Here is a 56,788-nt window from a genome sequence, read left to right on the forward strand (position 1 = left end):
ATATCGCGATCGCGCAGATGGATCAGGTTACGCAGCAGAATGCGGCTCTGGTTGAAGAGGCCGCGGCTGCTGCGGGCGCGCTCGAAGATCAGGCGAACCGGTTGAATGCGGCGGTGGCGATATTCGAGCTGGGCGGGGCGACGGCGGGCGCGGTACGTCGCTAACCTTACTCGCGCGCCGGCTTCTTGCGGGCGCGCGAGCATCCGGATCGGCGCAAGGCAGCAAAATCGCTGCCGTTGCGCCACGCGTCGCGTCGCGATGCTACTCGTCATCGGACGCAGTCGTCTTGAACGAAAACTCGACTTCGCCCACATAAGGCTCGGCGTTCTTTTCGCACTTGTACGCGCGTCCCGCCGCGATCACAGCCTGATTGAACACGGAGGTCGGCGGCGTGACCCGCACGATCTTCACGTCGCCGACAGTACCATCCGTGTTGATTGCTAGATGCGCGATCACATCGGCGGAAATGCCTTCCTGAAGCGCCTTCCGCGGGATTTGCGGCTGCACCGACTGGCAATGGCCGCGTCCATCGACGACGCCATGCAGGGCCGGCGCGGGGGCCGGCGCCGCCGGCGCGGCGGCGGCAGTCGGTGTGGACGGAGCCGACGTCGCAGGCGCCGTCGCGAGCGCAGGTGCGTTCTGCGTGGGGTTGGCGGTTGCCGGAATCATCGCCTCCTTCGGTGCCGGCGCGGGCTTGGCGGGCGGCGGCTTGGGCGTCGGTAACGGCTTCGGCTGCACGGTCTTCGGCACGGGCTTGCGCGGTTCAGGAGGAGCGGGCGGCGGCTCCAGCTTCTTGACTTCGGGCGGAGGCGGCGGCGCGATCTGTACGCGCATTTCCTTCGGCGGCGGCGGAGGTTCCTGCTGGAACTTCACGTGCGACAGACCCGTGACAAGCAGCACTTCGACGAGCAGTGCAACGCCGACAGCGGTTTTCATCGAGAGACCGTGATGACGCGCGGGCGCGGACGATGCCCAGAGTGCGCCGTTCAAAGGCCGTTGCGGATCGTTCATATCGAGGGCCGGCGCGTTCATGTCGTCGGATTCGTTGCCAATGCAACCGAACTGATGCCCGCCGCGCGCACCAGGTCCATCACCTTGACGATGTTCTTGTAGCTCGTGCCTTCATCGCCCGCGATTGCGACGTCGACCTTCTTCGCGTCGTGCACAAGCCCTTGCAAATGCGCCGTGAGCTCTTCGGGCGTGATTTCCTTTGCATCGAGATAAAGCTGATCGGTCTTCGTGACGCCGATCGATACCTTTACCGTTTGCTGCAATTGCTCGGCCGTACTCGATTGCGGCAGATCGAGCTTGATGCCCGCGCCCTGGATCATCCTCAGCGTCGCGAGCATGAAGAACACGAGCAGGAACATCATGATGTCGATCATCGGAATGATCTCGATGCGGGCCTTCTCTTCGCCGCCGAGATAGTGACTGCGATGGTTACGCATGATTCTGTCCTCCGGCGTCGGTCAGGCGGCGAAGCGCGAGACCAGCAACGACTTGATCAGGTCGAACTGATTGACCGTCATGCGGATGCGCTTGTTGAAGTAGTTGAGGAAGACCACGCAGATAATCGCGATCGTCAGCCCGCAGGCCGTCGCAGTGAGGGCGTGGCCAATGCCGCCCGTTACGCCGTTCGGGTTCGCCGTGCCGCTCGTGCCGAGCACGTTGAACGATTCGACCATGCCGACGATCGTGCCGAGCAGGCCGAGCAGCGGCCCGAGCGTGACAGCGGTGTCGAGAATCCACAGATTGCGGTCGAGGCGCGGTAGCTGGAACATGATCGTCTCTTCGATCTCGCGTTCGACCAGCGCTTCGCTTTTACCCTTCGCTTTCATCGCCGATCTGACGAGTTCGGCCTGTACGGTCCGGCTGTAGTGATCTGCAACCTTGGCAGCATCGTCAAGATTGCTCGCATCGACGAGCTTCAGGTCGTGTTCGAGCGTGTGGCCGGCGCGCACCGCCCGCGAAAAGAACACGAAGCGTTCGATGATGATGGCAATGCCAATCAGAAAGATGAAGGCGAGCAGGGGGATCAGACCCATCGACTGGATCGAGTAGGTGATAAGCGTGTTCAGCACTGCGGACTCCTGTTGGAACAAATCGGCCGTTGCATGACGGCGGGGTTTCTCGTTGTCGGTTCCCTTTTGGGTGGCCGGCTCAAAAGCGTCGCGAGCAATGCAAGGGGCGTACCAGCGAAGCGCGGCGGCGATGGGCCGGGACGTGCGAAGCGGACTTGCGTCACCGTCGGAAGCACGTAGCCACGGGCCTTGGCGAACGATGGAATGCGGAAAGCATCGCTTTAAAGCACGCTCTTGCAAGCGCAAATGGCAGATCGAAGCGAGGTCATGAATCGGGGCGTAAATAGAGTTTAGTGAGTTGGCGTACGTGATTTAAGCCATTCACGGTACTGACTTGGTGCCAACGTATAAAACTGCAGTTGCATGGTGCAAACCAGTTATTGAAGTAGACAAGTTTCTTACAAATATTTTAATAAGAAAGCTTGCTAAAATAATGATAATAATCCGTGGAGACCTTGCTGCGTATGGCTAAACAACGAAATGTGACAATACGTTTACAAGTTTTTCTTTCGGTATATTTCTGCTCTCTTTCGGTGAATTAATGCGTATTCGATTATCCGGGAATGAATGCACCGCTTTGAATTAACTCGCATTTGTCAGGTGCGGATAACGCACCATTGCGTGAAATAGACTAAACGCTCTAACACCCGATTTTCTCATCACCTTTATCGCGTCTTGTGTTAAACGCGCGAGCGTGAGTCGGCGCTTTATCGACCACGCTGCGAATCGCTTACGAAAGCGCGATCAATCAATCACTTGCGTGCAAATCAATAGTTCGCGACGAGGTCGTTGCGCGTGCAACCACTTTCACTTGGCATGCGTCCTGCTTCCGCTGCGCTCGCTTTAAAAGCCAGGGCGCGCCCGACACGATCGGCAAGGCGTTCTGGACGGGACGTGCGAGACCAGGGATCAGTACCGGCGGCGACGAACTCGCTGACCACATCGGACATCGCACGGCCGCGCAGCGCGCGACTCGCGCGCTGCGCGGATCGTTCAATGAAGGTCGCCTCTACGATAAGCAGGAGAGCAAGTGAAAAAGAAGAAACTGGTCTCGGCGATGACGAGAATCATAGGTGCCGAGCTCATGTTGTCCGCGGTGTGCATTCCGGCAGCGTATGCGCAAAGCCAGCCGGATACCGCGTCCGCTCCCGCAGCAGCGGCAAGCGGCACACCGGCCGCGACGGCGCCGGTCAGCAAACTGGAAAAGGTGGAAGTAACCGGCTCGCTGATCCGCACGTCCGACAAGGTCGGGAATATCGAAGTCCAAACCATCACGCCCAAGGAAATAGAGCAAAGCGGCTATACGACGGTGGCTGATTTCTTGCGCGGTATGGCAGCGAACTCGGCGAGCAGCTGGTCGCAATCGACGATGAACAGCACCGCGCCCGGCGGCGCTGGCATCGCGTTGCGGGGTTTGAGCGAGAAATATACGCTCGTCCTCGTCGACGGTCAGCGCGTTGCGAACTACGCGGTGCCGGTGAACTTCACCGATACGTTCTTCGACGTCAATGCGATTCCGCTCAACATTGTCGACCATATCGAAGTGGTGAAGACAGGCGCGGTGTCCGAGTATGGCTCGGACGCGATCGCCGGCGTCGTAAACATCATCACGAAGAAGAATTTCCAGGGGCTCGAGATTAGCGGCCAAGCCGGCAAGACGCAGCATCCGGGCGACGGTCAGGGGCAGCTCAGCGTGCTCGGCGGCTTCGGCGATCTGAACTCGGACCGCTACAACATCACGGCGGCCGCGAGCTGGTATCGCGATTCCGGTTCGACGCTCGGCGATCGTTCGATGACCGCAAATCAGGATTTCTCGCAGTTTCCGGGTGGCCACGCAGGTCCGCTCGGTCCTAACCAGCAGTCGAACTGGCAACTCGCCGACGGTAGCACCGTCCCGATCAATCCGTGTCCGCCGGGCACGAACTCCAACGGCGATGTGTGCGTGCACAACCCGGCGTCGCAGACCTCGCTGATTCCGGCGACGACGCGCTGGAACGCGAAAGTGCACGGTGCGTTCAAGGTCGACGACAACACGCAGGCGTATGGCGACCTGTGGTTCAGCCGCGACGAGACGATCCAGCTGCAAGGCCCGGCCGCGATCAGCAGCCTGTCGAACGTGTTCAATCCGGCAACGGGCTCGGTGTCGCCGCTCGATCGAACGGTCGCGGCGACCAATCCGTTCAACCCGTTTGGCGTGCCGACCGCGATCAACTATACGTTCCCGGACCATACGATCGTGGCCGACACCGTATCGACGTTCTGGAAGGCATCGACCGGCGTGAAAGGCTCGTTCACGACGCCGAAGGTCGGCGACTGGGACTGGCAGGTCGACTATGGACATTCGCAGAGCACGGTCGATACGAGTTACGCGAATGAACTCAATGTGGCCGGCGTGCAGAACATCCTCGCCAATGGGATCTTCAATTTCGCGAATCCGGCCGCAACGCCAAACGGCACGGCGGGGCTCTTCTCGCAGGACGACCAGCAGGCGATCTCGAAGCTCGACGACGTTACCGCGAAGATGTCGACGGGCAACCTGTTCACGCTGCCTACCGGCAATATCGGACTTGGCCTCGGCACCGAATTCCGCCACGAAAGCTCGGTAATCAATCCGCGCACACTGTCTTCGCAAGGCATCGTGACGCCGGCGCAGGTGCAGACTGTCGACGGTTCACGCAATGTCGCGGCTGTCTACTACCAGGTCGAAATTCCGATTTTGCACAACCTGACGTTTACGCAGTCGGGCCGCTATGACCACTATAGCGATTTCGGCGGTGCGTTCTCGCCGAACTTCGCGTTGCGCTTCCAGCCCGTCCAGGCGTTTACGACATACGCGTCATATAGCCGCGGCTTCCGTGCGCCGACGCTGGTCGAGAACTCACAGGCAGCCTATCTCGCTCACCAGAACCTCAGCGATCCGAACGACCCGAGCGGAACGCCGACGACGCACTTCACAACCGAGCGAATCAACGGCAACCCCGATCTGCAGCCCGAGCGCACGAAGAACTACAACATCGGCTTCGAACTGTCACCGGACCGGTCGACCGATATCGGCGCGGCGTTCTACAAGATTCACATCGACGGCGTGATCGGCACGAACGATCCGAACGCGATATTGCAGGCGAACGATCCGTCAGTGGTGGTCCGCAATCCGGACGGGACGATCAGCTTCATCAACCAGCAATACGTGAACCTCGGTTCGCTCGATACCGACGGCTTCGATTTCAACTTCCGCAAGTCGCTCGGCACGAAGTACGGCACGTTCACGCTCGCGGGCGATTGGGCATACGTGTGGCACTTCAAGCTCAATTCGCCGGGCCAGCCGACACAGGATTTCGCCGGCAACAACTTTGCGTTCCTGCAGCCGTTCGGCGCGAGCAACCCGCGCTGGAAGGGTAATACGAGTCTGAGCTGGGACTACCGGAAGTTTACGACCACGCTTACGTGGCAGTACACGGGCCCGTATACGAACGCGGTGGCCGAGGAGTTCGGCGATGGCGGCACGCTGTCGGTCGCGTCGTATAGCCAGTTCAACCTGCTGGCGACCTACACGGGCTTCAAGCACTGGACGATCTACGGCGGCATCACGAACCTGTTCGACCGCTCGCCGCCGTTCGACGTCGAATGGCAGTCGTATCCGGACATTACCGGTTACGACCAGTCGCTGTATACCGATATGGGCCGGACTTTCCAGATTGGTGCGACGTATCGCTTCTGAACATAGCGTTTCGAATCGCCGGCATGCAGTGCGCCGGTGGCAGTGCCGCTGTGATGTAGATGGTGATGTGGTCTCCTCTCGTTCCTTCTGCTTGTGCTTCGGATGAAGGGGCTTGGCGGCGGTGCTGCGCGCACCGCCGGTTTTTTTGTTCGATGTGACCGGATCGACGTGGGCGCGCAGCATGGTCCGTTTGTGGAGTTCCCGTTGAAATCGCCAAAGAATCTGCAGCTATTGCTTGCGACGGCGCTCGGCGCCCTCGTCGTTTCGTTCGCCGGCCGTGCGCCGGCTGCCACGGTTCCCGCCGGCGTGACGCTCGCGGCGCAGCAGGAAATGACGCGCGATGCGCAGTCGGAGGTCGAGTCGCTCGATCCCGCGCATATCGAGACCGTCATTGCCAATACGATCGGTTGCGATCTGTTCGAAGGTTTGACGCGCGTCGACGCGGCGGGCAATGTCGTGCCCGGCGTCGCGCAATCGTGGACGCGCACCGCGCCCGATACCTGGGTCTTCAAACTGCGTCACGATGCACGCTGGAGCAACGGCCAGCCTGTCACGGCGGCCGACTTTATCTATGGGTGGCAGCGCAATGCCGATCCGAAGACCGGCTCGAAATACACGATCCTCGTTGAGTTCGTGAAGAACGCGAAGGCGATTGTGGCAGGCAAGGCCGCGCCGTCCACGCTCGGCGTGCGCGCGCCCGACCCGTATACGCTCGAAGTGAAGACCGAAACGCCCGTGTCGTTCTTTCCCGATGTGGTGGCGAAGTCGAACATGGTGCCCGTCAATCGCGATGTCGTAGCGAAATTCGGCGATGCCTGGACGCGCCCCGGCAATATGGTGAGCAATGGCGCGTATGTGCTTTCGGACTGGCAGCCGAACAACCATATCGTGCTGGTCAAGAACGACAGGTATTGGGACGCGCGCAACGTGCAGATCACCAAGGTGACTTACCTGCCGATCGAAAGCGACGAAACCTCGCTGCGAATGTATCAGGCGGGGCAGTTCGACTTTACGTACTCGATTCCGTCGGGCGTTTATGCTCAGCTCAGCAAGCAGTTCGGCAGCGAACTGAAGCCCGGACTCGCGCTCGGCACTTATTACTACAATCTGAACAACAAGGACCCGGCATTGCGCGACAAGCGGGTGCGGCAGGCCTTGTCGATGGTGATCGACCGCGAGTTGCTGACCTCGAAGCTCATACAGTCGGGAGAACTGCCCGCGTACGGTCTTGTCGTGAAGGGTACGAAGGGCGCCGAACCGTTCAAGCCCGACTGGGCGTCCTGGCCGATGCAAAAGCGCGTTGACTATGCACGCGGCCTGATGAAGGACGCGGGCTACGGCGACGCAAAACCGCTGACGCTTACGCTCACGTACAACACGAACGATCGCCACAAGAAGATTGCGCTGTTCGTTTCGTCCGAATGGCGCACGAAACTCGGCGTCAACGTGAAGCTGGAAAACGTCGAATACAAGGTTCTGCTCAAGATGCGCCATGACGGCAAGACGCAGGTTGCCCGCAATGGCTGGTTCCTCGACTACAACGATGCGATATCGTTCCTCGACCTCGTTCGTTGCAATAGTCCGCAGAACGATGAGAATTACTGCAATCCCCAGGTGGATGCGCTGATCGAGCAAGGCAACGAGCAGATCGACGATGCGAAACGCACCGCGCTCCTCACCCAGGCTCACGCGCTTGCGATGAGCGACTATCCGGTCATTCCGCTGTACCAGTACACGACGAACCGGCTGGTCAAGTCTTATGTGGGCGGCTATACGTCGACGAACTACATCGACCAGCGCGTGACGCAGGACATGTACATCGTCAAACACTAGACGACGAGGTGCACTGATGCTCGTTTATACGCTGCGCCGTACCCTTTGGGCGATCCCGACCATTCTGGCCGTGATTACCGTCTGCTATCTGCTGCTCCATCTGACGCCGGGCGGCCCGTTCGACGCCGAACGCAAGCTGTCCGCGGCCGTGATGCAAAACCTGAACGCGAAGTATCACCTCGACGAGCCGCTATGGCGCCAGTATGTGCGTTATCTTTGCGGGCTCCTGCACGGCGACCTCGGGCCATCGTTCCGTTACAGCGACTGGAGCGTCAATGATCTCGTCCGCAAGGCGCTGCCCGTGAGTCTCGGCATCGGCGGCATCTCGGTGCCGATCGCACTCGTGCTCGGCGTCGGTTTCGGCACGCTGGCCGCAGTGCGGCGCGACAGCGCGGTCGATCATGGCGTGATGATGCTCGGCAATATCGGCAACGTCGTGCCCTCGTTCGTGCTGGGGCCGGTGCTCATCTGGGTGTTCGCGATTCTGTTGCATACCGCGAGTGGACGAGGATGGCTGCCGGCCGGCGGTTGGGGCGACGGCGCGTGGCCATACCGCGTGCTGCCCGTCGCGCTGCTCACGCTGATCAACGTAGCGACAATCGCGCGTGTGATGCGCGGCAGCATGATCGAAGTGCTCAGCGGCAACTTCATTCGCACCGCGCGTGCGAAAGGTTTGCCGACCCGGACGATCGTGTTGCGGCATGCGATGAAGCCCGCACTGATGCCGGTCGTGTCGCTGATGGGCTCGGTATGCATCTCATCGATCACTGCCGCGATCGTCACCGAATCGGTGTTCGCTTTGCCGGGGCTCGGCCAACTCGTCGTGAACGGCGCAATCAATCGCGACTACACGCTCGTGCTCGGCCTCGTCGTGTTGACGACGGTTGCAGCCGTCCTGTTCAATCTGCTTGTCGACCTTGCGTATGCATGGCTCGACCCGCGTATCCGGTACTAACCTCATGAGCCGCTCATCCTTCGTTAGCGGTGTGGCTGCGTCGTCGCCATCATCGTCTTCCGCGCAGCCGCGCTCGCGCAGCCCACTCGCAACGGCATGCGCGCGTTTCATGCGCAATCGCGCTGCTGTCGTTGCGCTTGCAACGTTGCTGGTGGTCGTGCTTGCGTGCTTCGTCGGTCCGCTGCTGCTGCCCAATAATGCGATCGACAACGACTGGTCGGCGATCAGCCTGCCGCCCACGTTGCAGGGCATGCACTGGTTCGGTACCGACGAAGTCGGCCGCGACCTGCTCGTGCGCACGCTCGAAGGCGGCCGCGTGTCGCTCGAGGTCGGCCTGCTCGGCACGTTCGTATCGGGATTCATCGGCGTGGCGTACGGCGCGATTGCCGGTTACGCCGGCGGCCGGACCGATTCGGCGATGATGCGTGTCGTCGACATGATGTATGCCATTCCGTACATGCTGATCGCGATCCTGATGATGACGCTGTTCGGACGTTCGTTTTACCTTGTGGTGCTGACGATCAGCGCGTTTTCGTGGCTCGATATGGCGCGTGTGGTACGCGGCCAGACACTGACGTTGCGCACGCGCGAATTCGTCGACGCGGCGCGCGCGACCGGCGTCAAGCCGCTCGCTATCATCGCGCGGCACATCGTGCCGAACCTGATCGGCGTGGTCGTCGTCTATGCGAGCATAACGGTGCCGGGCATCGTGCTGACCGAGTCGGTGCTGTCGTTTCTCGGTCTTGGCGTGCAGGAACCGATGACGAGCTGGGGCGTGCTCGTCGAAGACGGCGCGCAGAAACTCGAAGCGATGCCCTGGCTGCTGCTATGCCCGGCAACGATGCTGTGTGTGACGCTCTATTGCGTGAGCTTTGTCGGTGACGGATTGCGCGACGCGTTCGATCCGAAGGAGCGTTGACATGGCGTTGCTGGAAGTGAGGAACCTTGGCGTGCGCTTTGGGCGTCACGACGGCGCGCCGGTCGATGCGGTGCAGGATGTGTCGTTTTCGCTGGAAAGCGGCCGCACGCTCGGCATCGTCGGCGAATCGGGGTCGGGCAAGAGCCAGACGGTGATGGCACTGCTTGGCCTGATCGCGTCGAACGGCGCGGTATCGGGTGAGGCGTCGTTTCGCGGGCAGAACCTGTTGAACCTGAATGCGCGTGATCTGAACCGCATTCGCGGCGATCGCATCGCGATGATTTTCCAGGACCCGATGACGTCGCTCAATCCGTTTCTGACCGTCGAGCGGCAGATGACCGAGGCATTGCAACTGCATCGGCAGATGTCGCGACGCAAGGCGCGCGGTCTTGCAATCGAAGCGCTCGAGCGCGTACGCATTCCCGATGCGGCACGCCGCATCGGCATGTATCCGCACGAGTTCTCCGGCGGAATGCGCCAGCGCGTGATGATCGCGATGGCGTTGCTGTGCGAGCCCGATATTCTGATTGCCGATGAGCCGACCACGGCGCTCGACGTGACCGTGCAGGCGCAGATTATCGAATTGCTGCGCGAGCTCAATCGGGAGCGCGGCACCGCGATTGTCCTGATCACGCACGACATGGGCGTGGTGGCGGGCCTTTGCGACGACGTCATGGTGATGTATGCGGGCCGCACCGTCGAGCACGCGAGCGCGCGCGCATTGTTCGAGCGTCCGAGTCATCCGTACACGGTGGGACTGCTCGACGCATTGCCGCGTTTGACCGATGAAGGCGACGCCCCGCTGCGCACGATTCCCGGCAACCCGCCGCTGCCGGGCCTGGCCGGCGTCGGCTGTGCGTTTGCGCCGCGCTGTCCACATGCGGGCGAGGTGTGCCGCACCGAACGACCGGAATTGGTGACGTTCGAACGCGGATGGCGCGCGTGCCACAGAACGGTCGCTGAAATCGAGGGCTTACGGATGGGAGTGCAGGCATGATGCGTCGTCATCAGGCGGAGTTCGAAGATAGCGACGTACCGTTGCTGTCCGTCGAAGATCTGACGGTCCATTTCAGTGTCGCGCGAGCGGGCCGCCGCGCGCTGCCGTGGTCGAAGCGGGAGACAGTGCACGCGGTGGAACGCGTGACGTTCGACGTCAGGCGCGGCGAGACGGTCGGCCTCGTCGGCGAATCGGGCTGCGGGAAATCGACGCTCGCGCGCGCGCTGATCGGCCTCGTGCCGGTCACGGGCGGCAGCGTTCGCTGGCGCGGCGAGGAGACCGTATTCGGCGCGCGGCGCGAGATCGCCCCGTTGCGGCGCGAGGTGCAGATGATCTTCCAGGATCCGCTCGCATCGCTCGACCCGCGCATGACGATCGAACAGATCGTCGCTGAACCGCTGAAAACGCAGCGTCCCGATATCGGCCGCGCCGAATTGCGCGCGCGCGTGCAGGCGATGCTCGAACGCGTCGGCCTCAACGCGTACCATTTGCAGCGCTATCCGCATGAGTTTTCGGGTGGGCAATGCCAACGGGTTGGTATTGCGCGGGCACTGATCGGCGAGCCGCGGCTCGTGATTTGCGACGAGCCGGTATCGGCGCTGGACGTGTCGATCCAGGCGCAGATCGTCAATCTGCTGCGCGATCTGCAGCGGGAGCTTTCGCTATCGTTATTGTTCGTTGCGCACGATCTCGCGGTGGTCAAGGCGATCAGCCATCGCGTGCTCGTGATGTACCTCGGGCGCGTGATGGAGTTCAGTACGAAAGAGTCGGTTTACGGCGCGCCGATGCACCCTTACACCCGCGCGCTGTTATCCGCGGTGCCGACGCCGGACCCCGCTGTCGAACGGGCACGCGGCCAGGCGCTGCTGCGTGGCGAAATTCCGTCTCCGCTCGATCCGCCATCCGGTTGCGTGTTTCGCACGCGCTGTCCGCGGTCGACCGATGCGTGTGCCAGGGAAGTGCCCGCTGCGCGTGCGTGGCCACCCCGCCCTGGCAAAGTTGCCTGCATTCGCGTGGACGAGGCCTAGCTTCGCATCGTTGCACGCCATATTGCGCCGATTTCGCTTGTCGGTGCCGTAAAGGAATATCCGCGTAGCAAGCCTGTTATCGCTTATGAATTTCCTGGCAGCAACGTCCGCCTGATTCTGCGCGAGGAACGATCAATGGCCTACCCCGGATATCAGTACGTTCGCGACGACTCGCCTCGCGAACGGCCCACGGCCGGCATTGCGCGCGTGAAGCCATTCGATGCACCCGCGTTCGAGAAGGCCGTGACGGCGTTGCTGACGGCAGCGGGCGTCGACATGGAAAGCGAACACGTGCGCATGTCCGCGCAGACCGTGCGCACGCTGTGGCAGCAGCGTTTGCTCGATGGCTACGATGTCGAGCCTGTCGATGCATTCGGCGCCGGTTTTGCCGATGCGCGCCGCGATGTCGTGATCATGCGCAGCATTACCGTGCATGGCATGTGTCCGCATCATCTGCTGCCGTTTCGCGGCGTTGCGCATATCGCGTATCTGCCGGGCGGGCGCCTTTATGGCTTTGGCGGCCTGACGCGGCTCGTCGATGCGGTGTGTCACCGGCTCGTCTACCAGGAGTGGGCAACCGATGCGATTGCAAATGCGCTGGTCACGCATGGCCATGCGCGCGGCGCGGCCTGTGTCATCGAAGCTGAACAGCTGTGTCAATTAATCGGCGAAGTGCGGCGCGGGGAGGAGCGGGTCGTGACGCAGTCGTTTGCAGGCGAATTTGCTAGCGATAGCGCTGCGCGCGCTGAATTTCTGCGGACGATCGGCGCACCCGGGGCGTAGCGTGCCTGCCTGGTCGCGCGGCATCGCCGTGCTCGACCCTTGAAAAACAGCCGAGAGGCCCTGCATGTGCGAACCCATTTATCTGGAGCCATGCCATGGGAAGCCGTCCCCGTTTTATCGACGATCTGTCGGGCGCGCCCGAGGCCGGGCTTGAACCGGCCATCCATCGATCAGCCGGCCCCGAGCCGGCCTCGACGATTCTTTCCGCCTCGTTGGACGATGCGTTACTCGACGCCTACTCGCGCACGGTGATCGGCGCGCTCGACCGCGTGCGCCCGGCCGTGGTATTTATCGCCGTCGACCGGCGTCTGCCCGATGGCCGCACGGCGCGCGCCGGCACCGGCTCGGGTTTTCTGTTTACGCCGGACGGCTATCTGCTCACGAACAGCCACGTCGTGCACGGCGCGGCGCGTATTCACGTGACGCTAGCCGATGGGTCGCAGTTCGACGCCGATCTCGTCGGCGACGATCCGCACACCGATCTCGCGGTGCTGCGCATCGGCTCGGCCGAACCGTTGCCGCACGTCGAACTTGGCGATTCCGGCAAGCTGCGCGTGGGTCAGATTGCGATTGCCGTCGGTAATCCGCTTGGGCTCGAGCAGACTGTCACGACTGGCGTGGTCTCCGCGCTCGGCCGCTCTTTGCGTGCGAATTCGGGGCGGATGATTTACGACGTGATTCAAACCGACGCCGCATTAAATCCCGGCAATTCAGGTGGTCCGCTGATCAATTCGGCGGGGCAGGTGATCGGCGTGAACACCGCGATCATTCCAGGCGCGCAGGCGATTTGCTTTTCGACCGCGATCGATACCGCGAAGTGGGTAATCATGCAGATCTTCGCGCACGGCCGCGTGCGACGCGCTTATATCGGCGTGGCCGGCACGACGGTCGCGCTGCCGCGCCGCATGCAGCGCTATTTCGGTTTGACGTCCGACAGCGCGGTGCATGTGATGGAAGTCGTCAAGAGCAGCCCCGCCGCGTTGGCGGGCCTTCGGACCGATGACAGGATCGTGTCGATCGATGCGTTGCCCGTGGATGGGGTCGACACGCTGCAGCGAGTACTCGACGCCTCGCGGATCGACCGCGCGGTAAGCATGACGGTATTGCGCGGCGCACAGCGGCTCGAGCTGACCGTGACGCCGGTCGAGCAAACGGGCTGACGCATTGCGGTGCGGATGGAGGGGCCATCACAGTGCCGCTTCGCGGTCGAGCAGCGTATCGAGGCGGCCCGATGCGTCGAGCGCCTGCAAATCGTCGTAGCCGCCGACGTGATACGCGCCGATATAGATCTGAGGCACCGTGCGGTGCACGTCGCGTTGCCATAACGCAACCGTCGACCCGTGCGTGCCGGCTACGCTGATTTCGTGAAGGCGCACGCCTTTGCGTTTCAAAAGTGCTTTGGCCGCCGTGCAGTATTCGCAGTCTGGCCGCGTGTAAATCGTGATCGAGTTCATGGCGTTCATCATCCGGTCGAGCAAGCGCGCGTTCCCGCGAGTGAGTGGATGCCGTCACGTGGGTGACGGCTTGACTTCACTTTAGGCGCGCGCTGTATTCGCGTGAACCGCGTAACGGCTCATTTGCATGCTCGATCGGATCAATGCGCTCGGCCGCGTCGTATCGGCGCCGCGATCATGACCCGCCATCACGACTCGGCGCTGTCCATCTGCGCTTCATCGTCCTGTTTCGCCTGCGCATTGCCGCCCGATGTGCGCCAACGTGCAGGCGTAATGCCCGTGTGTCGCTTGAAGATACGCTGGAATGCGGCGTCCGATTGATAGCCGACTGTCTCGCCGATTTCCGCCACGGGCCGGGTCGTCTGCATCAGCAGACGTCCCGCGACCGTCATGCGGACTTCGGTCAGCACGTCGGTTGCCGAGCGGCCGATCGCTTCCTGGAACTGCCGCACGAAAGTCGCGCGCGACATATTGCAGAGCGCGGCGAACTGATCGAGCGTCCACGGTTCGCCAGGTTTGTCAAACATCGCGATAATCGCCGGCTGCAGGCGCGGCCGGCCTGCGAGCGCGAGCAGTCCGTGCGGCGGCGCCGATGCTTCGGTGGCGAAACGCAGTGTGAGGCCGAATAGCGCGGCCGACAGATGGTTGACGAGCGTCTCGCTGCCCGGGCCTTGGTCCGTGGCTTCTTCGCGCATGAGCTCGATGAGCCTTGTTAGTCGCGTGCCGGCGGTGGGTGACGCTCCGCCCGGATTCGCATCGCCTTGCGCGCCTGCATGTTGCGGTGTGCTATGGACGATGAGCCGTCCAGGCAAATGATCGCGCAGCAGACGGTCCGGCACTGCGCCGACCAGAAAACGTCCGCATAGCAGATCCGCGGTCACGTCCGGGTCTCCGCTCTCGACGATCAGCAGCGATTCGTTTCGTCTTTCGATGGCCGGCTTCGGCGATTTGCCGCTGCCGTCATGAATGCGATGCGCGCTGCCCGTGGGAAACAGCACGATATCGCCGGCGCTGATGCGCTCGGGCGGCCCATTGCCGTCCTCGACGATTGCCGTGCCTGAAAGCAGCACGTGATACGGAATCTCGCGCATGCCGGCGGTTTCTTCCTCGATGGCCCACGGTGCGCCGAAGTGGCAGCGTATTTCGAGCCGGCCGCTGACTGGCATCAGCGAAAGAAGACGGCTTAACAAATCCATAGGCGCCGCGTCTGTTCTGTTGTAGTGGTTCGGGAGTATGCACGCAATGCCGCGGACGCTGCGCCCGAGGTGCTGTACGCGGGGCAGCGGGTCAAAACGCGGCGATGGGCAACGTGGTCCGATTCTACTGGAACGGATGACGGCGCGCAGCAAGGGCGCTGCGCGCAAGGCTACGAGTGAGGCGACTAGTCGTCGCTATCCGACGGTTTGCCGCGGTGTGCCGCAGTGTGCCAGTGTCGCCGCGCATGGGATCGCGACGCGGGTACTGCCGCGGCGCTTGCTGCATTGGCCGTTTCATGCGTGATCGACGATGTTTCGGTAGCCCAACCGCCCTTGACGATGGCTCGCTGCAGCAATGACTGAGCCTCCGTATTGCCTTCCTGGATGGCGAGCACGCCACTTGCGGCGTCAAGCACGCAACTCCATTGCGATGAAGCCGCGCACGCGCGCGCACGAGCCAACGATGCATCGATGGTGGCGGTGGGCATTGCGGCGCTCCGCGTTGCGACGGCCGGCGCGCTGCTCGCCGCCGCGTCGTTGCCGCTGCCTGCATGCGGTTCGCGCATCTCACGCGCGGCGGTTTGCTGCGCGGCATCGTCGCGATCGGCTTGTTTGGGGCCGGTATGCTGGAAACCGATGACAGCTCCGAGAATCACGACGAAGCACACGATACTGAGTGCCGCGCTGCTGCCCGGTCCCCACGACATCCAGCGTAAGGCCGCTTTCTGCTGCGATGCCGGTGCGCTCGCCGCAGTGGCAGCCGTTGCGGCATTGGGTCCGGCTTGCACATTGCCTAATGTCGGCGTGTCTGAAGAAAGTCTGTCGGTACTCACGATGTTGCTCCGGCAGGCTAGCGCATCACGGCGGCAACGGTGGCAGTATGTCCCGGCTACGCCGGGACAACGCAGTTGCTTCTTCTTCTTGTGTACCGATGCGCGTACGACCTGTAAACGAGAGGCGGAATTCCCTGTGCGACGGCGGCGGCGCACAAACGACACCATCGGTGCACAGGGCGCGAATTACCACTTGATCTGCGTATCAAACGTTCCTGTTTCGACAATTTCGAACTTCATTTCACCATGGTAGGTGCCTTCAATACGATAGCTCGCCGACGGCACCGAGAACAGGCAGCGTGGCCCGCCCGCGACGAAATCCATCAGCACCCTGCCATGCCGTCGCAGGCGAACTGCTACGTCCGACAGCGGTGCGCCGTTCTGTTGCGCAACGAACGTGATGCCGAGGTTGAATGGATGCCTCGGATCAGGCGAAGTAACGGTTTTTTCAAAGCCTGCCTGCCCGCACACGTAGTACAGCATTTCTTGTGCTTCGGAGTTCGAGCCCGATGCGCTACCCGCTTCCGGCGAAGCCGCTGCGCTAGTGGACGCGTTTGGCATCGACACAGCAGGCGCGGGCGCATCCTGCGCGACTGCAATAGATGAGCCGCATAACGCAAAAGCAATGATGGCTAGCGAGTAAACCCGTCTCGCCGCCGTTGAACCTTGGTCTTTACTTGTATTTATGACAACGTGCATGACGACCTCCTGGGATCGTGGAAAGGAAAGCATAACGAACAGGGACTACAGAATGCAATCGAAAAGCGTCAGCAAAACAGTTCGGCTCGATGATAAGTGATGCATATTATCTTTATGGAACGGGAAACCGCTCATCATATTTCGTTGTAACTAAAGGTTTCCGCTTTGCGCCGATGAAACGATTTGCGCGGACGCTTCGACATCTGGACACAACCATGAATCAAAAATGAAACATCTTCGACACGTCTGATAAAGCACAGAGGAGCTCGCCGGCAGCGACGCGGTCTGCGATGTTCAAGCGCGTCAAAGATAGTACGTTTGTCGGCCTTTGGCAGCAGAACGCTCGCCGTAGCGTGCGCTCTACCTCACAGGACGATCGTCACTAACATGCTCGACATAAGCGAGTCTGTGCGCTGCTTCCGAATCGTCCGTATCAAGGCATTTACATGCGGGACCATTGATCGCCAAGTCAGATCGCCTTGCTCGGGGTTGTATCGCAAATGAAACGCAAGCATCGCGAAATGACTGCCAATCCCATTTCGTCTCGCGCATCGCGTGATGGTTACGCAATGGCACAGATGTCGCTTAACGTGCACGGTCTCGACTCCTTCAAGAAGCAGTCCTTTAGAACAATGCACTTAACGTTAAGGACATACTGTGAACGCTCAAAAAAAGCGTCTTTATGCAGTGCTTGCTCAGCCGAAGCGGTCTCATCCGGCAAACTGCATTTCGCTAGCGACGTGTGCGCCCGTTATGCTCTTGTTCCTATCGTCGATGTGTTCCGCAGTGGAAGCGGAGAATGGAGGCGCACGCGAACCTAACGACGTCGCGGAAGCGCAGGCCATTACGCACACGTCGACAGTCGCGCAATCGGTTCAGCAAGCTCAGCAACCGCCTGAACAAATGTCCGAGCCGAAATCGCAACAACCGATGGAGCCAGATTCCGCTCCCAGCACTTCGGGCCAACAGGAGCCCGCTGCCCAAGCGCCTGCGCCAGCGTCTCCACCAGCGCCCGTAACGACGCCTCCTTCCGCCAATACAGGCGGGCCGCAAGCCGCAAGCGCGTTGCGCACGGAAGTATTCGGACTTGCTACGGGAGGCGGTGCGATTCAAGCGCTTGAGGAGGCCAAAGCGCGGCCCGATATCTTCACGCCAGTAGATATTGCACAGCTTGAAGAACTTTCTATTCGTCAGCAGGTTCGAGGCGGTCGCGATAAGGCGCGCGCCATGACGAGCCCCGATCGATTCGATGGAATCGACACGGCGCTCAAGGCCGCGGACAAGCTCGACGCAAGTCTGCCGAATACGCCTGAGTATCAGCAGATACGGTATGCGCTCGCGGGCGATCGTACTGTGGCCTATGCAGGCCGAGGCGAGATGGAAAAGGCCATATCGTCATATGAGTCGATTCCGGCGAATCAGCCTGTATCGGTCGAAACGCTTGCCTCGGCAGGCGAGGCGTATAGCTACCTGAATGAACCAGCCAAGGCGGAAGTCGCGTATCTCAAAGCCATTCAACAGGAGACCGCGGCAAGCGCGGATCCGGCCACGCGCGGCTATCAATATGGAACGCGCACACGCCCGATCGATTTGCGCGAGGGGTTGTTCTACGCGTACACGGATCAGAACAAATACGTCCAGGCCGGAAAAGTACTCGACGACATCGCCGCTTCGTTGCCGCCGCCCAACCAGGTAAGACCTTGGGACCTTGCCAATGACGATTACCTGAGGCTCAATCGGTTGCGTGGGCAGTATCTGATTTATGTTGGTCAGACAGATGCAGGCCTCGCTGAACTCGACCGTCTCAAGCAGCAAGTGCCGTTTAGCGCGGAAGTGCGTAACGCCGAGGCCGACGCGGAACTCGGCAAGGGCCGCAACCGTCTTGCGAAAGATATGTACGTTGCCGCCCTCAACGATCATCCGGACAACATCGAGGCCTTGGCAGGCCTCGGCCGTACGTCGCTCAATACCGGCGACTATCGGAACGCAACGCAGATCAACGCTGCCTTCGACGATACGTTTCCTGAGAACGGCTCGGTCAGAAACTTCAAGCGCGATTACAACGCGTGGCGTGCACCGACGTTTTCAACGACGTTGAACGCCGAGCACGGTGCGGCTGCGATTGCCGATGAAGAATTCGGTGCAGATACGTACGTCTATTCACCGCCGATCTACGATTTCTGGCGTATCTTCGCTCACAACTACTATCTGTGGGCGCTAACGGACCTGGGCAGGCTGCAACGTATCCGCAATGGTGTCGGCGGCGATTTCCGTCAGGGACCGCTGACCGTGCAGGCCGAAGTGTCGCGCTCGACCGGCCCCGATGGACGAACGGGGGGCAACGGAGAAGTCGAATATGCGTTCAACGACTTCTTCAAGGCGACCGCCAACTTCGATAGCGATTCGAACGAATTGCCGTCGAAGGCTTATGTCAGTCATATCTTTGGGCGTACGGGACAGGTCGGATTCAGCTACACCGACGGCGACCGGCGTACCGCGGATATCGGCTATACGGTTGGCCGCTACAGCGACGAGAACTTCCACCAGGAGATATCGGCCGGTGGATCGCAGCGCCTCTGGACGCTGCCGAATCAGCAGATCAATGGGACGCTGCGTATCGGCACGAGCAGCAACACGCTCACCAATACGCCTTACTTCAGCCCGTCGCGCGATTATTCCGGCGAGCTTGGAATCGTGCATCAATGGTCTGTGTGGAGAAGCGGGGAGCGTTCATTGCTGCAACGTTTTTACATCTCGGGAGGCGCCTATAACCAGAGGGGATTCGGCACGAGCGGCTTTTGGGCCGCGCGCATCGAACATGCGTGGACATTTAGCCACGACATCACCTTGACCTATGGCATCGGCGTTGGCCGCCATGCCTATGACGGAGAACAGGAACTGTCAGAAACCGCATACGCATTGGTCACCGTACCGTTCTAACGTCTTTCTAGTGGGGGTTCGACAATGCAGTCGCGCAGACGTTTTATTTGTGGTTGTCTCGGAGCGATAGCAGGCTGTTCAATATTTCCCAGGCTGGTACCAGCCAAACTGATTGACCTTCTTCCGCCCTCGGATCCGGCCGACGGCAAGACTTTCAGGGTGATCTGTTTTCATGATGTTCGCGACAACCTGCTGTCTTCGTTCAACTCGCAGAACATGATCGACCCGTTCGCGGTGGATACGGGCACATTGACGTCGATATTTTCGTGGCTTCAGAACAATGGCTACCATCCGATTACAGTAAAGGATGTCGAAGCGTCCCGTTCCGGCGGCAAGCCGTTGCCGACACGTGCAGTGATGCTGACCTTCGACGACGGCTTCCGCAGCCATTACACGAAAGTATTGCCGCTGCTGGAGCGTTTCGGCTTTCCTGCGGTGATGGGCATCGTGACATCGTGGACGGATACGCCGCCGAATACGAACATTCGCCTTTCCGCGAAGCTCGAAGTGCCACGGGACACGTTCATGTCATGGGACGAGGTCGAAAAGCTGTCGAAGTCGCCACTCGTTGAAGTCGCTTCGCATACACACGATCTGCACCACGGCGCGATCGCCAACCCGCAGGGCAATGAACTGCCGGCGGCGACGTCGCACCTGTATTTGCAGGATCAGAAGCGCTACGAAACCGATGAGGAGTTCGAGGCGCGCGTGCAAAACGACCTGGCCGGATGCCTGCGTCGCCTGCACGATCATGCGGGCGTTTCGGTACGCTCGATGGTCTGGCCTTACGGCGCCGAGAATCAGTCGGTACGCAAAATTTCCGCGTCGCTCGGCATGCATACGCAATTCAGCCTCGAAGCAGGACCGAACACGCCCGACGTGCCCTTGGACCGTTTGCGCCGCATTCTGATGACGTATGACGTCGACGTCGGCGGGTTCGAGCGTTCCATGCGCGAGCCGGCAACCAATCGCGGTCAGATCAACCCCGTGGAACGTGTCGTGCGCGTGAATCTCGACGATATTTACGAGCCTGACGGCGGCGAGAACAAGTTGGGTCAGCTGATCGAACGGATCTACCGGATGCGGCCGAGCTCGGTTTATCTGAAGGCGTATTCGGATCCGGGCAACACGGGTGTCGCGCAGGCGCTGTACTTCCCGAATCGCCATTTGCCGATGCGTGCCGATCTGTTCTCGCGCACCGCCTGGCAGTTGATTACGCGCGCAAACGTGCAGGTATACGCATGGATGCCGCTGATGGCGTTCCGTGTGCCGGCGCAACAGGCGGGCAAAATCGAACTCGTGACGGCCGCCGCCGGGGCACCCGCTGGCCGGCGCGGCGCGAAGATCGAACGGTTGAGCCCGTTCGATCCGGCCGCTCGCGCCATGATTCGCGACATCTACGCGGACCTCGGCAAGTACACCGCTTTCACCGGTCTGCTGTTCGGCGCGGATGCGATGCTAGACGATTTCGAGGACGCAGGCCGCCACGCCGCGCAAACGTTTCAACAATGGGGTCTGCCGGCCGATATCGCGACGATCCGCGCAAATCCGGACCTCATGAAACGTTGGACCCAGGCAAAGACAAAAGAACTCATCGACTTTTCCACGGAGCTCGAAAAGATCGTGCTCGACAGTCAGAACGGCGGCGACGTGCTGACCTCGCGCGATCTCTATGCGGACGTGCTGCTCGACCTGAACGGGCAGGCGCGCTATTCGCAGAACTACGAAGCGTTCCTGCGCGCATACGACTTCGTCGCATTGCTCGCAATGCCGGACGGCGAACGCTACGGCACCATCAACGGCCGGCTCGACGCGCTCGCGAACGTCACCTTTGCGACACCGAACGCCCTGCGGCAGACCGTGTACCAACTGCCCGTGATCGACCCGCAATCGGGCGCGGAGATCCCGACTCCGAAGCTGCTCGACGAAATGCGTTATTTGCGCCAGCGCGGCGTCGTGAATTTCGGCTATTACCCGGACCGTTTCGCGACGAATACGCCGCAGATGGAAACGATGATCGACGTCATGTCGCTGCGCGCGCGGCTCGATCCGACTTCGATCAATGCGCTCCTTCAGGCGCAACAGGCTAAAGGAGTGACCCGCTGATGACGCACCAACTAATCAGCCGTCTGCAGGATTTTATTTTTTTCTACCCGTTTTTCATGTCGTATTTCTGGATGATAGGAGGTCTGGTTCACTACCTGGCGCTGGAGAAAGGACGTGCGCGCTCGCATCGGGCGCTGGTTGCAGCCGGCATGCCGAAAGTGTCGGTGATCGTGCCGTGCTTCAACGAGGAGTCGAACGTCAGGCGCGTGATCTATCACCTCGCGAATCTCGGCTACGCGAACTACGACATCATTGCGGTGAACGACGGCAGCAAGGACGGAACCGGCGCGATCCTCAACGAACTCGCGAAGGAGATTCCACGCCTGACGGTGATTCATCATTCGAAAAACGAAGGGAAGGCGATCGGCCTGACGACGGCGGCGACGGTTAGCGATGCGCCATATCTGATGTGCATCGACGGCGATTCTTTGCTGGGCCGCGACGCGATTGAATGGATGCTCGAGCACTTCATCTCGGACCCGAATGTCGGTGCCGTCACCGGCAATCCGCGCATTCGTACGCGGACGTCGCTGCTCGGGCGCATGCAGGTCGGCGAGTTTTCGTCGATTGTCGGGTTGATCAAGCGCACGCAGCAGGTCTACGGACGCATCTTTACGGTGTCCGGCGTGATCACGATGTTCCGCAAGAGCGCGCTGGCCGATGTCGGCTACTGGAGCTCGGACATGCTGACCGAGGACATCGACATCAGCTGGAAACTGCAGACGCGAGACTGGCGTGTCGCGTACGAGCCGCACGCATTGAGCTGGATTCTGATGCCGGAGACGCTTAGAGGTCTCTATCGTCAGCGCCTGCGCTGGGCCAAAGGCGGCATCCAGGTACTGCTCAAGTACGCGCCGCAAATCGCGAAGCCTTCGATGGTCATGATGTGGCCGCTCTTCCTCGAATATCTGCTCGGTATCGCGTGGGCATATTCGATGACCTTCGTCATGCTGCTCGGCATCGTCAACATGCTCGTGCCGTTGCCCGCCGACTGGCACATTTCGCTGCTGCCGCACTGGCATGGCATGTTGCTCGTCGCGACCTGCGTGCTGCAGTTGATCATCGGCTGCATGATCGATCGCCAGTACGACGAAAAGCTTCTGTTCTATTTCATGGACACCGTGTGGTACCCGCTTGCTTTCTGGCTGATCAATATGATCACCACCGTCGTTGCTTTGCCTTCCATCGTCCTGCGCCGTCGCGGCAAGCGTGCGGTATGGACAAGCCCAGACCGAGGAATCCAGCATGAATAACGCCCCAGTCATCGACCTGTCGCTGCGCACCCCTCAACAGATCATCGCGGATAAAGGAGTCAAGCTAGGTCTACTGCAGGTCATGTGGTTCCGCCTCATTCGTCCCGCAACGGTAGGGTCGTTGTGGGCTGCGATCGGCGTCTATACGTATCGTTATCTGATGCCGTTCAACGAGAACGAACTGCCGCTCGATCAATTGCTGTCTTATATGGCAGCGATCGGGACGATTGCGGCGGCACTGGTGGTGTGGATGATCGTGTCGCGCGTCGCTCACCCGTTCGCATCGCGTTCGCGCATGCAGCGGCTGTTGCGGCGCACCGCCGGTCTGACCGTAGAGCCGGGGCCATTCGCGGCCGCTTCGCTCAAATGCCGCGGCGCAGTCGCGCGGGTCTTTATCGCGTCGCACGATGCTAACGGGTTTATCGCGGCGTTGCGCGCCATGTCGGAACCTGAAGTGGAGGGGGACGACGAAGGGCCGGCCGATGTACCGATCGGCGCGGACCCGTCGCAATTGCGCTGGTACGACAGCGCGCGCGAAGGACCGCATATGCCGGTCAATATGCCGATCCGGGTTCGCTATGTGATGGGGAGTCGTCCGATGACCGATACAGAGCTTTGAGTACGCGATAGCACTCGCAGGAGCGCTGCTCGAGTGCTGCGCGCTGCTGGATCAGCACGCCGTGACGATCGTGGCTTAGTACGCCGGCCATGCCCATCGCGTGCAGCGCGGAGCGCACCGAGCGCGCGGTTACGCCGAGCGCACGCGAAAGCGTCACGGCCGACGTCTCGATACGTAGGGCGCTGCAGCTGTCCGCGAGCGTGAGCAGACGGCATGCAACCTGCTGCTCGATCGAATGCAGCCGGGTACAGGCGGCCATCTGGGACATTTCGGCGAACACCAGTTCCACGTAGTGCAGCATGCGTGCTTCGACCCACGGCTCTTCTTTCAGGCACGCGAGCAGCGACGCCTCGCTGCAGCGAAACGCCGTGCCCGACGCCGTGACGATCGTGCGAAACGGCATGGACCCGGTGTGCGTGACGATGGGCCAGCCCGCAAAGCCGCTGCGCCCGATCGTGACGAGTTCGATCGACCGGCCGTCGTCGAGGGTGCATTCGTGCGCAAGGCGCGCCGTGAGCGGGAAATAGACGTGATGAAAGACTTCGTTGCAGTCGCACACCACCTGGCCTGCGTGCAGGTCGATGCAGACGAAGTCGTCGACGCGTTCGAGCAGATGCAGGCGGCGCGACAGTTGCGTGAGCACGCTGTCGTAGTCGCCGAAGCGCATGCCGGACGTTGTCGACAGGCCGGACACGAGGGGTTCGGACGCATGCTTCATCTGGGCAGGGGCAAGCAGCTTGTCTCGATTCATGATGCTTTGCTCGTGAGATGTTGAGCGCGCGCGGCGAATACGCGGCGGCGGAACGAAATTTCATCGTACGTTTGGCCGCGCTGCGCATAGGCATGATTGTGCGCGCAGACAGCTCGATGCGAACCGAACGCATTCTTTCGCCGATCTGCGAAGGAACGCATCCTTGAGGAGGATAAGGTCGTGCCGAAAAGCAACCGTGTTGCGCCCTCGCTCGTGTATGCGTCGGCCGCACATGACCCGAGCCTGTGCGAGCGTCTGCGCGAAGCGGGATGGTCGGTCGGCCTCGTCGGCAGCGCGCATGAACTCGAGCGAACGCTGCGGCACGCGGCGGCGCCGAGTGTCGGGCTGCTCGAACTCGGCGACGAGCACGCGAGCGTGCAATCCGGCGCGCGTTCGGGTGTGCAGTTCGGTTCCCTAAGCAGTATCGTCGAGCACTGCCTCTGCGCACCGCAGGTGCACTGGATCGCGGCCGTCACAACGAACCAGCTGCGGCGTGCCGCAACGCGTGAGTTGATCGGGTGCTACTGCCTCGATTACGTGTCTTTGCCATATGCGTTCGATGTCGTCGAGTCTGCATTGCGGCGCGCATTGCGCCTTGCGTCGCTTGTGCGGGGCGTTCCTCACACGCCTTCGCTGTCGGGCGATCAAGCCATGGTCGGGCGCAGCGAACCGATGCTGGCGATGCAACGTGAAATACAGAAAGTTGCCTACACGCAGGCCCCGCTCTTCATCGCCGGCGAATCGGGCAGCGGCAAGGAGCTGACCGCGCGCGCGGTACATGACGCATCGTCGCGCGCGAATGGCCCTTTCATCGCGATCAACTGCTGCGCCATCCCTCCCACGCTCGTGCAAAGCGAACTGTTCGGCCACGAGCGCGGCGCGTTTACCAATGCCGAGCGCCGCAAGATCGGCCATGTCGAGGCAGCCAACGGCGGCACGCTCTTCCTCGACGAGATCGGCGATCTGCCGCTCGAGTGTCAGGCGAGCCTGTTGCGCTTCGCTCAGGACGGCACGATTCAACGGCTTGGCAGCGATGTCTCGATCCCGCTCGACGTGCGCATCATCTCGGCCACGCATGTCGATCTCGAATCCGCGGTTAGCAGCCAGTCCTTCCGCTTCGATCTCTATCACAGACTTTGCGTATTGCGTATCGATGTGCCGCCATTGCGCGAACGAAGCACCGATATACATTTGCTCGCGTTTCATTTACTGGGTCTGTACGCGGGCGAACGAAAGTCACGGATTCACGGCTTTACTCCATCCGCTTTGCGCGCCATGCTGCTGCACGATTGGCCTGGCAACGTGAGGGAACTCGCGAACCGGATCAGACGCGCGATCGTGATGGCGGACGGCGCCTACATTCGCGCGGTCGATCTGGGTCTCGTGGAGCCTCCCGCGCGACGCGCGTTGACGCTTGCCGATGCGCGCGACGAAGCGGAACGCAACTGTTTGCTCTCCGCGCTGCTCGCCCACGGTAACCGGTCAAACGAGGTGGCAGAGGAACTCGACATATCACGCATCACGCTTTATCGACTCAGAATGCGGCATGGGCTGCAGGATATCGCAGGCCTTATGCCGCCGGACCTTTTGGAGCGGCGCAAGTGAGACCTATCGAAAAGCATATTTTTGTCGCGCATGTCATGCGCGCGATTCTAAAAGCACTAACAGGCATTGGCTTTTTGACGGTGGCCTTGCATGTGGCTACGGCGGGAATCGCTCAAGCGCGCGTGGCTACCACTGCAGTTGCGCCTGCGCCTGCGCCTGCGACTGCGACGCCCGACGCAAAGGCGACGGTGAAGCCGGTCGTTGCGGCCGCATCGAATTCGCTTATCGCGCCGGTCGGAGCGGTGATGGCAGTACCCGCGCCCGGCGTGCGCGACGAGCGCAGCTTCATGCACGGTATCGGCCAGGCCGATGCGGGTGACGGCAAGACCTGGGTGTTCTTCAGCAGTTCGGGCTTGCCGCCTCGCGGCGCGAATCGCGACGGCAACTGGCCGCACGACGTCTATGTCGCGCAATGGAATCCCGGCGATTCTCATTTGACTAATACGCGCACTTTCATCAAGCGGCCGGAAGCACAGGAGCCGGTATCGGTTGCGCAAAACACGAAGGGCACGATCTTCATCACGTTCGAAGACGGCTGGAACGCGCCGCGCAACGTGAGCCAGCGTTATGGCGTCTATTCGAAAGATCTCAAGCCGATCAAGCCTTACCCTAAAGACGTCGAGTCGGGCGGACATTCGGGGCATGTGGCCGCGGTTGGCGACCGGTTCGTCGTGTTCTATTCGGCTGACTGGGTGAACGGCGGCGGCGTCGACAATCTCGGCACCGGCGGCGGCGTCTACGCGAATGTCTACGACGGGCGCGGCCGCCTGTTGCGGCACGTCAACGTCGCGGCACATGTGCGCGAATGGTGGCCGGTGGTCGCGGGTTCGCCTACCCAGGCGCTACTCGTCTGGCAGAAGTACATACCGGGCAGCACAATCGCGTCGCTGCAATACGCGGTGCTCGATCCACGCACCGGCAAGCTGACGCGCACGGAAGACAGCGTCGATCCGTTCCGCGTGCAGTACTACGTCTATGCGGCCGCCTACATACCGGCGGTCGACCGGTTTGTGGTGCTCGCGACACTCGATAGCGGCCGCGCCGTGGCGTTTCTCGTCGACAGTAAAGGGCGCCGTACCGCCGAACTCGACTGTCTGCCCGCGCTCGTGCGTGAAAGCAGCGTGGCGGTGGAGGGCAGCACGGTCTTCGTGCCTACGCAGGATGGCCGGTTGATGACGCTTGGAGTCGACGGGGATCGCATCACGCTGCGCGGCACGCAGCGCGCGCCGTTTGCATGGGGCAATACAGGTGTGACCAGCATTGCAAGCGGCGATTCGGTGCATTTCGTATCGCTGTCCCCGGACGGCCTGCGCGAGGCGGATTTCAGCACGCAGAAACAAATCGCGGCGGGACCGGCCGACCGTTGTGTCGTGCGTGCCGCGCAATGACCGTTCAAGGTTCTTGTGGGTAAGGGAGTGAGCAATGCCATTCAGGCAATCGCATCAGAGAGAGAACAGTTTTAGCGGAGGTCATTATGTGTGGAATCGTGGCGGGAGTGACCCAGCGTAATATCGTGCCGATGTTGCTGGACGGTTTGAAGCGCCTCGAATACCGTGGCTATGACTCATGCGGGGTCGCGGTGCTTCAGCAAGGCGCGGCTCGGCGAGTACGCACGCTTTCCCGCGTACGGGCGCTCGAGACGGACGTCACAGCCGAAGCACTCGACGGTTCGACCGGCGTCGCGCATACGCGCTGGGCCACACACGGCGTGCCGGCGATCGACAATGCGCATCCGATTTTTTCGCGCGACCAGATCGCGGTCGTGCATAACGGCATCATCGAAAATTACGAGGAATTGCGCGAATCGTTGCGCGCGCAAGGATACGAGTTCAATAGCCAGACCGATACCGAGGTCATTGCTCACCTCGTGCATAGCCATTATTGCGGCGATCTGCTCGCAGCCGTCCACAACACGACGCGCCTGTTGCGCGGGGCATATGCGATTGCCGTTATCTGCCGCGACGAGCCGCGGCGCGTGATTGGTGCACGGCAAGGCTCGCCGCTCGTTGTCGGATTGGGCGACGATGGCGCCTTTCTTGCGTCCGATACGTTCGCGCTCGCCAGTTGCGCGCGTCGTTTTATCTATCTCGAAGACGGCGACATTGCCGATATAGTGCGCGGCGACGTACGCGTCATCGATCCGAACGGGCATGAAGTGTCGCGCGAAATCCGCGCAGTTGTCTCGAAGGAGGACGATGCGGAACTCGGCGGTTATCGTCACTACATGCAGAAGGAGATCTTCGAGCAGCCGCTCGCGGTCGCGCGAACGGCCGGACATGTCCATTCCCTCGATACCGAACCATTCGGTACCGTGGACCCCGAGATGTTGACGGGCGTCGAACGCGTGCTGATGCTCGGTTGCGGCACGAGCCACTATGCCGCGTTGACCGCACGCGGCTGGTTCGAGCGCCTCGCCGGCATCAGCGCCCATGCGGAGATATCGAGCGAGTTCCGCTATCGCGATCATGTGAAAGAGCGCGGCACGCTTGTCGTACCGATTTCGCAATCGGGCGAGACAGCCGATACGCTTGCCGCGCTGCGTTACGCGCAGTCGATGGGGGAAGCGCTGACGCTGACCATCTGCAACGTCGCGGCGAGCGCGATGGTCCGGCAAAGCCGATGGGCGTTTGTGACGCAGGCGGGACCGGAGATCGGCGTGGCATCGACGAAGGCGTTCACGACGCAGCTTGCCGCGCTATTTCTGCTCGCGCTAACGATCGGCCGGCGCCGCGGACGCATCGGCGACAACGAGGCGGTTGCCTGTTTGCGTCAGCTCGCGGGCCTGCCCGATGCGTTGCGCAGTGTACTCGCGCGCGAGCCGCAGATCATTGCATGGGCTGAGGAACTGCATCGAAAGGAGAATGCACTCTTTCTCGGACGCGGACTTCATTTCCCGATCGCGCTAGAAGGTGCGCTAAAGCTCAAGGAAATTTCGTATATCCATGCCGAAGGCTACCCGGCCGGCGAACTCAAGCATGGGCCGCTTGCGCTCGTTACCGATGCAATGCCTGTAATCGTCACGGCGCCAAACGACATCCTGCTTGACAAGCTGAAATCGAATATCGAGGAAGTGCGTGCGCGAGGCGGGCAGCTCTACGTGATCGCCGATGCCGATGCGCAATTCTCGATCTCGCCTGGCGTACGCGTGATCCGGATGCCTGCATACTACGGTCCGCTATCGCCGGTGCTACACGTGATTGCGTTCCAGTTGCTTGCTTATCATGTCGCTTGCCTGCGCGGCACCGATGTCGACAAGCCACGCAATCTCGCAAAATCGGTCACCGTCGAATGACGGGTTAGTGGTGCTGGTAAATGTTCGAGGGGTGCGGCGCCAACGTGGCGGTGGTTTCGCTGTCCCACTGCATTGGCTGATCGAAGTCTCGTTGCACGCGCCGCGGTCCGTTCGCGGCGCCGTGAAACGGGTCGACTGCCGGCGCTTTAGTTGCATATTTGCGTACGCAGCCGCGCTGAGTGGTGCTTGTGCACACGTCGGCTGCGCGCAAAGTTGGCTCGCGGCGCGCGGCCAACTGTGCGGCGCGCGCGCGTTGACGCGTCGTCGGAGCGGCTGTGTCAGTTTGTGTATTCGCTGTGGGCGCCGGTTGCGCGAAGGCTAGCGGAGCCATGTCCGACGAGGGTGGCGCTACCACTAACGTAGTCGAGGCCGGGATCTCGGGGTAGGCAGCGACATCGCCGGGCAACCAGGTCATTCCCACCACGCGAGGCATGCGCACCTCCACGCGGCGCATCCCGGAATTTCCCATTCCCGCAATTGCGACATACCCGCCAAACACAAGCGCAAATGCACTGAGCGCGACGCCCAAACCCATCCACGCGACCGCATTATTGTTCCGACCAATGAATTCCGAAGCGGACTCTGAAAAGGGGCCGTCGTCAAACGTATGATTTGTCCCCCCGGGCATTGCGAACGGGATCGGAATTGGTGTGACGATTATTTTATCAGCGCGATCGCTTTTATTTGACGTGCGGCGCCACGGCTCGCGGAGATCGACGCTTGTGGAGTCATCAGCGACATCGGAGCGTGCGCGATAAAGCAGGGTGCGATCGCGACGCCATAGACACCGGGAAGCAGAGGCGAGGTAAGCACGGATGTGAACGGACATTTTCACCTCATGTGCCTGCGTTTTTGTCACGTTTCACTCTAGCAGACAGAGGGTTTTTTTCACGACAAACATGCGATGTTTTGCGGGGTGTCCCCCATAAAAAATAAATAGGGATGCTACGTAAATGTTCCTCTTCGGACCTTATGTACGACGCGAGGTGAGGTCAAAATTTCAGAATAGACAAGCGCATTTTTCATTCCCGAGACTTTATTTTTACGATAACAGCGGGTATCCTCCAGGCTCATTTGTCTGTCATTAGGTTCGTTTCGCAGCCCTAGTAGCTGCTCGACGAAGCCTGCCACCGCGAAAGAAACGAACGTTCGACGTGCGGCTTTTACTCGGCACGCAGTCCTGAGTTTCTTCCATCGAGCTTCGCTACCTCAGCGAATTGGCTTTTTTCCTCGGCCCCGACCCGAGGTGGCGGAGCTTTTGTCCTTGAAAAAGGAAGAGGGACAGATTTACCGCGTCCGTGCCGTTTCGCTTAGAGCGGCCATTAATCATAGGAATACTAAGTTTTGAGAATGCCAACCCTCTCCCATCGTCTCGCTGCTGCTGGCTTTGCTCTCACGGCCCTTGCAGGCCACGTTCAGGCAGCTTGTGTCAACAGCCCCGCCTCGCAATCGAATTCGACTTTCCCTACCGCTCTCACGGGTAAGCTCGCATACCACAGCTATGTCAACTACGGCGACGGAACGAGCCAGATCTACATCTACGACTTTGCGGCGCATACTTTGACGCAGGTGTCAAAGGCATCGTGGGGGATCAAGGACCCGATGAATGCCGTGTTCAGCCCCGACGGAAAATGGCTTGTGTTCATGGGGGAGACCACCAACGCGTGGAACGTGTTCATGTGGCAGATCGGCTCGAACAGCGCGCCGATCAACATGACGAACAGCACGGGCCAGACTCGTAACGAAGATCCGAAATTCAGCAAGGACGGCAGCAAACTGTTTTTCAAGCAGAACGGCGACGTGATGGAAGCGACGTTGTCGTTTACGAGCGGCGGTCCGCAGTTTACGTCGGTGGTCAACATCACTAACACGGCGCCGGGTATCGAAAGCTCGATGCCGTTCCCGTCGCCCGATAACAGCGCGGTGTACTTCGCCACCGGCGTGGGCGCGGCCTCGAGCGTCTACAAGGAAACCATTGCGACGCATCAGAAGGTTGCATTCGATGCGCCGTCGGGCCTCGAGACCTACTACCCGATGGTGCGTGGCGATGGGACGGTGTTCTACGCGCGCTGGAACAGTGCGTCGGGCAAGGCCGATCAGATTTACACGAAAGTGAACCCAGGCGACGCGCCAAACCAGCTGTCGATCAACGACTGTAAGGGCAACAACTCGGATCCGGCCCCGGTCGACAACACGAACTATGTGTTCTTCTCGTCGACGACGCAAGGCGGCTACCAGCTGTACGTCGGCGACGTAAGCACCGGCAAGCGTTGGAACCTCGCTCAATTCGGCGTGAATTCGGACACGACGAAGGCCAAGCTCGGATCAAACTACTGGAGCGGCACGAGCACATTGACGCCGGGCAAGACGCTGCTCTCGCAAGGCAAGCCGGCTACCGCATCGTCGAGCTACAACTCGAGCCTGACCGCATCCAAGGCGTTCGACGGTAATACGGCGAATACCTCGCGTTGGGATTCGATCGAAGGGAACGCCGCGGGCACGCAGTGGATTACGGTCGATCTCGGCGGAGTGAAGACGATCACCAGCGTTGATATCTACTGGGATGCGGGTGCGAAGACGTATCAGATCCAGACATCGAACGACAACGCTAACTGGACAACGATCTACTCGACTTCGAGCGGCGTAGGTTCGGGGCACGTGTCGCTCGCGAACCTGAAGGGCAGCGGCCGCTATGTGCGCATGTACGGCACGCAGCGCGCGACGACGTGGGGCTACTCGATCGACGAAATGCAGGTCTGGGGTTCGTAAGCAGCGCTGATCCGCGCGCGTGGCCTCGTGCAAGCACGCACGCGATGCCTGCGCGCGCCTGCGAATCTGCAGGCAGCGTATGGCGACTGAATACAGGAGCCTGCCGGAGATGACAATCGCCTAAACCTGTAAAACGTGAGACGAACGAATTTCAAAAACGCACGCTCTCTTTTCATGCGCGTGCATACATCATTGCGTGTGCAACCGGTGTGCTGATCGCCGTCATGCAGAACGCGGCAACAGCATCGCGGCGTCTTTATTCCCGATTGAACGCGCCGTTCGCGATTTTTTCCGGATTGCAGGAGAACGTTTGTTGGTCTATCACGAAAGGACACCGGAACAGATAACAGCGTCGGAAGCGACAACACGGTGCACTGGCGAGCAAATAATTTTCGGACGCCGGAATAGTGATCAGGGTGGCGATGTTCATGCAGATGTGGACGCCGCTTATCCCACCCCTGATCACGAAAAGGAGTCTGAAAATGAAACTGCTTTCGATGCTGACGATGTCTGCTGCCGTCCTCGCTTCAACGACGATCTTCACCAGTGCTTTCGCGCAGGACAACATGCGCGCGGATGCCGGTCCGACTAGCCAGCAACAGGTAGTGCGCACTGACAACGCGCAACACACGGGCAGCGGCGAGGGCCCAGGCATGGCGGGCATAAGCCAAGGTGGCCATCGGGCGATGACGCCGAACGATACGTCCAGCAATCAGAAGCCATGTGTCGGTCCGGTGAGTTACTGCAACATCTACTTCGGTAGCTAAGACGAAGCGCTCTATTCCGGTTTTCGAAGACCTTTTGATCAATCAAGGAATTCAGATCATGAAGACGCTTATCTATCTGACGTTGGCAGCCGGTGCGATTGCCATACCCGCTTTGTCGTTCGCGCAATCGTCGGTGACTCGCGCTCAAGTGCAGGAGGAACTCGCGCAGCTCGAGCGCGCGGGTTACGATCCGTCGGCCGGTGAAAACGTGCACTACCCGGAGGATATTCTCGCCGCCGAGGCGAAGGTCGCCCAGCAAGGTGGTATGCGCGCGCCGCAGGTCGGCACGGTGAGCACGGGGACGACCGCAAGCCCGGGTGGCCAGGAGTGAAATGCGAAAAAAATGCTGTAGGCAGAGCGGGGCCAGTGTCGTCCCCGCTCCAGCGCGACTTATGAATTGAGCGGTTCGTTTCCATTGCTTTCTGCTTACCTGTCGATCGATTCGACGAATACCTTTGCCACAGCTTCGAGTCCCTGCCGGTCTTCGTCGTTGAAACGCGCGAGCACGGGGCTATCCAGATCCAATACGCCAAGCAGGTCACCGTTTCGTGTGACCAGCGGTATCACGATTTCCGATTGCGACGCCGCATCGCATGCGATGTGATCGGCGAACGCGTGCACATCCGCCACCACTTGCGTCTGTCGCGTCGCGGCGGCCGTGCCGCACACACCGCGCCCCACTGCGATGCGCACGCAGGCCGGTTTGCCCTGAAACGGACCGACGACCAATTCGCCGTCGACGAGAAAATAGAATCCTGCCCAGTTTAGTTGCGGCATCGTGTGATAAAGCAATGCGGCGAAATTCGCGGCATTGGCGACCTGATTCTCTTCTTCGGCTAGCAGTGCACGTGCCTGTTGTTCGAGTTCGGCATAGAACGTCGGTTTCGGCAGGTTGGCGGAAATGGTTCCTTCGAACATGGGAATCGTCTCTTCTAAAATGATGTAACGAACGGAAGGTCAGGATTTCAACGCCGCTCCACGGACGCAAGCGTCGGCGCCGGTACGCGTCGCACGAGTTCGCCGAGCACGCGCAGTGCATCGTCGATTTTCGCATTCCATGGGTGGCCGAAATTGAGCCGTATGCAATTTTCGAATGTGTGCGCCACGGAAAACATCGGCCCAGGCGCGACGCTGATGCCGCGTTCGATTGCGAGCCGATGCAATTCCATCGCGTCGATCGGCTCCGGAAATTCGAGCCATACGAAATAGCCGCCTTCGGGCCGCGTCCACTTTACGCCGGGCGGCATCCAGCGCCGGATCGCGGCATCCATGCTGGCGAGTTGTGCGAGCAGGGCCGAGCGCAGCTTGCGCAAATGCCGTTCATATCCGCCATGCTGCAGATAATCGGCAAGGCCTGCCTGCACGGGAATGCTCGACGAAAGAGTGGTCATCAGTTTGAGCTTTTGAACTTTGTCGGCGAATCTGCCTGCGGCGACCCAGCCGATCCGGTAACCGGGTGCGAGTGTCTTCGAGAACGAACTGCAGTGCATGACCTTGCCGCGCTTGTCGAATGCACGCGCGGGCAACGGATAATCGGCCTGAAAATGTAATTCACCATACACGTCGTCTTCGATCAGCGGAACGTCATGGCGATCGAGCAAGTCTACGAGCGCGCGCTTTTTCTCGACTGTCAAAGTGACGCCGGTTGGATTCTGGAAGTTCGTCATGAACCAGCACGCGCGAATCGGATAGCTTTTCAGCGCCTGCGCGAGTGCGTCGAGGTCGCGCCCGCTGCGTGGGTCGACGGGAATTTCGACGGCACGCAGATCGAGCCGTTCGATGGCCTGCAGCGCCGCGTAGAATCCCGGCGATTCGATCGCCACGACGTCGCCCGGGCGTGTGACGGCCATCAGACATAGGTTCAGCGCCTCGAGGGCGCCATTCGTGACGACAAGCTCGTCCGCGGGCTGCGCGATGCCCATGCCGAGGTAGCGCAGCGCGATCTGGCTACGCAGCGCCTCATTGCCCGGCGGAAGATCGGCGACGGTGCTCCATGGGCTCACGAAACGCGCCGATTGGCCAAGCGACCTGGCGAGGCGCTGCAGCGGAAACAGAAGCGGCGACGGAAACGCGGAGCCGAGCGGCACGATGTCGGGGTGCCTGGCCGCTTCGAGTACCGAGAAGACCAGATTGCTGATGTCGACTTTCGCCGGCTCGGCCGGCGCCGTGGCGGGCTGCTGCCCGAGGCTTCGCGCGACCGCCGCTCCGGGTGCGACGTAGTAGCCGGAGCGTTCCTGCGCGCGTATCAGCCCCCACTCTTCGAGCAGATAGTACGCGCGAAAAACCGTCGACTGGCTGACGCCGTGCTGCGCGATAACCTGGCGCAAAGAAGGCATGCGCGCGCCAACCTTGATGCTCCCCGAGCGAATCTCCGCCGCCATCGTATTGGCGAGAACTTCATATCTTGTCATCGCGATTGTCGTCGTGAGCGCGCGGATGCGCGCGCGACATTATCGCGCGCCGTGTCGCATCGAGCAGAACACAATGATGGCGGCCGCGAGCGCGACCACTGCCGCGGCCGCGAACGCGTTGCCGAAGCCCGCGCCGTAGCCGGCGTGCGCGAGATGGGCGACGCTTTGCACGACTGATTGCGGATACAACCGGGTTGCGCGCTCAAAGTCGCCCGCGACGATACGGTCGACGAAACCAGGCGCGACCGGCACGTTCGCGTCGGCGAGATTGCGCAACACCGCGCCGTGTACGCTAACGGCGAGCACGGCGCCGAGGCCCGAAAAGCCCAGCAGAATCCCCGAGAAGCGCGAGGTGGTGCTGATGCCCGATGCCATGCCTGCCCGGTCGCGCGGGACGGTGCCCATGATGGCCTTTTGCGTTTCGCCGTTCAGCAGACCGCCGCCACTGCCGAGCAGCGCCATGCCTGCGAGCAGCACCGCGAAGCCTTCCGAGTGCGCGGCGATGCTCATCACCGCGTTGCCGATGCCTACCACGAAGAGGCCGAGCGTGAGGATCTGATACGACGCCAGAACTTTACCGAGCCGACGGCCCACCATCGGCAGGAATAGCATCGCGAGTGCGAACGGCAACATGCCGACACCCGCGTCGAGTGCGCTTTCGCCGCGCGCATTCTGCAGAAAGAGCGGCAACAGCGAAGCCATGACCTGCGCACAGGCCGCATAAGCGAACATCGCGACGATCGCACCGACAAACGGCCAGGCGCGAAATAGCGTGAAATCGAGCATCGGATGCGCGCGGCGGCGCTCGACGATCGCGAAAAGCGCGAACAGGCCCGCGCCGGCGAGTCCGAGCAGCACGACCGCTTCGCTGGTCCAGCCGCGCTCGGGTCCGAGAATCAGTGCCCACGTGAAGCCGAACATCGCGGATGCGAACAGTCCAATGCCGGGAAAATCGAGCGTGCGCGGCGTCGGGTCGCGCGATTCCTCGACGATTCTCAACACCGCGATTGCGAGTACGGCGCAGATCGGCACATTGATGTCGAACGCCCAGCGCCAGCCCAGGTATGCATTGATCGTGCCGCCGATCAGCGGCGAGACGACCATCGTCAGCCCCATAATGCCGCCCCAGATGGCCCATGCCCGCGCGCGTTCGCTTTCGCCGTGGAATGCGTGGCCGATGATCGCAAGCGCCGGCGCAAGCTGAAACGCGGCGCCGACCCCTTGCAGCGCCCGCGCGACATAAAGCGCCTGCGCGGTAGGGGCCATGCCGCATGCGAGCGACGAGAGCGCGAACAACGTGATGCCGACGATGAACACGCGCTTGCGACCGAAACGGTCGGCAATCGAGCCGGCCGGCAGCAGCAACGACGCGAAGCACAGCACGTAGGCGCTGATCACCCATTCGATATCGGCAAATGACGCGTTGAGCTCGCGTGCGACGGTCGGCAGCACGATGCCGACTACGTTCGTGTCGAGCACGGTCATCGCGCAGCCCAACGAAGCGGTCAGCAGCAAAGGGGTATTGCGCGACATCGTCTGCGCGGCGGGAATCGAGCTCATCGGAGGCCTTTTGCCTTTTTCGGTGCGGCCGCGAGGCATGGCGACGCACAAGTTGAACAAGCCGCGCGGGTAGCGGCCCGATCGTCATTGAACCAGTCCTCGCGGTTGAGCGCATTATCGGTGTTTGCAAATATAATTAGCTGGTACCTAATAGAGCACGTCGAATAAAGCCATGGAGCTAAGACATCTTCGCTATTTCATCGCGGTCGCGGAGCAACTGCATTTCGGTCAGGCTGCCGAGATGCTCGGCATCGCGCCGCCCACGCTCACGGTGCAAATCCAGCAGATCGAGCGCACGCTCGACGCACAGCTTTTCACGCGCACGAAGCGCTCGGTCGCGTTGACGCAGGCAGGCGAGGCGTTCCTTGTCGAAGCGCGCGTGGCGCTCGAGCAGTTCGAGCGTGCGGTCAACATCGGACGCCGAGCAGGGCGGGGCGAGCTTGGGCGCGTCAATCTCGGTTTCGTCGGCTCGGCGGCGTTTAGCGGCGTGCTGCAGCAGCAGGTACGCTCGTTTCGTGAGGCGCGTCCGCATGTGTTCATCGACACGCATGAGTTTCCGATGGACGAATTGCCGGCGCTGCTCGAAGACGGTCGAGTGGACATCGCGTTCGTGCGCATGCCGGTCGAGCTGTCCACGTCACTACGCGCGCATGTCTTGTTGCGCGACCGGTTTTGCGCGGCGCTGCCGGCTGAGCATCCGCTTGCGCAAGCGGATGTGCCGATCCGCTCGCGCATGCTTGCCGGCGAACAGTTCGTCGTGCCTGAGCAGCGCGAGGGCACGTTCGAGGTCGGGCGTCGTGGCCGGTTCAGCCCGCAAATCGTCACGGCGCCCGGCGGGCTTGTATCGGTGCTGGCCGACGTTTCGCTCGGCGTGGGCGTCGCGATCGTGCCGAACGTGCTGACGAAAGCGGTCGAGGTCCCGAATGTCGCTTACAGGGAGATTGCCGGCGGCCCCATCCCATCGGAAGTGGCCGCGGTGTTTCGCCGCTTCGAGCGCGCACCCGCTGTGAAAAGCCTCATCGATCAGATTACGCGGACGCCGGCGCAAGCTGCATGATCCCGCGTCGCGCGCCATGGCCGGGCGCGATGGCGGGGCGCGCGGTTTGCGTCCGCAGTTGCGTCTGCTGCAATGTCAGCTGGTATCCGCGGTCAGCTGTCAGTTCCGCCGGCAATTCCTCACCGCATTGTTCGAGCAGCGACCGTTCGAAGCTGCGTGTCAGCGCGTTGAGCGGCAGATTGTCGGGCAACTTGCCAAACGGTTCGGCGACTTCGCTTGCGATGCGATATGCGATATGCGAGGTGCGAAAGCTGCGCGCCGGCTGAAACCGGCATGGATAGTTGGGCACGCAACCAAACGTTGCGCGTGGTCGTTCCGGTCAACCGCGTTGCCGGATGCTACGCCGCGTGTCGATGCAGCAGCACCGGAATCGACTTCGACGTCGGCGTATTGCTCACGTCGCCTACGCTATGCAGCGGCACGAGCGGATTCGTTTCCGGGTAGTACGCACCGATGCAGCCGCGCGGAATGTCGTATTCGACGAGCCGGAAGCCATCCGCGCGCCGCTCGATACCGTCTTCCCAGACGGTTTCCATATCGACCCATTCGCCATCAGCGAAGCCCAGCATCTTCAGGTCGTCGGCGTTTATGAACACCACGCGACGCTGGCCGTACACGCCGCGATAGCGATCGTCGAGCGCGTAGATGGTGGTGTTGTACTGGTCGTGCGAGCGCGTCGTCATCAGCGTCATCACGCGTTCGCCGTGCAGCGCGCGGGCGCGCCTGATCGGCGTGTCGCGCTCGACCGTGTGAACGATGAACTGCGCCTTGCCCGATGGCGTGAGCCAGATCCGCTCGCTCGACGCGACGCGCAGGCGAAAACCGCCGGGGTGCTTGATCCGCTCGTCGTAGCCGTCGAAGCCCTCGATACTTCTTTCGACGGCGTCGCGAATGCGCGAGTAATCTTCGGCGTACCAGAGCCACGGCACTTTCTTGCTGCCGAGCGTTGCGTTCGCAATGCCGGCGACAATCGCTATTTCCGATTGCAGGTTCTTCGACGCCGGAATATTCATTCCGTACGACACGTGCACCATCGACATCGAATCTTCAACCGTGACGCCTTGCGAATAGCCGCCCTGCACGTCGATTTCGGTGCGGCCAAGCGTCGGCAGAATCAGCGCATCCTTGCCATGCACGAGGTGGCTGCGGTTCAGCTTCGTCGTGATGTGCACGGTCAGGTCGCACATACGCAGTGCTTCGAACGTGCGCGGCGTGTCCGGCGTTGCGATCGAGAAATTGCCGCCGAGGCCGATCAGCACTTTGACCTTGCCTTCGAGCATTTCAGCGATCGTTTCGACGACGTCGAGGCCGTGCTCGCGCGGCGGCTCGAAGTCGAACGCTTTGCCGAGCCGGTCGAGGAACGCCTGCGTCGGCTTATCCTCGATGCCGACGGTGCGGTTGCCCTGTACGTTCGAATGGCCACGCACCGGGCAGAGTCCCGCACCTTCGCGGCCGATATTGCCGCGCATCATCATCAGGTTCGACAGCATGTGAATCGTCGCGACCGAGTTCTTATGCTGCGTGAGGCCCATGCCCCAGCAGGAAATCACGCGGCGGCCCTTTGCGTAGATTTGCGCGAGCGATTCGATTTCGTCGAACGGCAGCCCGGCTTCCTCGACGAGCAGGTCCCACGATTCGGCACGCAGATCGTCGGCGAACGCGGCGAAATTGCTGGTGTGCGCATCGATGAATTCGACGTCGAGCACGCGCTCGGCGCCGGCCGCTTGCGCCGCATCGTCCATTTCGACGAGCCGTTTCGCAACGCCTTTCAACAGCGCGAAGTCGCCGCCGAGCTTCGGCCGGATAAACGTCGAAGCGATCTTCGTACTGCCGCCGGTCAGCATTTCGATCGGGTGTTGCGGGCTGGCGAAGCGTTCGAGGCCGCGCTCGCGCAGCGGGTTGATCGATACGATCGTCGCGCCGCGCCTCGCGCACTCGCGCAGTTCGCCGAGCATGCGCGGGTGATTCGTCGCCGGGTTCTGACCGAACACGAGAATCGTGTCTGCGTGCTCGAAGTCGTCGAGCACGACCGTGCCTTTGCCGACGCCGACCGTGCCCGGCAAGCCGCGGCTCGTCGCTTCGTGGCACATGTTCGAGCAGTCGGGAAAGTTGTTCGTGCCGTACATGCGCACGAACAGCTGATACAGAAACGCAGCTTCGTTGCTGGCGCGGCCCGACGTATAGAACGCGGCCTGATTCGGGCTGTCGAGTCGACTCAGATGGCGCGCGATCAACTGATAGGCATCGTCCCAGCCGATGGGCTTGTATTTATCGCTGACGGAGTCGTAGATCATCGGATCGGTGAGGCGGCCGTGCTGCTCGAGCTCGTAGTCGCTTTGTTCCATCAGATCGGCGACCGTGTGCGCTTCGAAAAACGCAGGCGTGACGCGCTTGCCTGTCGCTTCCGCGGCAACCGCTTTAACGCCGTTTTCACAGAACTCGAAAGTCGATGCCTTCTCGCGATCTGGCCATGCGCATCCCGGGCAGTCGAATCCATCCGGCTGGTTCTGGCGGAACAGGGTCCGGTAGTTGGTGCCGGATACCTTTTCCTTGATCAGATTCAGGGCGACGTACTTCAGCGCACCCCATCCCGCTGCTGCGTGTTTATAAGGCTCGATGCGTCCTTGCTGCTTCAGTTCTTTGACTTCTTCCACGACGTTCACTCCACGATGCATTCGACTGCGACCGCTGCTGCGTCGATTTGCGCCTTGTATTCACGCGGCCTTCGACGTAATGCGGTCTATGCGATGCATGGTAGGGCTGCGCAAGCGCCGCGGGCAGACACACAACGCGCGACTGCGGAAGAGTACAGTTGGGTTTATGCTGCACGCGAAAGGTGCACAGTGCTCGTGGAGGCCAATGCGCGAGCGATGGCAAAATGCGGCTCGTTGTCCCGCGCCGCGCGATGAGCGCGGCGAGCGGGGCGCGTCCGCGACCGGGGAGAAAGGGCGTTGAAACTGTATGAGAAGCTTGCCGACGACATCGAGGCTCTCGTCACGCAGGGTGTTTACCGACCCGGCGAGAAGATTCCTTCGGTGCGCCGCACGAGCCAGCATCATCGATTGAGCATCACCACCGTGCTGCGCGCCTATGCGTTGCTCGAAAGCCGCGGGGTGATCGAAAGCCGCCCGCAATCCGGTTACATCGTGCGGCCGCAGGGGCCGGCCGTTGCGGCCGAGCTTGCGCCGTCTAAGCCTCTGGCCATTTCCGCGTCGGTCGACGTAAGCCGGCTCGTGCTGTCCACGCTGCGCTCGATCCGCAGCGACGAAGCAGTGCCGCTCGGCTCGCCGTATCCGGATCCGTCCGCATTTCCGTATCAGCGGATCAACCAGTATGCGAACGCGATTGCGCGGCGCCCCGGCTTGTGGCATGGCTCCGAAGAACTGCCGCCAGGCGCGCGGCCGCTGATCGGGCAGATCGCGAAACGCTATCTGGAGAATGGACTCACGATCGATCCGAACGAGATCGTGATTACTGTCGGCGCGACCGAAGCAATCAATCTGTGCTTGCAGGCGGTGGCGAAGCCCGGCGACGTGATCGCGGTCGAATCGCCGACCTTTTACGCGATGCTGCACGCGATCGAACGCATGGGCATGCGTGCGATCGAGGTCGCGACGCATCCGCGCGAAGGCATCGATCTCGGCGCGCTCGCGCAGATTCTGAAATCGCAGAAGATCGGCGCGTGCATGGTGATGCCGAATTTCCAGAATCCGCTTGGTTTTCAGATGCCCGACGACAAGAAACGCGAACTCGTCGAACTGCTCGCGCGATACGATGTGCCGGCGATCGAAAACGACGTCTATCACGAGCTGTATTACGGGCACTCGCACCCGACGGCGCTCAAGTCCTTCGACGAAAAAGGCCTCGTGCTGCATTGCGCGTCGTTTTCGAAGAGCCTGTCGGCGATGTACCGGATCGGCTGGGCGATCACCGGGCGCTATCGGGAGCAGGTCGAAAAGCTCAAGTTCCTCAATACGCTGACGACGCCGTCGATTCCGCAGCTCGCCATTGCCGAGTATCTGAAGAACGACGGCTACGACCATCATCTGCGCAAGCTGCGTAAAGCGTACGCGCAGCAGGCGAATCTGATGAAGGCGATGGTCAAGCGCTTCTTTCCGGAAGGCACGAAGATGTCGGAGCCGGTCGGCGGTTATGTGCTGTGGGTCGAGTTGCCGGCCGAGGTCGATTCGATGCGGCTCTATCAGCTCGCGCTCGCGAACGGAATCACGGTCGGACCCGGCTATATGTTTTCGACGACGCCGAGCTATCGGAACTTTATCCGGCTCAATTACAGTTATCCGTGGAATGAGCACGTCGAAAAGGCGGTAATTACGCTGGGCAAGCTTGTTGTGTCGTGTATGCGGTCGGCGGCTTAGGCGTCGCGATTCTACAAAGCATGGGAGAGCAACGATGAATGGGATTGGAGACGACTCGCCACACGAGCCGCGAGAAACCGAAGGCGCGCCCGATATGACCGATCCCCAGGTACAGCTCGTCGTGGTGCTCGGTGAATTATGGGGCGCGCGCAACGAGTCGCCGGGCAAGCCGTGCTCGCTCGCGAAGCTCAGCAAGCGTGCACAGTTGCCGATGAGTACGTTGCGGCGTTTGTTGACTGAGTTGACGGCGGCGGAGCTTGTCGACGTTGAAATGCGGCCTGATGGGACGGGGTCGGTTGCGTTGACGGAGCAGGGTACACAGGTATGTGCCGATCTGTTTAGCGGCTCGTGATGCCTGGACCTGCCGCTTGCCGCTCGCATCGCGCGCGTTTCGCACGCTTGATCGCCTGGCCGCCGACGACGGACATCCGCACCGTTGGATAACGCTTCTTCGCGCGTGCGCGCTCAGATGTCCTTTGTGGGTAGCACCACATGGCCGGTCTCCAGCAGCGACTTGAGATTCGACAGGATGCGCGGCCAGCCGCCCGATATCGCGCGAATAAAGTTCGAATCGTCTTTTTCGATCGAATGGGTGATCGTCAGTTTTGCCGCCTCGCCGGACGTTTCGATTTCCATCACGCACAGCGAATAGCCTTCGGCCTTCAATTCCGGCCTGAATTCGTTGCGCCAGCGGATCGCGAGCCGTTTCGGCGGCGTGCTTTCGACGATCTCTCCCATATCGGCAACGCGCCCGTCTGGGAACATCATTCGCCACGATGAGCCGGTTTGCCAGTCGGATTCGCAATGCATGCCGAACCAGTATTGCCGCATGAAATCGGCGCTGGTCAGCGCCGACCAGAGCTTGTCCGCCGACGTGCGGATATACGTGACATAGACGAACGTGCTGCTTTCCATGTTAGCCCTCCAGACATCGCGTTGCACCGCGGTTGATGTGCGAGGCTGCGGCGTGCATGGTTGTGCCGCGGCGTGTCAGCCGGCGGGTTCGCCTTCGTCCGGCTGCTCGAGTTCCTGCTTGAGTTCCGATAGCGCCGCGAGACGCGGTCGCTCGAACTTGCCGATCCAGCGCTCGGCGATCTCATTGATCGGCACCGGGTTCAGAAAGTGCATCTTTTCGCGGCCCTGGCGACGGGTCGATACGAGGTTCGCGTGTTCGAGCTGCGCGAGGTGCTTCGCGACGGCCTGGCGCGTCATGGCGAGCCCTTCGCAGAGCTGCACCAGCGTCTGGCCGTTGCGTTGATGAAGCCGGTCGAGCAGCAGGCGGCGGCTCGCGTCGGCAAGGGCGCGAAAAACGGCGTCGTCGTCCATGTCGATAATAGGCAACTGTTTGGTTGCATGTCAAGGAGGATTATAGCCCGTGAGCCAGTGCTCAAGCGCGCGTGGTTAAATGATTTCCAGTTCGACCGCGGACGTCGATGCGTTCGCCGACGCGGTTCGGGGCATGCGTGGAGACGGAATGCACATACGAAGTCCTACTGCTTGCGTACTGATGGAGGGCGCCGGATCTACAGGCGGCATGTGCGCCGCGCGGCATTGGGTCTTCGCAGACCGAACGCGTGGCTGGGCCGATGATAGGCCTTAATGCACCGGTTACGGCTATCTGCGGCTTGCCAGTTTCTTGCACGAAACTGGCCTATGCGAATGCGCGACGTAGCGGGCGAAACGCCGGTGCAGCGAGGCAACGGCGCTCGTGCGCAACCAGCGCACGAGTTCCGTGCCGACCTTCCGGTAGTGTTCGCCGAGGCATGTTTTGCAGGCAGACGCGAGTGCCATAATCGCGTGACGCCGCCATGCGGGCATTTGCAGGAGACCACCATGTCTTTCGAAGCGATCTTGCGCGGTACGCCTGTGTGGGTCTGGGTTCTGCTCGTGTTTCTGCTGTCGCGCGGCATCAAGGCGTTCAAAGGCGGGACGGCGCCGCTCGGCAAGCTCGCGATCGTGCCGGTGGTGTTCGCGGTATGGGGCATCGCGCATCTGGCCACCGAGCGCGCAGCCGGCTGGCAGGCCGCGGTCGCGTGGGTCCTCGGCGCGGTGGCCGGGCTGCTCGCCGGCGCGTTTATCGCGCGCAAGACGAGCTTCACGGTCGACCGCATGCAGAAGACGGTTACTGTGCCGGGCTCGGCAGTGCCGCTGATTCTGATTCTCGTGACGTTTGCGTCGAAATTCTGGCTCGGCGTCGAACTCGCCATATCGGCGCCGGTGCCGGTCGACTCGGGCTACGTGGTGCTCGACGGACTGATCTCGGGAATCGTTGCGGGAATTTTCTCTGGTCGGTTTCTTGTTTATTTCATGCGGTTTCGCGCGCGTGAGGCGGTGCCGGTTAACGACAGCCTGTAGGCGATTTCACTTTCAGGTCTCTGCCCGTGCGCCTGCGCTGATGCGAGGCTGCCGTTTCCCTCACGCCCAGTGCGCCGGAATCCATACACGACCGACCCAGTGACCCGGGATCCACACCGCGGGCCGCGGTTTCGGCGCGACATACACAACCGGCGCCGGCGCAACGTAGACAACAGCCTTCGGCGGAGGCGGCGGCACGTAGATGGCCGGCGCCGGGGCAACCACCACAGCCGGCAGCGGGGGCGGCGGTACGTAGACAGCCGGCGGCGGAACATAAACAGCAGGCGGCGGCGCCACGACCACTGGCGGCGCACCGATCGCGACCGTCGCACCGACCGTCGTGACCGAGCCGCTCGTGGTGACCGTCGTGCCATGCGTGCCCGTAACGGTGCCTGTCGTGACCACAGCGCCCGTCGATACGCGTGTCGCGCTGCCCGAATGGTAGACCGTACCGCCGTCGTTACCGGTTACCGTGCCCGAGCGGTAGCACGAATTTCCCGCGCAATTCGTCGATGCCGAGTGGCTGACCGTGTTGCCGTTCGATCCGGTCACCGTGCCCGACGACGAATACTGTCCCGGCGCCGTACGCGTCACGCTGCCCGAGGTCGTCGCGGTGTTGCCGTTGGAGCCGGTCATCGAGCCCGTATGCGAGCATGTGCCGCCCGCGCAGTTCGTGGTGCCCGAATGGTTGACCGTGTTGCCCCACGGGCCGACAGCGGTGCCCGAGTTCGAGAATTGGCCCGGCGCGTTACGCGTGACCGTGCCGCTGTTCGTGCCGACGCCGCCCCACGGACCGACCGCGCCACCCGCATGCGAGCAACTGCCGCCGCCGCAAGACGTATAGTGGCCGCCGCTGTACGCGCCGTGCGATGTGTAGGCCGTGCCGCCGTGAGCCCAGCCGGCCCATGCCGACGCGCTGCCGAGCGCCAGGAAGGCTGCCGCGGCTGTTACGGCCAGGCGGCGCACCATCTTGCGCGAGCGCGAAGCCGGTGCGGGGGAAACCGGCATCACGCTGCCGGCGGGAGCGACGTACGTTTCGATGTTCACGGTAGGTCCTTCAGGGTTCGGTTCGGGCCACTTCGTGCTGCATTGCGTGGCGACGGAACGAACTATAGGAGGACCCGTTCGCGAAGTCTGTTAGAAAACTATGTCGAGCCATTTCATGGCGGCAAAGCCCTGGCGGGCGCTGCTTAAGCGAAATCGTCCGATCAATTGCACTCGTCGGACGCGCCGCATTCTGCGTGGTCGTCCGCATTCGGGCGGCGCGTTTTCACGCGTGTGTGCGTGTGTCAACGCGCGAATCAATGAGCAAACCGGATGTCGAGCGAACGCAAATACGTCTGCAGGCCGGCATCCTGGATCGGAATCACATAGCCGTTTGCACCCGATTCGTTGAAGTGCGCATGCCAGTATCCGGGCGGCGTGACGAACGCCATGCCGGGTTCCCAATCGACGCGCTCCGGGTTCACGATCTCGCCGCGTTCGTCGAGTTCGGTGCCGACAAGCGTGTAGCAGCCCGGTTTGCAATCGGAGATGAAGTCGAGCGCAATCGATTGGTGCCGATGCGGCTTTTGCATCGTATCCGGCGCGATGACGCCGAACATCGCCCACAGGGAATGCGTGACCGTACGTGTTTGCGGAAAGCGTGCATTGCCGAGCAGAATGCTTACGCGATTGCGTTGGCTCGCGCCCGGCGCGTTGGACACTTTGCGCAGCTCTTCTTCGGCGCGCGCTGCTGGGTACAACGTCGGCGTGAAGCGCGCGCTGCTTGCACTCGCACCGAGATAGGTGAGCAAAGGCGCGTCGTTCACGTAATAAAGACGCGTGGTCGATTCCGCCTCGATCTGCACCTGCGCGCTGCCCGGCATCGTGAAGAAATCGCCTTTCGCAAACGCGAAGCGCGTGTTGCCTTGCGATGCGATGCCCGAACCGTCGATCGCATAGAACAGCAGCGAGGTCGCGTTGGGTGCGAACGCGACTCGCTCACCTGCGACGATGCGCACGAAATGCGCGGCCAGCCCTGGTCCGGTCGCGGGGCCCGGGCAACCGAGTTCCGCGGAAAGATCGAGCGGCACGGTGCGCGTCGGTCCGCTGTCATGCAGCGATGCATGAAACGTTCGATACGGCACGCGCGAAATCAGCTTCGCCCCGATCGGGTTGGCCGAAGACGTGTACTCGAAATACTGCGCGTCTGCGGTGATCGCGTTGCTGACTGCGTCGTTCAATGTCAGTGTCGAATCGTCGGTCTTGTCCAGCATGATTTTCTCCGTAAAGTGATGGCGGGTCGCCTCACACGCATGCGGTGCTGCTGCGTGCTGAAACCATGACGTCACTTTAGGACGGGTACGCTCGCGGCAGAACGGCCCCATCGGCGAATCTGCTTTGCAGAAATGGGATAGCCAACCGCAACGCACGTCGTTATGTTCCAATGCATGGTTCCAGCTACTCATGGACCGACATGGACTATTTCGCTGCGGTGCGCGCCTTCCTTCATGCGGCGGAACTCGGCAGCTTCAGCAAGGCGGCCGCCCAGATGGAGATCAAGACATCGACAGTGTCGCGCCATATCAACGAACTCGAGGCCGATCTCGGTATTGCGCTTTTCAACCGCTCGACGCGCGGGCTCGTGCTGACCGAAGGCGGGCAGGTGTTTCGCACGCATGCGCTGACCGCGGTAGAAAGCCTCGACGAAGCGAGACAGCTGGCGTCGTCGCTGAACGCGTCGCCGAAAGGCGTGCTGCGCGTCACGATGCCCGCGTCATTTGGCCGGCGGCATGTCGTTCCGCATTTGCCCGAATTCCTGACGCGATACCCGCATATCGATGTCGATGCGGTCGTAACCGATGAACCATTGAATATCATTGAAGCGCGTATCGATCTCGCGATTCGCATCGGCGCATTGCCCGATTCTCAACTCGTTGCGCGGCGGCTGGCCGAGCATCGGCGCATCGTTTGCGCAAGCCCCGCTTATACGAAGCAGCACGGCATGCCGGCCTCTCCTGATGACCTGGCCGCGCACATCGCATTGCGCTTTGCGCTAGCGCTCGACGACAAATGGATACTCGTTAGGCGCGGCGATACAACGGCCACAACGCGTGCCTCGACGCGACGGTCTACACCGCAAGACTCACGCAAGACCACGCAGCAAAAGCCGCGCGAGCATGCACGGCAACACGAAGTGATGGTGCAACTGCAAGGCCGCGTCCGCGCGAACGATACCGACGCGCTGCTTGAACTTGCGATCGCCGGTTGCGGCATCGCGCTGCTGCCGGCGTGGAGCGTGGGCGACGCATTGCGGCAAGGACAGCTCGTGCGGCTACTGCCGGACTGGGAGGCGCAGACCACACGCACCGCGCCGGCAGTCTGGGCCGTCTATCCGCCCAAGAAGACGGTCTCGTCGAAAGTGCGCGCGTTTCTCGACTTCTATGCAGCGCTGTTCGCTGACGATACGTACTGGCAAGTCTGATTGCCCAAGGCGGGCATACGCTGCACGCGCGCCGCGCTGTATGCCTACTTGCCGATATGCTGGATCACCTCGAAGCCTTCGAACTCCGGGTGTCCCAGATAGAGAGGCCGGTTATTTCCCGCGCTGCGGTGCGCTGCGCGAAACGCTTCGGATTGCGTCCACGCTTCGAACGCTTGCTGACTTGCCCACACCGTGTGGCTCGCGTACAGCACGTGGTCGTCCTTTTGCGAGCCCCTCAGCAAGTGGAATTCGACAAAGCCGGGCACTTGCTGCAAGTGCGTATCGCGGCTTTTCCAGACCTGCTCGAATTCGTCCTCGGATCCGGGGACGACCTTGAAGCGATTCATTGCGATATACATGGGTATCGATCCTCCGGAGCGCGTCGAACTTCGAAGCCAATGTCCGATTATAGAGCGGCTATTGTGCGACTTCAGTGAAGGGCATAGGCTGTCCCCTGTCGCACCGCGCGGCGCGCCCGGTGCCGCGCCGGAGCACGATGCGGTATCGGTGCGGGAGCGATCCTTGCTGCGCGATGGATTCAATCGTGCAACGGTTTCAGTACACGAGGAAAAGAAAATGACGATCGAATTTACCGGCCGCCGACATGTCGTGGCGGCATCGCGCGTTGCATTCGAAGCGAAGGTCAGCGGTAAGGAAGTCTGGTGCAGCGTTTCAATGGACGCGTTGAACGATCATTTCGGCAATACGGGTACGTCGTCCCACGAGTTGATTCAGTCATTCGAAGCGAATCGGCCGCGCATCGAAGCGGCCGCGCAACGTGTGCTCGAGCGCAACGGCGGCCAGTCGGTCGAACTGGAAACGCGCGATCTCGACTAGCGGGCGCCGCGCGCGCCACGCCGACCGCTGCGGCGCTCTTTCGAGAACAAACGCGCCGCGGGCAAGTCCGATCACAGACGCATGCAAAGGCGGCAGGCCGCAGCGCGTTCCGTCTGCGGTCCGCGCTGCGGCGCTGTTGCGCGCTTCGAGGCAGACCTGGCCGCTTCGACAGTAGAATCGTCCTGACGAGCAGAACTGACGGGGGAGCAGTTCTCGCCGAATGCCCACAGCCGCGGCAGGATGGGCAAGACGTTGTGCGCAGGAATTTCATCGTAACCGGCAGCAAGGAACGGTTGCTGCACTTGGCGTGCCCTTCGGTCGCGAGGAGTTTGCATGAAAGTACTTGCGGTTCACCCCAGTGGCTTGATGTACACCCGCGTGTTCCTGCGCCTGGAACCCTTGGGCCTTGAAACCGTAGCGGCCGTCATCCGCGAAGCGGGCCACGACGTGCGCCTGATCGATCTGCAGGTCGAGACGCATCGCGATCTGCATCGCTGGATACGCGACTGGCGGCCGGATGTGGTGTGTTTCTCCGGCAACTATCTCGCCAATATTCCCGAGATTATCGACCTCTCGAAAACGATCAAGCAGACGTTGCCAGGCTGCTTCGTATTTGTCGGCGGCCATAGCGTGTCATTTACGGCGAACGATTTGCTGCGCCATGCCGACGGAGCGATCGATTGCATCTTGAAGGGCGAGGGTGAAGCGTCGGTCGTGTTGCTGCTCGAGACAGTGCAGCAACGCGGTAACCTGCTCAATGTGCCCGGCGTCGTGACGCGCGAAGGTTCGGGACCGCCGCCGGGCTTCGTCGAGTCGCTCGATCATATTCGCCCTGCACGCGACCTGCTCAGGCATCGGCGCAAATACTTCATCGGCGTGCTCGACCCTTGTGCGTCGATCGAATTCGCACGCGGGTGCCCGTGGGATTGCACGTTCTGCAGCGCGTGGACATTTTATGGGCGTACCTATCGTTCGCGCAGCCCCGAAGTGGTTGCCGACGAACTCGAATCGATTCGCGAGCCCGGCGTTTTTATCGTCGACGATGTCGCATTCGTGCATGCGGATCACGGCATGGAGATCGCGCGTGCGATCGAGCGTCGCAATATCCGCAAGCAGTACTACCTCGAAACGCGCGGCGATGTCCTGCTGCGTAACAAGCATGTGTTCGAGTATTGGCGCAAGCTTGGATTGCAATACATGTTCATCGGCATGGAAGCGATCGATTCGGCCGGGCTCGAAGCATTCCGCAAGCGGATCGATATCGACAAGAACTTCGAAGCGCTCGAGTTTGCACGCTCGCTCGGCATCACGGTGGCAATCAATCTGATCGCGGATCCCGATTGGGATCACGACCGCTTCGAAGCAGTGCGTCAGTGGTGCCTCGAAATTCCGGAGATCGTGAACATCAGTGTCAACACGCCTTATCCGGGCACCGAAATCTGGCTGCGCGAGCGGCGGCGTCTCACGAGCCTCGACTATCGTCTGTACGACATCCAGCATGCGGTGCTGCCGACGCGTCTGCCATTGCCCGAGTTCTACAGGGAATTGGTCAACACGCAACAGGTGCTCAACCGCAAACACCTCGGCTGGGCCGCGCTGCGCGGTGCCGTATCCGAGGCAGCCGGACTGCTGATGCGCGGGCAGACGAATTTCGTGCGCATGCTGTGGCGTTTCAATTCCGTGTTCGATCCGCGCCTGCAACTGGCCGATCATGCGCGCGAGGTGCGCTATGAGATGACGCCGCCGCCCGACGCCGCAGGCACCGAAGCGCGCGCGAGTGCGAAGACGCTTTATATCCACGGTCCTGTCGGCCGCAAGGGCCGCAAGATCGACGACGCAACCGAGCGCTTCGTCGATCAGACACGTATGGGTGCGGGCTGAAGCGCGTCTTCGCGGCGCCATAGATTGCGCTATTACAGTGTCGGGAAGGGCCGCCATGCAGACGCGTGGCGGCCCTTCGTCGATCTGCGCCTCGTATCGGGTCTACTGACGCCTAGTGCTTGTCGCCTGCCGTGAGCATCGGGTTCGCGTCGTCAGGCGGCGCGCCGTCTGCAGTGTCCGTTTCATTCAATGAGTAACCGGGCTTCTGTTCCGTGGACAACGTCAGCGTGCTGATGCCGCGCTGCGATACCGGCGCGCCGACGTCCGGCGCGTAGAAAGGCGAAGGTCCGTAGCCGCTGGCGAAGGCGGGCGCGGCGAGCGCGCACAGTGCGCATGCGCCGGCGAGCGAGCGGGCGATCGAGGTGAGAGGGTTGCGAGTCATGATAGTGCTCCTGAAGAATCGAACGGTCGAAGGTCGGAGTGCTGCGCTGCCTGATATCGATCAACCCTCCGGAACGTAAAAAACGTACGTGTTGATCGTTCAACTTCAAAACACGGATGACCGTTTCCGCGTGCATCGTCTGTGTCCGATGCATGCTGTTGCAGCTGTACGTGGGAGTAGTATCTTGACGAATGCCTTACCGATGAATGATCTGGCGTCCAGAGTTTTTGCGCGAAACGCCGGAACTCCGGAGTCAACGCGGTTTTCCAGGTTCGCTGAATATGGATGCGGTATCCGATGTGCTGCGTTTCGTGCGTCTGTCCGGCGCGCTTTACCTGAACGGTGAATTCACCGCGCCATGGTGCGTGAGCGGTGAACCGGACGCCGCACTGTGCGCCAGTTTCCTGCCGCGTGCGGAACGTGTGGTGTCCTATCATCTGATCACCGAAGGGCACTGCTGGGCACAACTGCCCGGCGACGCGAGTTCCGCGCTGCGTGTCGAAGCCGGCGAACTGCTCGTGGTGCCGCAAGGCGAGGCGCACCTGATGGGCAGCGCGCTCGATCTCGCGCCGGTGGCAGCGGCGCCGTTGCTGACAAGCCAGCTACAGGGTTCGCCGGGCGAAATCTTGCGGCTCGCCCACGGCGGAGGCGGTGAGCGAACGCACCTTCTATGCGGCTTTCTCGCGTGTGACGAAACGTTGAATAACCCCGTGTTGTCTGCGCTGCCACGGATCTTCAAGATCGACATGCGCAACGATCCGCGCTCGGCGTGGCTCGAAGCGTCGCTCGAATTCGCCGCGGCAGAGGCCGCGCAATGGCGTGCGGGCAGCGCAACCGTACTCGCACGGCTTTCCGAGTTGCTGTTTGTCGAGGCCGTGCGCCGCTGCATCGACGCGCTCCCCGACGATCGCAAAGGCTGGCTGGCAGGCGTGCGCGATCGCTTTGTCGGCCGTGCACTCGCAAGCCTGCATGCGCAACCGGCCTATGGATGGACCGTCGACGAGCTGGCGCGCAAGGTCGGCCTGTCGCGTTCCGCATTGGCGCAACGCTTTTCCGATCTGCTTGGGCAACCGCCGATGCAATATCTGGCGAGCTGGCGTCTCAGGATGGCCGCACATGAACTCGCGTCCGGCAGCAAGACGCTCGCCGCGGTTGCGGAGCTGGTCGGCTACGAATCCGAAGCGGCGTTCAACCGTGCGTTCAAGCGCGAGTACGGCATGCCGCCCGCGGGATGGCGCAAGAGCCGCATGAAAATGGAGGGCTTCGACAACACGACTTAACTGCCGCTGCATGCATACGAATTTTTTCATGCATCTCGTGCAAAAAAATGCGCTGCCCGCATCAATCGGCGAGCAGCGCAAAGGGGACCACGGCACGGTCCCTGGGAGACTGTACGATTCAAGCCGAGCCGCTGTTGCCGACTCGACTCGCGTTGATTCGCTGTATCCGTTTGTCTCGATCTATTCGATCACAGAGGTCGAGGTGCGTGTTGCGATGTAATGGCCGGTAATGCGATGCAGCTATGCATTGCCGCATTGCTCCGGCACCCTGTATCGGCATGTTCGGTCTACATGTGATGCTTGCATGGGTTATCCACCCATGAGTAAACCTGGAAACCGGGCGTTTATTCCATGCACACGTCACCATCGATCGTCGACGATGTATCGCGATGCGCGACGCGTATCCTCAAGCCGGGATTAACCGATACATGGTCGACTTCATACTTACATATGATTTACGCTAAAAGCCCCTGCAGATAGATTGAATTCGCAGTTTCGAGTGGGCGCGACATCGTGCGCGCTTTGTCAATTTGCGTGAAGGATGTCCAGCTTGCATAACGCTTCCATCGTTTCGATCGTCGACGACGACGAGTCGGTCAGGCTTGCAACCGCCAGCCTGATTCGCTCGTTGGGTTGGTGCGTGAAACTCTACGCATCAGCCGAGGCGTTTCTTGGTTCGCCCGAATTCGGAAAGACAGCGTGCGTGGTCTGCGATATCCAGATGCCGGGGATGACCGGGCTCGAGCTGCAAGCTGAGCTCGTCGCGAGCGGAAACCGCGTGCCCATCATTTTCGTCACCGCGTTTCCGTCCGACGCAGCAAGGCGCCGCGCAAGCGAGAACGGCGCATACTTCTTTCTTCACAAGCCCGTCGACGCCGCAGAGTTTACGCGTTGCCTGCAATCGATTCTTGGCTCCGAAGAGACTCAATGAGCTTCGCCATCGATGCATATCGCTCCGCGCCCGTGCGGATTTGAAATTGCGCCGCGAAAGTTAGCTTCAGGTTTCTTCCTTTTTGACTAAGTTTGAAGCGACGGGTGCGCTTGCCTCGACTCGTCGATCTGCTTTGGCAAGGAGGGAGTAATGAGAAAGCTTCTGTTGCTCACGACGTCAGTCGCTGCGCTCGCGCTGACCGGCGTTTTCACGAGCGCATCTGCCCAGTCGACCAGCGCGCAGCCGTCCAGCGCGCAACCTTCGAGCGCTGGAATGACAGCGTCTCCAGGCGCGTCCGGCGAGGGCCCCGGCATGTCCGGAGAGACAGCGAGCGGCAAATACAGGTCCGGCTGGCCCTGGCATGGCGCCAGCGCACACAACAATAATTGCGTCGGGCCGATCAGCTTTTGCAACGTCTACTTTGGCGGAGGTTGAAGCGACCGTGTCGGAGGCCGCGTTTGCCGCGCGCGTGCAACGTACGCGCGCCTGCGCGGTGTTGCAGCGCGCAAAGTAACGTCATTGCGCGGTTTGCTGACGCTGATATTCGTCGTGCTTCATCTCGAGGTAATCGACTTTTTTCACCTCGTGCAACTGGCGCGGGTACTGTTCCGTCGCATCGAACCAGCGGTTCAGCCGATCGTCGAGACGCTGGCCGGCCGGCGCGGATAGCGATGCCAGATAGGCGTCGATCGCAAGGTAGTAGCGCATCGTATTGCGCTCGACGAGACCACGCACGCCGCCGATATAGTCGCCGCTATCGGCCGATGTCGAAAAGCCCACCTTGTCGCTGCCGATCGTTGCCAGATAGGTTTTCATCGCGAATCGACCCGCCGTGCCGTAGCCGTACGAATAGGTCAGGTGAATGAACGTATGCGTGGCGTCGATCGCCATTGCCTCGAGCACGATGTGATAGTCCTTCGTGCTCATCGGACCCTGGTCCGCGCTTAGATCGACCCGGAAGTAGTCGGAGCGTGTGACCTCAGGGTGATAGTCGAACGTCACGCGAAATGTCGACGACAGTTTCTCCTCCACTTTCTTGCCGAGATTCACGTTGAGCGTGCTGCCTTTGGCACCCGTCGTCGCATGGCAATACTTGATGTTCAGATGCAGGATCAGCACGTCGCACCAGTTTGCCGGTCCCTTCTCAGGATTGTTCAATGCGCCGTTGACGGTGGCGAACGGATAGTCGAGAACGGCGTAGATGTCGCCTTTCAGCGAATCGTGCGCTTCGGTCGAATCGAGATATAGCGGACGATGGAACGCATTGCTGGCAAGCTGAGCAGAGAGGCTCTGGTATTTGTCGCGCAGTGTGGCCTCGTTGCCGGCGCCGAACGACGGCGCGGATGGAACGAGGCACGCAAGCATGAGCGCGGCCAGCGCAGTCAGCGCTCGCAGCATGTCGAGCGCGCGAGAGAACGCCACGCGTGCAATCGTCCGTTGGGCAAATGAGTCCATTTGCTCGAGCCTCCCCCAAAGGTTGTTCGTGATGTCGTCAGGCAGCATGCCCTGCATGCGGCTATGTGCAATGCACCAGAGCAAAGCATACCCCACCCGCTGGCGTCATATGGCCGACACTGGTAGATGCGAGGCGGTAACTGTAATAAACATCGTCTGAATGTCGCCGCTCTTTTATGGTGCATGCAACCTGAAATGATCAGGACTCGGAATATTCAGATATAGCCGCGCGTTCTTTTGTTGTTACCGCGTTGCACGCTGCGTTCCTGTGAACGGTCTTCGTCGCACGCGGGCGTGTCGGGCTCGGATCGGCACGGACAGGTCAGAAAGGAGGCAGGATGCAACACTTGGCGCAGCACGTCCATGCGAACGTGCGACTTCCGAAAATCACCTATCACTTCGCAGTCGAGCCGGGCAAGGTGTTCTACTGGGATTGCTCGCCGGGCTCCGAGATCCGCGCGCTCGGCGAACGCGTGTGGCTGACCCGTGCCGACTGCGATTACGACTACTGGCTCGAACCCGGAGGCGTGCTCCGCTTGCCCAGACACGAACGCATCAGCATGAGCACCGACGCCGATTGCGCCGCGGAAATTTCGGTGACATGCGACTATTTCGACTCGCCGCATGCGATGCGCCGCTGGGTCGATCGGGTCGTGTCTGTTTTTCGCGGCCGCCGACCCGGGCCGATATTGCGCCATATGTGATTGCGCCGCTGCCGCCCGTACAGGCTAGCGCTATCGCCGTCGCGGCACGATTGCGCGGCTTCGCGGCTTTCTGCCATCCGCGGCGATCGGGCACTGCATCAATGTCAAAGATGTTTATAGAAATAGGTCGTCGAGCAGAATTCGCCGTCCGGCATCAGCGCGTACTTTGGCACGTCGCCGACACGCTGCCAGCCCGACTGTTCGTATAACCGCGACGCGGGCGATCCGGTGACGGTGTCGAGTACCAGCACGGTTTTGCCTTCTTCGCGCGCGACGGTGTCGACCGCCGCCATCAGGCGTCGCGCAATACCTTGCCTGCGCACCGCGCGGGAGACGAGCATCTTCGCGACGTCCGCGCGATGCGGCTGATTGTCGGGCTGCGCGAGGACCATCTGGACGGTGCCGACGATGTGTCCGGCATCGTCTTCGGCGACGAGCAACGCACGTTCGCCGCGCACGACGCCCGCCGCGACGTCGCGCCAGAACTCAAGCGCCCGCTCGCGCGGCAGCGGCAGCATGAAGCTGACCGATGCGCCGCCTTCCACGCAATCGACGAGTACGCCGGCCAGCGCTTCGACGAGGCGGGCCGCTTCGTCGGCGCCGACGCGGCGCACCGTGATCTGTCCGATTCTGTCACTCATGCTGTTGTCCGTTGCTGTCGTTGTCGGTGGATAGCGGGTGGTGTCAGTGTATCGCCTTCGCACGCGCTAGCCGGCACGCATCGACCGTGCGTTTCGGATAGGTCTTGTGCGAATTGACAGAGGAGCGCGGCGATGCGAGGCCATCATGCCGTACCCACTCGGCTCGCGCTGCGGTCTGTCACGCAGACGTAGCAACGCATTGATAGCGTTTATTGTTTCGATGCCGCTCGAGGTTGCCGGTGCGACGGTCGGGGCCGGGTGGCCGGGGGTGCTGGCCACGGGCGACTCCCCGTTGGCAGAACTTGCAGTGCGATTGGCATGGATCGATGCATCGATCCGATTGAGTGAAGGCCGTGTGCGAACGACACTTACTGCGTAGTCCAGACAAGGTGCGCCGCCCGCTTCAGAAGGCGATCGGCCAGCCAGTGACCTTCACTTTTGGAGCAACGCAATGAGCAAGATCATCGCCGGCATCAAGATCCCCGACAGCAAACTGGCGCGGGAAGCAACCGAACTGGTGCGCGACACCGAATCCGACCTGCTGTTTCACCACTCGACGCGCGTCTTTCTGTTCGGTGCGCTGACCGGGGAACGCAGGCAGCTCAAATACGACCCCGAGTTGCTTTATATCGGCGGCATGTTCCATGACATGGGCCTCACGCAGCGCTACAGCAATTCGCAGAACCGTTTCGAAGTCGACAGCGCGAATGCGGCCGCCGATTTCCTGCGTCAGCACGGCATCGCCGAAACGGATGTCGAGCTGGTCTGGGATGCGATTGCGCTGCACACGACGCCTGGCATCCCGCCGTTCAAGAAGCCGGTTGTGCAATTGGTGACGGCCGGCGTCGAAATGG

At 61.3% G+C, this 56,788-nt stretch carries 54 protein-coding genes (2 of these 54 cut by a window edge); 31 read left to right on the forward strand and 23 right to left on the reverse strand.

What is annotated here, in order from left to right:
- A protein-coding gene (locus BTO02_RS24355) for a methyl-accepting chemotaxis protein (protein WP_075159761.1) crosses the window boundary here: on the forward strand, positions 1-164 show its 3' portion. The gene continues 1,420 nt to the left of window position 1, outside the view; the window shows 164 of its 1,584 coding nt (coding positions 1,421-1,584); its start codon lies beyond the left edge, outside the window; it ends in the stop codon at positions 162-164.
- A gap of 97 nt (positions 165-261) precedes the next feature.
- Here the strand turns inward: BTO02_RS24355 and BTO02_RS35435 are convergent, their stop codons facing one another.
- Genes BTO02_RS35435 through BTO02_RS24370 form a run of 3 tightly spaced genes read right to left on the reverse strand, consistent with a single transcriptional unit; the run spans position 262 to position 2,081 of the window.
- On the reverse strand, positions 262-1,032 hold the full coding sequence (locus tag BTO02_RS35435; protein WP_083615347.1) for an energy transducer TonB: 771 nt from the start codon (positions 1,030-1,032) through the stop codon (positions 262-264).
- A complete protein-coding gene (locus BTO02_RS24365) occupies positions 1,029-1,448 on the reverse strand; it encodes an ExbD/TolR family protein (RefSeq protein ID WP_075159762.1) in 420 nt (139 codons plus the stop codon). Before BTO02_RS24365 ends, BTO02_RS35435 begins: the two co-directional genes overlap by 4 nt.
- A 21-nt stretch (positions 1,449-1,469) precedes the next feature.
- Positions 1,470-2,081, reverse strand: coding sequence for a MotA/TolQ/ExbB proton channel family protein (locus tag BTO02_RS24370; RefSeq protein WP_075159763.1), 612 nt, complete (start codon positions 2,079-2,081; stop codon positions 1,470-1,472).
- Between the two features lie 1,057 nt (positions 2,082-3,138).
- On the opposite strand from BTO02_RS24370, the gene BTO02_RS24375 reads away from it, so the two are divergent.
- The 8 genes from BTO02_RS24375 (at position 3,139) to BTO02_RS24410 (ending at position 13,474) form a co-directional block, all read left to right on the forward strand.
- Entirely contained in the window at positions 3,139-5,799 is a 2,661-nt protein-coding gene (locus BTO02_RS24375) for a TonB-dependent receptor plug domain-containing protein (protein WP_442953522.1), read from the forward strand.
- A 204-nt stretch (positions 5,800-6,003) separates the two neighbouring features.
- Entirely contained in the window at positions 6,004-7,632 is a 1,629-nt protein-coding gene (locus tag BTO02_RS24380; protein ID WP_075161335.1) for a peptide ABC transporter substrate-binding protein, read from the forward strand.
- 16 nt (positions 7,633-7,648) lie between these two features.
- On the forward strand, positions 7,649-8,587 hold the full coding sequence (gene oppB, locus BTO02_RS24385; protein ID WP_075159765.1) for an oligopeptide ABC transporter permease OppB: 939 nt from the start codon (positions 7,649-7,651) through the stop codon (positions 8,585-8,587).
- Between the two features lie 4 nt (positions 8,588-8,591).
- Positions 8,592-9,506: an ABC transporter permease gene (locus BTO02_RS24390; RefSeq protein WP_075159766.1), complete on the forward strand. Its 915-nt coding sequence runs from the start codon at positions 8,592-8,594 to the stop codon at positions 9,504-9,506.
- Between the two features lies 1 nt (position 9,507).
- The gene (locus BTO02_RS24395) at positions 9,508-10,503 is read left to right on the forward strand and encodes an ABC transporter ATP-binding protein (RefSeq protein ID WP_075159767.1); all 996 of its coding nucleotides are present in this window, start codon (positions 9,508-9,510) and stop codon (positions 10,501-10,503) included.
- Entirely contained in the window at positions 10,503-11,531 is a 1,029-nt protein-coding gene (locus tag BTO02_RS24400; RefSeq protein WP_075161336.1) for an ABC transporter ATP-binding protein, read from the forward strand. The genes BTO02_RS24395 and BTO02_RS24400 overlap by 1 nt, the downstream gene beginning before the upstream one ends.
- A gap of 135 nt (positions 11,532-11,666) precedes the next feature.
- On the forward strand, positions 11,667-12,314 hold the full coding sequence (gene folE, locus BTO02_RS24405; RefSeq protein WP_075159768.1) for a GTP cyclohydrolase I FolE: 648 nt from the start codon (positions 11,667-11,669) through the stop codon (positions 12,312-12,314).
- 95 nt (positions 12,315-12,409) lie between these two features.
- Positions 12,410-13,474, forward strand: coding sequence for a S1C family serine protease (locus BTO02_RS24410; protein WP_075159769.1), 1,065 nt, complete (start codon positions 12,410-12,412; stop codon positions 13,472-13,474).
- Between the two features lie 27 nt (positions 13,475-13,501).
- Here the strand turns inward: BTO02_RS24410 and grxC are convergent, their stop codons facing one another.
- The 4 genes from grxC to BTO02_RS24430 all read right to left on the reverse strand — a co-directional run bounded on the left by grxC (position 13,502) and on the right by BTO02_RS24430 (position 16,496).
- Positions 13,502-13,768: a glutaredoxin 3 gene (gene grxC, locus BTO02_RS24415; RefSeq protein WP_075161337.1), complete on the reverse strand. Its 267-nt coding sequence runs from the start codon at positions 13,766-13,768 to the stop codon at positions 13,502-13,504.
- 188 nt (positions 13,769-13,956) lie between these two features.
- A complete protein-coding gene (locus tag BTO02_RS24420) occupies positions 13,957-14,964 on the reverse strand; it encodes a cupin domain-containing protein (RefSeq protein WP_075159770.1) in 1,008 nt (335 codons plus the stop codon).
- A gap of 185 nt (positions 14,965-15,149) precedes the next feature.
- Positions 15,150-15,797, reverse strand: a complete 648-nt coding sequence (locus tag BTO02_RS24425) for a hypothetical protein (RefSeq protein WP_156883967.1) — start codon at positions 15,795-15,797, stop codon at positions 15,150-15,152.
- Positions 15,798-15,983: 186 nt separating this feature from the next.
- Positions 15,984-16,496, reverse strand: a complete 513-nt coding sequence (locus tag BTO02_RS24430; protein WP_232243659.1) for a hypothetical protein — start codon at positions 16,494-16,496, stop codon at positions 15,984-15,986.
- Positions 16,497-17,153: 657 nt separating this feature from the next.
- On the opposite strand from BTO02_RS24430, the gene pgaA reads away from it, so the two are divergent.
- From pgaA to BTO02_RS24450, 4 genes are read left to right on the forward strand one after another with little or no spacing between them, the layout of a single operon-like run.
- Positions 17,154-19,436 (forward strand): poly-beta-1,6 N-acetyl-D-glucosamine export porin PgaA, encoded by a 2,283-nt coding sequence (gene pgaA, locus BTO02_RS24435; RefSeq protein ID WP_232243660.1) that lies wholly within the window; start codon positions 17,154-17,156, stop codon positions 19,434-19,436.
- Positions 19,437-19,460: 24 nt separating this feature from the next.
- A complete protein-coding gene (gene pgaB, locus BTO02_RS24440) occupies positions 19,461-21,542 on the forward strand; it encodes a poly-beta-1,6-N-acetyl-D-glucosamine N-deacetylase PgaB (protein ID WP_075159772.1) in 2,082 nt (693 codons plus the stop codon).
- The gene (gene pgaC, locus BTO02_RS24445; RefSeq protein WP_075159773.1) at positions 21,539-22,795 is read left to right on the forward strand and encodes a poly-beta-1,6-N-acetyl-D-glucosamine synthase; all 1,257 of its coding nucleotides are present in this window, start codon (positions 21,539-21,541) and stop codon (positions 22,793-22,795) included. Before pgaB ends, pgaC begins: the two co-directional genes overlap by 4 nt.
- On the forward strand, positions 22,788-23,414 hold the full coding sequence (locus BTO02_RS24450) for a Biofilm PGA synthesis auxiliary protein PgaD (RefSeq protein ID WP_156883968.1): 627 nt from the start codon (positions 22,788-22,790) through the stop codon (positions 23,412-23,414). The genes pgaC and BTO02_RS24450 overlap by 8 nt, the downstream gene beginning before the upstream one ends.
- Here BTO02_RS24450 and BTO02_RS24455 read toward each other — a convergent pair.
- Positions 23,350-24,165, reverse strand: coding sequence for a Crp/Fnr family transcriptional regulator (locus BTO02_RS24455; RefSeq protein WP_156883969.1), 816 nt, complete (start codon positions 24,163-24,165; stop codon positions 23,350-23,352). The genes BTO02_RS24450 and BTO02_RS24455 overlap by 65 nt on opposite strands.
- A 180-nt stretch (positions 24,166-24,345) precedes the next feature.
- Here BTO02_RS24455 and BTO02_RS24460 point away from each other — a divergent pair, with 180 nt between their 5' ends.
- The 3 genes from BTO02_RS24460 to glmS all read left to right on the forward strand — a co-directional run bounded on the left by BTO02_RS24460 (position 24,346) and on the right by glmS (position 29,062).
- On the forward strand, positions 24,346-25,770 hold the full coding sequence (locus BTO02_RS24460; protein ID WP_075159776.1) for a sigma-54 dependent transcriptional regulator: 1,425 nt from the start codon (positions 24,346-24,348) through the stop codon (positions 25,768-25,770).
- A 122-nt stretch (positions 25,771-25,892) separates the two neighbouring features.
- Positions 25,893-27,158: a hypothetical protein gene (locus BTO02_RS24465; protein ID WP_156883970.1), complete on the forward strand. Its 1,266-nt coding sequence runs from the start codon at positions 25,893-25,895 to the stop codon at positions 27,156-27,158.
- An 86-nt stretch (positions 27,159-27,244) separates the two neighbouring features.
- Positions 27,245-29,062: a glutamine--fructose-6-phosphate transaminase (isomerizing) gene (glmS, locus tag BTO02_RS24470; RefSeq protein WP_075159777.1), complete on the forward strand. Its 1,818-nt coding sequence runs from the start codon at positions 27,245-27,247 to the stop codon at positions 29,060-29,062.
- 4 nt (positions 29,063-29,066) lie between these two features.
- Here glmS and BTO02_RS24475 read toward each other — a convergent pair whose 3' ends face one another.
- Positions 29,067-29,921 carry a hypothetical protein gene (locus BTO02_RS24475; protein WP_156883971.1) on the reverse strand — a complete coding sequence of 285 codons (855 nt, stop codon included), beginning with the start codon at positions 29,919-29,921 and terminating at the stop codon, positions 29,067-29,069.
- Between the two features lie 491 nt (positions 29,922-30,412).
- On the opposite strand from BTO02_RS24475, the gene BTO02_RS24480 reads away from it, so the two are divergent.
- From BTO02_RS24480 to BTO02_RS24490, 3 genes are all read left to right on the forward strand, one after another.
- Entirely contained in the window at positions 30,413-31,831 is a 1,419-nt protein-coding gene (locus BTO02_RS24480; protein WP_156883972.1) for a discoidin domain-containing protein, read from the forward strand.
- Positions 31,832-32,313: 482 nt separating this feature from the next.
- Positions 32,314-32,598 carry a hypothetical protein gene (locus tag BTO02_RS24485; protein WP_156883973.1) on the forward strand — a complete coding sequence of 95 codons (285 nt, stop codon included), beginning with the start codon at positions 32,314-32,316 and terminating at the stop codon, positions 32,596-32,598.
- 58 nt (positions 32,599-32,656) lie between these two features.
- The gene (locus BTO02_RS24490) at positions 32,657-32,929 is read left to right on the forward strand and encodes a DUF4148 domain-containing protein (protein ID WP_075161341.1); all 273 of its coding nucleotides are present in this window, start codon (positions 32,657-32,659) and stop codon (positions 32,927-32,929) included.
- Between the two features lie 95 nt (positions 32,930-33,024).
- Here the strand turns inward: BTO02_RS24490 and BTO02_RS24495 are convergent, their stop codons facing one another.
- Genes BTO02_RS24495 through BTO02_RS24505 form a run of 3 tightly spaced genes read right to left on the reverse strand, consistent with a single transcriptional unit; the run spans position 33,025 to position 36,569 of the window.
- Positions 33,025-33,516, reverse strand: a complete 492-nt coding sequence (locus BTO02_RS24495) for a GAF domain-containing protein (protein WP_075159781.1) — start codon at positions 33,514-33,516, stop codon at positions 33,025-33,027.
- Positions 33,517-33,563: 47 nt separating this feature from the next.
- Entirely contained in the window at positions 33,564-35,009 is a 1,446-nt protein-coding gene (locus tag BTO02_RS24500) for an aminotransferase-like domain-containing protein (protein ID WP_075159782.1), read from the reverse strand.
- Between the two features lie 39 nt (positions 35,010-35,048).
- Complete coding sequence (locus tag BTO02_RS24505; protein ID WP_075161342.1) at positions 35,049-36,569, reverse strand: MFS transporter; 1,521 nt, start codon at positions 36,567-36,569, stop codon at positions 35,049-35,051.
- Positions 36,570-36,741: 172 nt separating this feature from the next.
- On the opposite strand from BTO02_RS24505, the gene BTO02_RS24510 reads away from it, so the two are divergent.
- Positions 36,742-37,626 carry a LysR substrate-binding domain-containing protein gene (locus BTO02_RS24510; RefSeq protein WP_075159783.1) on the forward strand — a complete coding sequence of 295 codons (885 nt, stop codon included), beginning with the start codon at positions 36,742-36,744 and terminating at the stop codon, positions 37,624-37,626.
- On the opposite strand, the gene BTO02_RS24515 is transcribed toward BTO02_RS24510, so the two are convergent.
- Both BTO02_RS24515 and BTO02_RS24520 read right to left on the reverse strand, forming a co-directional pair.
- Positions 37,598-37,915 (reverse strand): hypothetical protein, encoded by a 318-nt coding sequence (locus BTO02_RS24515; RefSeq protein ID WP_075159784.1) that lies wholly within the window; start codon positions 37,913-37,915, stop codon positions 37,598-37,600. The two genes, BTO02_RS24510 and BTO02_RS24515, sit on opposite strands and share 29 nt — an antisense overlap.
- A 49-nt stretch (positions 37,916-37,964) precedes the next feature.
- Positions 37,965-40,280: an FdhF/YdeP family oxidoreductase gene (locus BTO02_RS24520; RefSeq protein WP_232243661.1), complete on the reverse strand. Its 2,316-nt coding sequence runs from the start codon at positions 40,278-40,280 to the stop codon at positions 37,965-37,967.
- A gap of 297 nt (positions 40,281-40,577) precedes the next feature.
- Between BTO02_RS24520 and BTO02_RS24525 the strand changes: the two genes are divergently transcribed.
- Positions 40,578-42,002: an aminotransferase-like domain-containing protein gene (locus tag BTO02_RS24525; RefSeq protein ID WP_075159786.1), complete on the forward strand. Its 1,425-nt coding sequence runs from the start codon at positions 40,578-40,580 to the stop codon at positions 42,000-42,002.
- Positions 42,003-42,096: 94 nt separating this feature from the next.
- The gene (locus tag BTO02_RS24530; protein WP_083615515.1) at positions 42,097-42,354 is read left to right on the forward strand and encodes a hypothetical protein; all 258 of its coding nucleotides are present in this window, start codon (positions 42,097-42,099) and stop codon (positions 42,352-42,354) included.
- A 113-nt stretch (positions 42,355-42,467) separates the two neighbouring features.
- Here the strand turns inward: BTO02_RS24530 and BTO02_RS24535 are convergent, their stop codons facing one another.
- Positions 42,468-42,917: an SRPBCC family protein gene (locus tag BTO02_RS24535; RefSeq protein WP_075159788.1), complete on the reverse strand. Its 450-nt coding sequence runs from the start codon at positions 42,915-42,917 to the stop codon at positions 42,468-42,470.
- A 75-nt stretch (positions 42,918-42,992) separates the two neighbouring features.
- The gene (locus tag BTO02_RS24540; RefSeq protein ID WP_075159789.1) at positions 42,993-43,328 is read right to left on the reverse strand and encodes an ArsR/SmtB family transcription factor; all 336 of its coding nucleotides are present in this window, start codon (positions 43,326-43,328) and stop codon (positions 42,993-42,995) included.
- 507 nt (positions 43,329-43,835) lie between these two features.
- Here BTO02_RS24540 and BTO02_RS24550 point away from each other — a divergent pair.
- Positions 43,836-44,357, forward strand: a complete 522-nt coding sequence (locus BTO02_RS24550) for a DUF6622 family protein (RefSeq protein WP_075159791.1) — start codon at positions 43,836-43,838, stop codon at positions 44,355-44,357.
- Between the two features lie 60 nt (positions 44,358-44,417).
- On the opposite strand, the gene BTO02_RS24555 is transcribed toward BTO02_RS24550, so the two are convergent.
- Positions 44,418-45,365 (reverse strand): hypothetical protein, encoded by a 948-nt coding sequence (locus tag BTO02_RS24555; protein WP_075161343.1) that lies wholly within the window; start codon positions 45,363-45,365, stop codon positions 44,418-44,420.
- A gap of 293 nt (positions 45,366-45,658) precedes the next feature.
- Positions 45,659-46,615 carry a cupin gene (locus tag BTO02_RS24560; RefSeq protein ID WP_075159792.1) on the reverse strand — a complete coding sequence of 319 codons (957 nt, stop codon included), beginning with the start codon at positions 46,613-46,615 and terminating at the stop codon, positions 45,659-45,661.
- 200 nt (positions 46,616-46,815) lie between these two features.
- On the opposite strand from BTO02_RS24560, the gene BTO02_RS24565 reads away from it, so the two are divergent.
- Positions 46,816-47,823: a LysR family transcriptional regulator gene (locus tag BTO02_RS24565; RefSeq protein ID WP_075159793.1), complete on the forward strand. Its 1,008-nt coding sequence runs from the start codon at positions 46,816-46,818 to the stop codon at positions 47,821-47,823.
- A 44-nt stretch (positions 47,824-47,867) separates the two neighbouring features.
- Here BTO02_RS24565 and BTO02_RS24570 read toward each other — a convergent pair whose 3' ends face one another.
- Positions 47,868-48,182 carry an antibiotic biosynthesis monooxygenase family protein gene (locus BTO02_RS24570; RefSeq protein ID WP_075159794.1) on the reverse strand — a complete coding sequence of 105 codons (315 nt, stop codon included), beginning with the start codon at positions 48,180-48,182 and terminating at the stop codon, positions 47,868-47,870.
- Positions 48,183-48,399: 217 nt separating this feature from the next.
- Between BTO02_RS24570 and BTO02_RS24575 the strand changes: the two genes are divergently transcribed.
- Both BTO02_RS24575 and hpnR read left to right on the forward strand, forming a co-directional pair.
- Positions 48,400-48,660: a DUF1488 domain-containing protein gene (locus tag BTO02_RS24575; RefSeq protein ID WP_075159795.1), complete on the forward strand. Its 261-nt coding sequence runs from the start codon at positions 48,400-48,402 to the stop codon at positions 48,658-48,660.
- 333 nt (positions 48,661-48,993) lie between these two features.
- A complete protein-coding gene (hpnR, locus tag BTO02_RS24580) occupies positions 48,994-50,541 on the forward strand; it encodes a hopanoid C-3 methylase HpnR (RefSeq protein ID WP_075159796.1) in 1,548 nt (515 codons plus the stop codon).
- 112 nt (positions 50,542-50,653) lie between these two features.
- Here hpnR and BTO02_RS24585 read toward each other — a convergent pair whose 3' ends face one another.
- Positions 50,654-50,923, reverse strand: coding sequence for a hypothetical protein (locus BTO02_RS24585; protein WP_075159797.1), 270 nt, complete (start codon positions 50,921-50,923; stop codon positions 50,654-50,656).
- Between the two features lie 281 nt (positions 50,924-51,204).
- On the opposite strand from BTO02_RS24585, the gene BTO02_RS24590 reads away from it, so the two are divergent.
- The 3 genes from BTO02_RS24590 to BTO02_RS24600 all read left to right on the forward strand — a co-directional run bounded on the left by BTO02_RS24590 (position 51,205) and on the right by BTO02_RS24600 (position 53,134).
- Positions 51,205-52,203, forward strand: coding sequence for an AraC family transcriptional regulator (locus BTO02_RS24590; protein ID WP_075161344.1), 999 nt, complete (start codon positions 51,205-51,207; stop codon positions 52,201-52,203).
- 28 nt (positions 52,204-52,231) lie between these two features.
- Positions 52,232-52,423, forward strand: a complete 192-nt coding sequence (locus BTO02_RS24595) for a hypothetical protein (RefSeq protein WP_156883974.1) — start codon at positions 52,232-52,234, stop codon at positions 52,421-52,423.
- A 330-nt stretch (positions 52,424-52,753) separates the two neighbouring features.
- Complete coding sequence (locus BTO02_RS24600; RefSeq protein WP_075161345.1) at positions 52,754-53,134, forward strand: response regulator transcription factor; 381 nt, start codon at positions 52,754-52,756, stop codon at positions 53,132-53,134.
- An 86-nt stretch (positions 53,135-53,220) separates the two neighbouring features.
- Here BTO02_RS24600 and BTO02_RS24605 read toward each other — a convergent pair whose 3' ends face one another.
- The gene (locus tag BTO02_RS24605) at positions 53,221-53,547 is read right to left on the reverse strand and encodes a hypothetical protein (protein WP_075159799.1); all 327 of its coding nucleotides are present in this window, start codon (positions 53,545-53,547) and stop codon (positions 53,221-53,223) included.
- A gap of 103 nt (positions 53,548-53,650) precedes the next feature.
- Positions 53,651-54,499 carry a hypothetical protein gene (locus BTO02_RS24610; RefSeq protein WP_232243712.1) on the reverse strand — a complete coding sequence of 283 codons (849 nt, stop codon included), beginning with the start codon at positions 54,497-54,499 and terminating at the stop codon, positions 53,651-53,653.
- A 428-nt stretch (positions 54,500-54,927) separates the two neighbouring features.
- Here BTO02_RS24610 and BTO02_RS24615 point away from each other — a divergent pair, with 428 nt between their 5' ends.
- Complete coding sequence (locus BTO02_RS24615; protein WP_075159800.1) at positions 54,928-55,293, forward strand: DUF2917 domain-containing protein; 366 nt, start codon at positions 54,928-54,930, stop codon at positions 55,291-55,293.
- A 104-nt stretch (positions 55,294-55,397) separates the two neighbouring features.
- On the opposite strand, the gene BTO02_RS24620 is transcribed toward BTO02_RS24615, so the two are convergent.
- Positions 55,398-55,934: a GNAT family N-acetyltransferase gene (locus tag BTO02_RS24620; RefSeq protein ID WP_075159801.1), complete on the reverse strand. Its 537-nt coding sequence runs from the start codon at positions 55,932-55,934 to the stop codon at positions 55,398-55,400.
- Between the two features lie 451 nt (positions 55,935-56,385).
- On the opposite strand from BTO02_RS24620, the gene BTO02_RS24625 reads away from it, so the two are divergent.
- Positions 56,386-56,788 carry the 5' portion of an HD domain-containing protein gene (locus tag BTO02_RS24625; RefSeq protein ID WP_075159802.1) on the forward strand. 287 nt of this gene lie beyond the right edge of the window, so 403 of the gene's 690 nt are visible here — the first part of the coding sequence; its start codon is at positions 56,386-56,388; the stop codon falls past the right edge of the window.

The organism is Paraburkholderia sp. SOS3 (assembly GCF_001922345.1).
Taxonomy (GTDB): Bacteria; Pseudomonadota; Gammaproteobacteria; order Burkholderiales; family Burkholderiaceae; genus Paraburkholderia.

Bases quoted from the DNA above. Each gene is read 5' to 3' on its own strand.
- BTO02_RS24585 (WP_075159797.1), bottom strand. From the start codon at position 50,923: ATGACTCGCAACCCTCTCACCTCGATCGCCCGCTCGCTCGCCGGCGCA.
- BTO02_RS24505 (WP_075161342.1), bottom strand. From the start codon at position 36,569: ATGAGCTCGATTCCCGCCGCGCAGACGATGTCGCGCAATACCCCTTTG.
- BTO02_RS24375 (WP_442953522.1), top strand. From the start codon at position 3,139: ATGACGAGAATCATAGGTGCCGAGCTCATGTTGTCCGCGGTGTGCATT.
- oppB (WP_075159765.1), top strand. From the start codon at position 7,649: ATGCTCGTTTATACGCTGCGCCGTACCCTTTGGGCGATCCCGACCATT.
- BTO02_RS24480 (WP_156883972.1), top strand. From the start codon at position 30,413: ATGCCAACCCTCTCCCATCGTCTCGCTGCTGCTGGCTTTGCTCTCACG.
- BTO02_RS24530 (WP_083615515.1), top strand. From the start codon at position 42,097: ATGACCGATCCCCAGGTACAGCTCGTCGTGGTGCTCGGTGAATTATGG.
- BTO02_RS24535 (WP_075159788.1), bottom strand. From the start codon at position 42,917: ATGGAAAGCAGCACGTTCGTCTATGTCACGTATATCCGCACGTCGGCG.
- BTO02_RS24495 (WP_075159781.1), bottom strand. From the start codon at position 33,516: ATGTTCGAAGGAACCATTTCCGCCAACCTGCCGAAACCGACGTTCTAT.
- BTO02_RS24410 (WP_075159769.1), top strand. From the start codon at position 12,410: ATGGGAAGCCGTCCCCGTTTTATCGACGATCTGTCGGGCGCGCCCGAG.
- BTO02_RS24420 (WP_075159770.1), bottom strand. From the start codon at position 14,964: ATGGATTTGTTAAGCCGTCTTCTTTCGCTGATGCCAGTCAGCGGCCGG.
- BTO02_RS24390 (WP_075159766.1), top strand. From the start codon at position 8,592: ATGAGCCGCTCATCCTTCGTTAGCGGTGTGGCTGCGTCGTCGCCATCA.
- hpnR (WP_075159796.1), top strand. From the start codon at position 48,994: ATGAAAGTACTTGCGGTTCACCCCAGTGGCTTGATGTACACCCGCGTG.
- BTO02_RS24620 (WP_075159801.1), bottom strand. From the start codon at position 55,934: ATGAGTGACAGAATCGGACAGATCACGGTGCGCCGCGTCGGCGCCGAC.
- BTO02_RS24575 (WP_075159795.1), top strand. From the start codon at position 48,400: ATGACGATCGAATTTACCGGCCGCCGACATGTCGTGGCGGCATCGCGC.
- BTO02_RS24610 (WP_232243712.1), bottom strand. From the start codon at position 54,499: ATGCTTGCGTGCCTCGTTCCATCCGCGCCGTCGTTCGGCGCCGGCAAC.
- pgaB (WP_075159772.1), top strand. From the start codon at position 19,461: ATGCAGTCGCGCAGACGTTTTATTTGTGGTTGTCTCGGAGCGATAGCA.
- BTO02_RS24490 (WP_075161341.1), top strand. From the start codon at position 32,657: ATGAAGACGCTTATCTATCTGACGTTGGCAGCCGGTGCGATTGCCATA.
- BTO02_RS24570 (WP_075159794.1), bottom strand. From the start codon at position 48,182: ATGTATATCGCAATGAATCGCTTCAAGGTCGTCCCCGGATCCGAGGAC.
- BTO02_RS24450 (WP_156883968.1), top strand. From the start codon at position 22,788: ATGAATAACGCCCCAGTCATCGACCTGTCGCTGCGCACCCCTCAACAG.
- BTO02_RS35435 (WP_083615347.1), bottom strand. From the start codon at position 1,032: ATGAACGCGCCGGCCCTCGATATGAACGATCCGCAACGGCCTTTGAAC.
- BTO02_RS24560 (WP_075159792.1), bottom strand. From the start codon at position 46,615: ATGCTGGACAAGACCGACGATTCGACACTGACATTGAACGACGCAGTC.
- BTO02_RS24395 (WP_075159767.1), top strand. From the start codon at position 9,508: ATGGCGTTGCTGGAAGTGAGGAACCTTGGCGTGCGCTTTGGGCGTCAC.
- folE (WP_075159768.1), top strand. From the start codon at position 11,667: ATGGCCTACCCCGGATATCAGTACGTTCGCGACGACTCGCCTCGCGAA.
- BTO02_RS24510 (WP_075159783.1), top strand. From the start codon at position 36,742: ATGGAGCTAAGACATCTTCGCTATTTCATCGCGGTCGCGGAGCAACTG.
- BTO02_RS24455 (WP_156883969.1), bottom strand. From the start codon at position 24,165: ATGAATCGAGACAAGCTGCTTGCCCCTGCCCAGATGAAGCATGCGTCC.
- BTO02_RS24565 (WP_075159793.1), top strand. From the start codon at position 46,816: ATGGACTATTTCGCTGCGGTGCGCGCCTTCCTTCATGCGGCGGAACTC.
- BTO02_RS24555 (WP_075161343.1), bottom strand. From the start codon at position 45,365: ATGCCGGTTTCCCCCGCACCGGCTTCGCGCTCGCGCAAGATGGTGCGC.
- BTO02_RS24400 (WP_075161336.1), top strand. From the start codon at position 10,503: ATGCGTCGTCATCAGGCGGAGTTCGAAGATAGCGACGTACCGTTGCTG.
- BTO02_RS24615 (WP_075159800.1), top strand. From the start codon at position 54,928: ATGCAACACTTGGCGCAGCACGTCCATGCGAACGTGCGACTTCCGAAA.
- glmS (WP_075159777.1), top strand. From the start codon at position 27,245: ATGTGTGGAATCGTGGCGGGAGTGACCCAGCGTAATATCGTGCCGATG.
- BTO02_RS24485 (WP_156883973.1), top strand. From the start codon at position 32,314: ATGAAACTGCTTTCGATGCTGACGATGTCTGCTGCCGTCCTCGCTTCA.
- BTO02_RS24550 (WP_075159791.1), top strand. From the start codon at position 43,836: ATGTCTTTCGAAGCGATCTTGCGCGGTACGCCTGTGTGGGTCTGGGTT.
- BTO02_RS24590 (WP_075161344.1), top strand. From the start codon at position 51,205: ATGGATGCGGTATCCGATGTGCTGCGTTTCGTGCGTCTGTCCGGCGCG.
- BTO02_RS24595 (WP_156883974.1), top strand. From the start codon at position 52,232: ATGCATCTCGTGCAAAAAAATGCGCTGCCCGCATCAATCGGCGAGCAG.
- BTO02_RS24500 (WP_075159782.1), bottom strand. From the start codon at position 35,009: ATGACAAGATATGAAGTTCTCGCCAATACGATGGCGGCGGAGATTCGC.
- grxC (WP_075161337.1), bottom strand. From the start codon at position 13,768: ATGAACTCGATCACGATTTACACGCGGCCAGACTGCGAATACTGCACG.
- BTO02_RS24365 (WP_075159762.1), bottom strand. From the start codon at position 1,448: ATGCGTAACCATCGCAGTCACTATCTCGGCGGCGAAGAGAAGGCCCGC.
- BTO02_RS24540 (WP_075159789.1), bottom strand. From the start codon at position 43,328: ATGGACGACGACGCCGTTTTTCGCGCCCTTGCCGACGCGAGCCGCCGC.
- BTO02_RS24430 (WP_232243659.1), bottom strand. From the start codon at position 16,496: ATGCACGTTGTCATAAATACAAGTAAAGACCAAGGTTCAACGGCGGCG.